48 protein-coding genes (1 of these 48 only partly in view) are annotated in these 52147 nt (G+C 72.3%); 37 read left to right on the plus strand and 11 right to left on the minus strand.

From position 1 onward, the window contains the following. Positions 1-278, minus strand: the 5' end (the start) of a protein-coding gene (dnaE, locus tag AB0I81_RS34295; protein ID WP_360665263.1) for a DNA polymerase III subunit alpha. Its footprint begins 3277 nt before the window's first position; only the first 278 of its 3555 coding nucleotides appear in the window; its start codon is at positions 276-278; its stop codon lies beyond the left edge, outside the window. 258 nt (positions 279-536) lie between these two features. Between dnaE and AB0I81_RS34300 the strand changes: the two genes are divergently transcribed. The 16 genes from AB0I81_RS34300 to AB0I81_RS34375 all read left to right on the plus strand — a co-directional run bounded on the left by AB0I81_RS34300 (position 537) and on the right by AB0I81_RS34375 (position 18856). Then, positions 537-1553, plus strand: coding sequence for an oxidoreductase (locus tag AB0I81_RS34300; protein WP_360665266.1), 1017 nt, complete (start codon positions 537-539; stop codon positions 1551-1553). Beyond that, on the plus strand, positions 1540-2556 hold the full coding sequence (locus AB0I81_RS34305; RefSeq protein ID WP_360665269.1) for a TIM barrel protein: 1017 nt from the start codon (positions 1540-1542) through the stop codon (positions 2554-2556). Before AB0I81_RS34300 ends, AB0I81_RS34305 begins: the two co-directional genes overlap by 14 nt. A 2-nt stretch (positions 2557-2558) precedes the next feature. Further along, entirely contained in the window at positions 2559-3878 is a 1320-nt protein-coding gene (locus AB0I81_RS34310; protein ID WP_360665410.1) for a M20/M25/M40 family metallo-hydrolase, read from the plus strand. Positions 3879-3978: 100 nt separating this feature from the next. Continuing rightward, positions 3979-5091: an Ldh family oxidoreductase gene (locus AB0I81_RS34315; RefSeq protein WP_360665272.1), complete on the plus strand. Its 1113-nt coding sequence runs from the start codon at positions 3979-3981 to the stop codon at positions 5089-5091. After that, entirely contained in the window at positions 5088-6158 is a 1071-nt protein-coding gene (locus AB0I81_RS34320; RefSeq protein ID WP_360665275.1) for a Gfo/Idh/MocA family oxidoreductase, read from the plus strand. The genes AB0I81_RS34315 and AB0I81_RS34320 overlap by 4 nt, the downstream gene beginning before the upstream one ends. Continuing rightward, a complete protein-coding gene (locus AB0I81_RS34325) occupies positions 6155-6577 on the plus strand; it encodes a hypothetical protein (RefSeq protein ID WP_360665278.1) in 423 nt (140 codons plus the stop codon). The genes AB0I81_RS34320 and AB0I81_RS34325 overlap by 4 nt, the downstream gene beginning before the upstream one ends. A gap of 182 nt (positions 6578-6759) precedes the next feature. Beyond that, positions 6760-7287: an EF-hand domain-containing protein gene (locus AB0I81_RS34330; protein ID WP_360665281.1), complete on the plus strand. Its 528-nt coding sequence runs from the start codon at positions 6760-6762 to the stop codon at positions 7285-7287. A gap of 85 nt (positions 7288-7372) precedes the next feature. Beyond that, positions 7373-8749: a DegT/DnrJ/EryC1/StrS family aminotransferase gene (locus tag AB0I81_RS34335; protein ID WP_360665284.1), complete on the plus strand. Its 1377-nt coding sequence runs from the start codon at positions 7373-7375 to the stop codon at positions 8747-8749. Beyond that, entirely contained in the window at positions 8746-9879 is a 1134-nt protein-coding gene (locus AB0I81_RS34340) for a DegT/DnrJ/EryC1/StrS family aminotransferase (protein ID WP_360665287.1), read from the plus strand. The genes AB0I81_RS34335 and AB0I81_RS34340 overlap by 4 nt, the downstream gene beginning before the upstream one ends. Continuing rightward, positions 9876-11135: a UbiA family prenyltransferase gene (locus AB0I81_RS34345; protein WP_360665289.1), complete on the plus strand. Its 1260-nt coding sequence runs from the start codon at positions 9876-9878 to the stop codon at positions 11133-11135. Before AB0I81_RS34340 ends, AB0I81_RS34345 begins: the two co-directional genes overlap by 4 nt. Then, positions 11132-12538, plus strand: a complete 1407-nt coding sequence (locus AB0I81_RS34350) for an FAD-dependent oxidoreductase (protein WP_360665292.1) — start codon at positions 11132-11134, stop codon at positions 12536-12538. Before AB0I81_RS34345 ends, AB0I81_RS34350 begins: the two co-directional genes overlap by 4 nt. A gap of 23 nt (positions 12539-12561) precedes the next feature. Then, positions 12562-14184: a class I adenylate-forming enzyme family protein gene (locus AB0I81_RS34355; protein WP_360665295.1), complete on the plus strand. Its 1623-nt coding sequence runs from the start codon at positions 12562-12564 to the stop codon at positions 14182-14184. Then, positions 14175-15980: a CoA transferase gene (locus AB0I81_RS34360; protein ID WP_360665298.1), complete on the plus strand. Its 1806-nt coding sequence runs from the start codon at positions 14175-14177 to the stop codon at positions 15978-15980. Before AB0I81_RS34355 ends, AB0I81_RS34360 begins: the two co-directional genes overlap by 10 nt. Beyond that, complete coding sequence (locus AB0I81_RS34365; protein ID WP_360665301.1) at positions 15980-17584, plus strand: class I adenylate-forming enzyme family protein; 1605 nt, start codon at positions 15980-15982, stop codon at positions 17582-17584. Before AB0I81_RS34360 ends, AB0I81_RS34365 begins: the two co-directional genes overlap by 1 nt. 28 nt (positions 17585-17612) lie before the next feature. Further along, complete coding sequence (locus tag AB0I81_RS34370; RefSeq protein WP_360665304.1) at positions 17613-18416, plus strand: methyltransferase domain-containing protein; 804 nt, start codon at positions 17613-17615, stop codon at positions 18414-18416. Then, positions 18413-18856, plus strand: coding sequence for a carboxymuconolactone decarboxylase family protein (locus tag AB0I81_RS34375; protein ID WP_360665307.1), 444 nt, complete (start codon positions 18413-18415; stop codon positions 18854-18856). Before AB0I81_RS34370 ends, AB0I81_RS34375 begins: the two co-directional genes overlap by 4 nt. A 106-nt stretch (positions 18857-18962) precedes the next feature. Here AB0I81_RS34375 and AB0I81_RS34380 read toward each other — a convergent pair whose 3' ends face one another. Next, the gene (locus tag AB0I81_RS34380) at positions 18963-19376 is read right to left on the minus strand and encodes a hypothetical protein (RefSeq protein WP_360665310.1); all 414 of its coding nucleotides are present in this window, start codon (positions 19374-19376) and stop codon (positions 18963-18965) included. Positions 19377-19677: 301 nt separating this feature from the next. Here AB0I81_RS34380 and AB0I81_RS34385 point away from each other — a divergent pair, with 301 nt between their 5' ends. After that, on the plus strand, positions 19678-19938 hold the full coding sequence (locus AB0I81_RS34385; protein WP_360665313.1) for a hypothetical protein: 261 nt from the start codon (positions 19678-19680) through the stop codon (positions 19936-19938). A 62-nt stretch (positions 19939-20000) separates the two neighbouring features. Here the strand turns inward: AB0I81_RS34385 and AB0I81_RS34390 are convergent, their stop codons facing one another. The 3 genes from AB0I81_RS34390 to AB0I81_RS34400 form a co-directional block, all read right to left on the minus strand. Continuing rightward, on the minus strand, positions 20001-21074 hold the full coding sequence (locus AB0I81_RS34390; protein WP_360665316.1) for a Gfo/Idh/MocA family oxidoreductase: 1074 nt from the start codon (positions 21072-21074) through the stop codon (positions 20001-20003). A gap of 25 nt (positions 21075-21099) precedes the next feature. Next, positions 21100-22059, minus strand: a complete 960-nt coding sequence (locus AB0I81_RS34395; protein WP_360665319.1) for an ROK family protein — start codon at positions 22057-22059, stop codon at positions 21100-21102. A gap of 187 nt (positions 22060-22246) precedes the next feature. Then, the gene (locus AB0I81_RS34400) at positions 22247-22978 is read right to left on the minus strand and encodes a hypothetical protein (RefSeq protein WP_360665321.1); all 732 of its coding nucleotides are present in this window, start codon (positions 22976-22978) and stop codon (positions 22247-22249) included. A gap of 196 nt (positions 22979-23174) precedes the next feature. On the opposite strand from AB0I81_RS34400, the gene AB0I81_RS34405 reads away from it, so the two are divergent. Continuing rightward, the gene (locus AB0I81_RS34405) at positions 23175-25373 is read left to right on the plus strand and encodes a BTAD domain-containing putative transcriptional regulator (RefSeq protein WP_360665324.1); all 2199 of its coding nucleotides are present in this window, start codon (positions 23175-23177) and stop codon (positions 25371-25373) included. Between the two features lie 4 nt (positions 25374-25377). Here AB0I81_RS34405 and AB0I81_RS34410 read toward each other — a convergent pair whose 3' ends face one another. From AB0I81_RS34410 to AB0I81_RS34420, 3 genes are read right to left on the minus strand one after another with little or no spacing between them, the layout of a single operon-like run. Beyond that, positions 25378-26895: a tripartite tricarboxylate transporter permease gene (locus AB0I81_RS34410; protein WP_360665327.1), complete on the minus strand. Its 1518-nt coding sequence runs from the start codon at positions 26893-26895 to the stop codon at positions 25378-25380. 3 nt (positions 26896-26898) lie between these two features. Further along, positions 26899-27423 (minus strand): tripartite tricarboxylate transporter TctB family protein, encoded by a 525-nt coding sequence (locus AB0I81_RS34415; RefSeq protein ID WP_360665330.1) that lies wholly within the window; start codon positions 27421-27423, stop codon positions 26899-26901. Continuing rightward, positions 27420-28424, minus strand: coding sequence for a tripartite tricarboxylate transporter substrate-binding protein (locus tag AB0I81_RS34420; RefSeq protein ID WP_360665333.1), 1005 nt, complete (start codon positions 28422-28424; stop codon positions 27420-27422). The genes AB0I81_RS34415 and AB0I81_RS34420 overlap by 4 nt, the downstream gene beginning before the upstream one ends. Before the next feature lie 96 nt (positions 28425-28520). Between AB0I81_RS34420 and tcuA the strand changes: the two genes are divergently transcribed. From tcuA to AB0I81_RS34465, 9 genes are all read left to right on the plus strand, one after another. Then, entirely contained in the window at positions 28521-30011 is a 1491-nt protein-coding gene (gene tcuA / locus AB0I81_RS34425; protein ID WP_360665336.1) for an FAD-dependent tricarballylate dehydrogenase TcuA, read from the plus strand. 232 nt (positions 30012-30243) lie between these two features. Then, positions 30244-30936, plus strand: coding sequence for a hypothetical protein (locus AB0I81_RS34430; RefSeq protein WP_360665339.1), 693 nt, complete (start codon positions 30244-30246; stop codon positions 30934-30936). 164 nt (positions 30937-31100) lie between these two features. Continuing rightward, positions 31101-31745, plus strand: coding sequence for a hypothetical protein (locus AB0I81_RS34435; RefSeq protein WP_360665342.1), 645 nt, complete (start codon positions 31101-31103; stop codon positions 31743-31745). Positions 31746-31835: 90 nt separating this feature from the next. Continuing rightward, positions 31836-32426 (plus strand): TetR/AcrR family transcriptional regulator, encoded by a 591-nt coding sequence (locus AB0I81_RS34440; protein WP_360665344.1) that lies wholly within the window; start codon positions 31836-31838, stop codon positions 32424-32426. Positions 32427-32436: 10 nt separating this feature from the next. Then, positions 32437-33654 carry a cytochrome P450 gene (locus tag AB0I81_RS34445; protein ID WP_360665347.1) on the plus strand — a complete coding sequence of 406 codons (1218 nt, stop codon included), beginning with the start codon at positions 32437-32439 and terminating at the stop codon, positions 33652-33654. A 62-nt stretch (positions 33655-33716) separates the two neighbouring features. Beyond that, the gene (locus AB0I81_RS34450; RefSeq protein ID WP_360665350.1) at positions 33717-34493 is read left to right on the plus strand and encodes an SDR family oxidoreductase; all 777 of its coding nucleotides are present in this window, start codon (positions 33717-33719) and stop codon (positions 34491-34493) included. Beyond that, complete coding sequence (locus AB0I81_RS34455; protein WP_360665353.1) at positions 34490-35830, plus strand: cytochrome P450; 1341 nt, start codon at positions 34490-34492, stop codon at positions 35828-35830. Before AB0I81_RS34450 ends, AB0I81_RS34455 begins: the two co-directional genes overlap by 4 nt. Then, positions 35827-36018, plus strand: a complete 192-nt coding sequence (locus AB0I81_RS34460; protein WP_360665356.1) for a ferredoxin — start codon at positions 35827-35829, stop codon at positions 36016-36018. Before AB0I81_RS34455 ends, AB0I81_RS34460 begins: the two co-directional genes overlap by 4 nt. Positions 36019-36020: 2 nt before the next feature. Next, the gene (locus AB0I81_RS34465) at positions 36021-36551 is read left to right on the plus strand and encodes a nuclear transport factor 2 family protein (protein WP_360665358.1); all 531 of its coding nucleotides are present in this window, start codon (positions 36021-36023) and stop codon (positions 36549-36551) included. Here the strand turns inward: AB0I81_RS34465 and AB0I81_RS34470 are convergent. Further along, positions 36543-37220, minus strand: coding sequence for a hypothetical protein (locus AB0I81_RS34470; RefSeq protein WP_360665361.1), 678 nt, complete (start codon positions 37218-37220; stop codon positions 36543-36545). The two genes, AB0I81_RS34465 and AB0I81_RS34470, sit on opposite strands and share 9 nt — an antisense overlap. Before the next feature lie 22 nt (positions 37221-37242). Between AB0I81_RS34470 and AB0I81_RS34475 the strand changes: the two genes are divergently transcribed. The 4 genes from AB0I81_RS34475 to AB0I81_RS34490 are packed head-to-tail and all read left to right on the plus strand — an operon-like array spanning position 37243 to position 41360. Continuing rightward, on the plus strand, positions 37243-38724 hold the full coding sequence (locus AB0I81_RS34475) for an aldehyde dehydrogenase (RefSeq protein WP_360665364.1): 1482 nt from the start codon (positions 37243-37245) through the stop codon (positions 38722-38724). After that, positions 38721-39554, plus strand: a complete 834-nt coding sequence (locus AB0I81_RS34480; protein WP_360665367.1) for an NAD(P)-dependent oxidoreductase — start codon at positions 38721-38723, stop codon at positions 39552-39554. Before AB0I81_RS34475 ends, AB0I81_RS34480 begins: the two co-directional genes overlap by 4 nt. Then, on the plus strand, positions 39551-39916 hold the full coding sequence (locus AB0I81_RS34485; protein ID WP_360665369.1) for a carboxymuconolactone decarboxylase family protein: 366 nt from the start codon (positions 39551-39553) through the stop codon (positions 39914-39916). The genes AB0I81_RS34480 and AB0I81_RS34485 overlap by 4 nt, the downstream gene beginning before the upstream one ends. Positions 39917-39944: 28 nt before the next feature. Next, complete coding sequence (locus AB0I81_RS34490; RefSeq protein WP_360665372.1) at positions 39945-41360, plus strand: GAF domain-containing SpoIIE family protein phosphatase; 1416 nt, start codon at positions 39945-39947, stop codon at positions 41358-41360. A gap of 33 nt (positions 41361-41393) precedes the next feature. On the opposite strand, the gene AB0I81_RS34495 is transcribed toward AB0I81_RS34490, so the two are convergent. After that, the gene (locus AB0I81_RS34495; protein WP_360665374.1) at positions 41394-42410 is read right to left on the minus strand and encodes a LacI family DNA-binding transcriptional regulator; all 1017 of its coding nucleotides are present in this window, start codon (positions 42408-42410) and stop codon (positions 41394-41396) included. A 156-nt stretch (positions 42411-42566) separates the two neighbouring features. Between AB0I81_RS34495 and AB0I81_RS34500 the strand changes: the two genes are divergently transcribed. The 4 genes from AB0I81_RS34500 to AB0I81_RS34515 are packed head-to-tail and all read left to right on the plus strand — an operon-like array spanning position 42567 to position 47256. Beyond that, the gene (locus AB0I81_RS34500) at positions 42567-44057 is read left to right on the plus strand and encodes an extracellular solute-binding protein (RefSeq protein WP_360665377.1); all 1491 of its coding nucleotides are present in this window, start codon (positions 42567-42569) and stop codon (positions 44055-44057) included. After that, positions 44054-44971 (plus strand): sugar ABC transporter permease, encoded by a 918-nt coding sequence (locus AB0I81_RS34505; protein ID WP_360665380.1) that lies wholly within the window; start codon positions 44054-44056, stop codon positions 44969-44971. Before AB0I81_RS34500 ends, AB0I81_RS34505 begins: the two co-directional genes overlap by 4 nt. Then, positions 44968-45810: a carbohydrate ABC transporter permease gene (locus tag AB0I81_RS34510; protein WP_360665383.1), complete on the plus strand. Its 843-nt coding sequence runs from the start codon at positions 44968-44970 to the stop codon at positions 45808-45810. Before AB0I81_RS34505 ends, AB0I81_RS34510 begins: the two co-directional genes overlap by 4 nt. 15 nt (positions 45811-45825) lie before the next feature. Then, positions 45826-47256, plus strand: a complete 1431-nt coding sequence (locus tag AB0I81_RS34515; protein ID WP_360665386.1) for a sulfatase-like hydrolase/transferase — start codon at positions 45826-45828, stop codon at positions 47254-47256. Positions 47257-47374: 118 nt separating this feature from the next. On the opposite strand, the gene AB0I81_RS34520 is transcribed toward AB0I81_RS34515, so the two are convergent. Next, positions 47375-48862 carry an aromatic amino acid ammonia-lyase gene (locus AB0I81_RS34520; RefSeq protein WP_360665389.1) on the minus strand — a complete coding sequence of 496 codons (1488 nt, stop codon included), beginning with the start codon at positions 48860-48862 and terminating at the stop codon, positions 47375-47377. 62 nt (positions 48863-48924) lie between these two features. Between AB0I81_RS34520 and AB0I81_RS34525 the strand changes: the two genes are divergently transcribed. Beyond that, the gene (locus AB0I81_RS34525) at positions 48925-50478 is read left to right on the plus strand and encodes an NAD(P)-binding domain-containing protein (protein WP_360665392.1); all 1554 of its coding nucleotides are present in this window, start codon (positions 48925-48927) and stop codon (positions 50476-50478) included. Beyond that, positions 50468-51997, plus strand: a complete 1530-nt coding sequence (locus AB0I81_RS34530) for a fatty acid--CoA ligase family protein (RefSeq protein ID WP_360665395.1) — start codon at positions 50468-50470, stop codon at positions 51995-51997. Before AB0I81_RS34525 ends, AB0I81_RS34530 begins: the two co-directional genes overlap by 11 nt. Positions 51998-52147 lie beyond the last annotated feature (150 nt).

The raw sequence follows: 52147 nt of genomic DNA on the forward strand, positions 1-52147 counted from the left end.
GCCACACCGGTCTCGGCCCGCTGGCCCCAGAAGACCGGCTTCTTGACGAACCGGCTGTGCGGCGCGACGTACGCCTCGATCCCGATGATCGGTTTGACCGGGGAGCCCGACGCGACCTTCTGGAACTCGTACGCACCGAACATGTTGCCGTGGTCGCTCATCGCGATCGCCGGCATCTCCAGCCGCTCGGCCTCTTTGAACAGCGGCTTCAGCTTCGCCGCGCCGTCCAGCATGCTGTATTCGGTGTGCACGTGAAGGTGCACGAAGGACTTGCTCACCCGGTCCCCTAACGCTCGCCCCGGCAGACTTACCGCACGAGCCTATTGCGTCCCGCGGTGCCGCCGGGCCTCCTGCGCCACAGCTTTCCCACCCCGCTTGCGGGCTGACCTGATGGTCCCGGGCACGCCCAAAAGGTCCCGAGAATTTCTTCGACTACTCACAGTGATTGACATGCTGCGCTGGGTTGATCAAAATTTGAGGGAATCTTGGTTTTCCCCTCCTCCAAGGCGGGGACCGCCGGAAGGGCTCTGATCCACTTGCTGCATACCCTCATCGTCGGAATGGGCAGGTCCGGCAGCGGGCTGCACCTGCCGTCGCTGGCCAAGGTGCGCGCCTCGGACCCCGGACTGCTCTCACTCTCACCCATCGTGTACGACCCCTACCGGCCACCCGTCACCACGCCGGGGGCGGTCAGCGCGACCTCACTGGAGGAGGCGGCCCGGCACACCCCGCCCGGCCGCACGGTCGTCCACCTGTGCACCCCGCCGGACGTGCGCGCCACCCTGCTCGAACACCTGGCCAAGCTCGGCTACCGCAAGATCATCGTGGAGAAGCCGCTGGCCCTGGACCTGGTCGGGCTCGCGGCCGTGGCCCGGGTGCGGCGGCGCTGGGGCCTGCACCTCACGGTCGCCACGCACTGGCTCGACAGCGCCCTCACCAGCCGGCTGCGGGCGGCGGTCGAGGCGGGCGGGTTCGGCGGGCTGCGCGGCATCCGGGTCGTGCAGAACAAGCCCCGCTTCACCCGCAGCCTCGCCGTCCGCCACTCCCCCACCGCCTTCGACATCGAGGTCCCGCACGCGCTCGCCGTCGTGCTCAGCCTCGCCGGCGGCGCCAGGATCGACGGCGCCTCCTGCGAGGACATGGTGACCGACCGGCTCCGGCTGCCCCGGCTCGGGCGGGCGCGGCTGCGGTTGCTGCACCATTCGGGGGTACGCACCGAGATCGACTCCAACCTGACCTCGCCCGTACGGGAGCGCCGCATCACCCTGGAGTTCGACCACGCCACCCTGACCGGCCACTATCCGTGCAGCGACGCCGATCACACGGCTCAGTTGCGGGTGTCGGCGGGCGGCGAGAGCACCTGGTCGGCGTTCACCGACGACGCCCTGCCCGCGTTCCTGCGCGGCGCCTACCTCCGCTACTCCACTTCCCCCGCCTTCCCGCCCGGCGCCCTGCCCGTACAGGTGGACGCCGTCCGGCTCCTCACCGAGGCCAAGGACCTGTGCGCCGCCCGCGACAAGCCTTCCGAGGAGGCACCCCATGCCACTCGCTGACCCGCCCGCCGAAGTCGCCGCTGCCGAAACCGCCCCCGCCGAGATCACCCCTGCCGGGATCACCTCCGCCGGACTCGTCCCCGCTGAGATCGCCCCGGCTGAGATCGCCCCTGCCGAGATCTTCCCCGCCGGGGTCGTGCTCGCCGGGATCGGTGACGAGGCGGGGCCGGGGCTGGACGAGCAGGTGGCGGCCGTCTCGGAGTTGGGCTGGCGGCGGCTGGAGCTGCGCGCTGTCGGCGGGGTTCCCCTCGCCCGGCTCGGCGAGCAGCCCTTCGCCGCCGCCGTCGAACGCATCGCCGCCGCCGGGATCTCCGTCGTCTGCGTCGCCTCCAAGATCGGCGACTGGTCACGCCCCGTGACCGGCGACTTCGCCCTCGACCTGACCGAGCTGAACGTGCTGGCCCGCCGCTGCCCCGCCCTGGGCACCCGGCTGGTACGCGTCATGTCCTACCCCTCGGGCGGGCTCCCCGACGCCGAATGGGCCCGCCTCGCCCGCGCCCGGCTGCGCGAGCTCGCACGCCGCGCCGAGGACTCCGGGCTGCTGCTCGTGCACGAGAACTGCGCCGGTTGGGCCGCAGACCGCGCCGACCGCATGCTGGACCTGATCACCGGCATCGGCAGCCCCGCCCTGCGGCTGCTGTTCGACACGGGCAACGGCGTGCCGTACGGCTACCCGTCGGTCCCGATGTTGCGCGACATCGTCGAGTACGTGGCGCACGTCCACGTCAAGGACGCGGTGACGGCCGGTGACGGCACGGTCGGCTACGTACCGCCCGGCGAGGGAGAGTCCGAGGTCGGCGCCTGCCTGAGCCTGCTGCTCGCCCACGGCTACCGGGGCGCCCTGTCCATCGAACCCCACCTCCACCTGCGCCCCCACCTCGCCACCACCCCCGCTGGCACCTCCGCCGATACCACGCCGGGCCGTGGCGATCGCGCCGCGTTCGTGGCGTACGGGCGGGCACTGGAAGGACTTCTGACCAAGATTGCCGGGGATGCCCAGTGACGATGTGCGCCACGCTGCCGGCCCCCCTGACGCCGGCCGACCACGACGTCCTGCTCCGGCTGCTGCGGATGCCCACCGCCGGGCCGCTGGAAACCGGCCCCGGCGGGCCGGTGCCCCGGCTGCGTGAGGCGCAGGCCGAGTACGCCCGCTACGCCGCCACCCTGGGCCTGCACCCGGTCTACCACGCACCCCCCGAACGCGCGGAGCTGGAACGGTCCGACGTGCCCGCGCCGGTGCGCGAGGCGCTGGACGTCCCCGGTTTCCTGGCCTGCCAGCCCAGCCTCGTGCTGCGGCTCGGCCCCGCCCTGCCCGCCTCCCGCACGGTGATGTTCAACGTGCACCTCGACACCGTCGCGGGCGAGCCGCCGGTCCGCTTCGACGGCGAGAGCTTCCACGGGCGCGGCGCGATCGACGCCAAGGGTCCCGCGGTCGCGCTGCTCGCCGGCCTGCGCGAGGCCATGACGGCCAGGCCCGCCATCGGAGGCGACGTCGGCGTGCTGATCCAGGCCGTGGCGGGCGAGGAGGGCGGCGCCATGGGCGTCCTGGGCACCCGGCCACTGGTGGAGCGCGGCCACAGGGGACGGCTGAACGTCTTCTGCGAGCCCACCGGGGTACGGTTCCTGCCGCGCGGCACGGCGGCGATGACCGCGCGGGTGGTGGTCGGGGGCTCGGACGCCGTGGACGATCGGCCGGAGCGCGGTCACAACGCCAGCGTCCTGCTGGGGTTCCTCGCCCAGCATCTCGGCCGGGCGCTCGATCCGTACGCGGCCGGCGGCGCCGTCTGCGTGGCCGGCCTGCACACCGGCACCCTGCACAACAAGGTGTACGGCGGCGGTTCCCTGCTCCTCAACCTCTCCTACGCCTCGCAGGCAGCCGGACGGCGGGTCGAACGCGCACTGCTGGCCGCGCTCGACGACGGCCTGGACGCGTTCGCCACGACGTTCGGCGGCACGACGCTGTTCGCCAGGACGGCGGCCGACGCGCGTGCCATCACCCGCCTTGAGTGGCGCAAGCGCGGCCTGCCGGTGCTGGACGACCGGGACGCCTGGGGGCACGCGTTGCTGCGCGACGTGGCGGGGATCGAGCCGTGGCCGGCGGACGAGGCCGCGTTCAGTTGTGACGCCATCTGGATGTCCGAGGTCGAGGGGGCCTGCACGGTCGTGCTGGGCCCCGGGGACCTCGCCGCGAACCACGCGCACGCGGACGGCGAGTTCGCGCGGGCCACCGAACTCGCCGCCTTCGCCGACGCCGTGACCCGCCTGCTGATCGCCTTCACCGACGACCTGAACCACCGAACCCCCGGAACCGCCCGAACCACCTGAACGGACGCTCGTGAACCAGACTTCCCCACCACTCGCACCCCCGATCTCCCCACCATCCTCACCTCATTTCACACACGCGCCTTCCCAGGGACACGTGCGGGTGAGTCACGCCGGGTTGCTCGACTTCACGGCGGCTGTCTTCACCTCACGGGGGCTGGCGGCCGAGCGGGCGTACGCGGCCGCTCAGGCCCTTTGTTACGGCGACCTCTCCGGCATGACCTCGCACGGCCTGGTCAACCTGACCCGTCTCTACCTGCCGCTCTTCGACGAGGGCCGGGTCAACCCCAAGGCAGAACCGGACATCGTGGCAGACCGGGGCGCCTCCGTGCTCATCGACGCGGACCGGGCGCTGGGCCTCTGGGTGGCGCGGATGGCCATGGATCTGGCGGCCGACCGGGCGGGCACGTACGGGATCGGGGTGGCGGCCGTGCGCAACGCCACCCACCTGGGCTGCGCGGGACATCACGCCCTGCGCGCGGTCGAACGCGGCATGATCGGGCTGGTCGCCAGCAACTGCGGCGGCCAGCGGATCGCCAGGCCGCCCGGCGGCGCGGTCGCGATGCTGGGCACCAATCCGCTGAGCGTGGCCGCCCCCGCGGGGCCGCATCCGCCGTTCGTACTCGACATGAGCACCACCGCCGCGCCCACCGGACGGATCCGCCAGGCCGCGCGCGACGGGCTGCCCCTGCCGCACGGGCTGCTCCGCGACGACCGTGGCGATCCGGTGACCGACGCCGCGGCCTTCGACGAGGGACGGGCGCACCTGATGTGGCTGGGCGGGGAGGCCGGGCAGTACAAGGGGTTCGGGCTGGGGCTCATGGTGGAGGTGCTGGCCGCGCTGGTGCCGGGCGCGGGCCTGGGGCCCCATCCGGACGCGTGGTCGGGCGGAGGCGGGCCGAGCGGCCGTGACGACGACATCGGTTTCCTGGTCGCGGCCGTCGCACCGGGCGCGCTGCGAGACGGGGTACGGAGCGACGCGGGCCGGTTGTTCGGCGCGCTGCTCGACTGCCCGCCCACCGACGCCGCCGCACCGGTGCGCTATCCGGGCTGGCACGAGCACCGGCGGGCGGAGAAACACCGGCGCTCGGGCGTCCCGCTCGGCCGCGACCTCTACGCGGAACTGCGCGAACTCGCACACCGCGCCGACCTGCCCCTTCCTGACGCGCTGCCCGATCCCGCCCTCGCCGATCGGCGCGCGAAGGAGGCGCTGTGACGACCGTACTGCGCGTGGGAGTGATCGGGCTCGGCGTGATCTCGCGCTACTACATGGAGGCACTGCGCGGATCGGCCACGCTGCGCCTGGTGGCCGTCTGCGACCGCGACCCGGCCGCGCTGGAGGCGTGCGAGGTCTCGGCGGCGGGCGACGTACCAGCGACTCCGGAAGCGAGCGAGATGACGACGGCGCCGCAGCCGGGCGACATGGCGGTGACGGCGCAGGCGGGCGATGCGGGGGAGGCGGCGCAGGCGGGCGATGCGGGGGAGGCGGCGCAGGCGGGCGATGCGGGGGTGGCGCGGTACACCGATCATCTGCGGCTGCTTGACGAGGTGCGGCCGGATGCCGTGATCGTCACCGTGCCCAATGACGCGCACGCCCTTGTCTGCGCGGACGCGCTGACGCGCGGGGTGCCGGTCTGCGTGGAGAAGCCGCTCGCGCTGGACACCACGGAGGGCGCGGCGCTGCGGTGGTTGTCCGGGGAGGTGCCGCTGTTCACCGCCTTCCACCGGCGTCACAACTCCGCCGTCGCCCGGCTGCGGGCCGAGTGCGCGGGGGCCGTGATCGAGGAGCTGACCGTACGCTATCTCGAACGCATCGAGGAGCACGCCGGCACCGACAGCTGGTACCTGGACCCCCTGCGCTGCGGCGGCGGTTGCGTCGCCGACAACGGGCCCAACGCGTTCGATCTGGTGAACCTGCTGCTGGGACCGGCCGAGGTGACCTCCGCGCACATCACCCGCGACGCCGCCGGCATCGACCGGCGGGCCCACATCGGGCTGCGGGCCGGTGCGGCGCGGGCCAGGGTGCTGCTCGACTGGTCCTACCCGGGCGAGCGCAAGGACATCGACGTGCGCCTGGCCGACGGGCGGACGCTGCACGCCGACATGCTGGCGGGTCATCCCGGGTTCAAGGACTCACTGTGGCACGAGTACGTCGGCATCCTGCGGGCGTTCGAGCACGGCATACGCACCGGGACGCACGAGGACGGAGGGCTGGCCGCGCTGCACATGGTCGAGGCGGCCTACCGGCTGGAGGCGGCGGGCGCGATTCGGGAGCCAGGATGAACCCCCAGGAGGACGGGCCCAAGAGCGAGGTCACGGCGACGCTGCTGAAGGTGCTGGTGCACCGCAGGATCGACCGTGGCATGCGGCTCGAACCGCACGCGAGCCGATGCGTACGCGCGGGCGAGGTGCACGAGCTGGTGGCCACCGACCACGACGAGACGGCCCCGGGGGCGAGGATCGACCGGGTGGCGTTCCTCGGCTTCGCGGAGATCACCGCCGCCGGGGTGCTGGACCGGGGTGACGAGGTGTGGATCGGCGGGCGGCGGGTCGGCGTGCTGCTCGGCTTCGACGGCTGCCACCTGCCCAACCACTACAACGTGCTGATCCGGGCGGATCCGGCGCCGACCGGTGGGGAGCTCGGCCTGGCCCCCGGAGAACCGCTGGTCTTCCGGCAAGGATGCCCAGGTCCACACGGGTGAGCCCGCCCCAAAAAGGCAGCCGTGAATAACCCGCTCCCCCTTGATTATCTACAATCACTATGTGTAGCGTAATAATTACGCAAAGTAGCGGTGGATACAGGATCGTCCATGTATCGCCGCACCTCATCGTGCCCCGTCCCCCGGGGCGCGGCTGAGCGCGCAACAGGCACGGAAGGGACATCATGGGTCTGGGCACGAAGCAGGGCAGCCGCCTCGAAGAGCGTTTCCGCCTCTGGGACAACAACAGCAGCGGCACGATCGAGCGAGCGGACTTCGAGAGCGAGGCCGACGGCATCATCAACGGCCTCGGCGCGCAGGGCAGCCAGAAGGGCGACGCGCTCAAGCAGGCCTACCTGGCCATGTTCGACCACTTGTCCAACGCGGCCGGCTCCTCGTCGATGAACCTGGAGCAGTTCATCGCCACCGCTGAGAAGGAGATCATCAGCAAGGGCGACGCCGGTTTCGAGCAGGTCGTCCGCCCGACCATCCAGGCCATCGTCGACGTACTCGACGGCGATGGAGACGGCGAGATCAGCCCGTCGGAGATGCAGAAGTGGTTCGGGGCCATCGGCCTCGAGTCCGGCGCCGCCGACACCGCCTTCCAGCAGCTCGACGCCGACGGCACCGGCAAGCTCTCGGTAGCGGAGCTGGTCGACGCGGTGCGCGACTACCACCTCGGCAAGAACGACATTCCTCTGCTCGGCCGCTGACAGTCCCCCGGCCACGGGCCGTCCGGGGTCAGCCCCGGACGGCTCTTTCCGATCAACGCCGCTTCACCGCACAGGACTTGGACTCTTGGAGAAAACACTCTCTCCTCCGCCGGCCGCCCCCAACGAAGCACCCGCCGACAAGGCCACCCCCGAGGGAGCAACCCGCGACGCGACCGCCGACGGCCACGCGACCTCCGACGGCCACGCGACCGGTGACGGCCACGCGACCGGTGACACGACCGGCGACGGCAAGGCTACCGGCGACGCGGTCTCCGGCGGCTACGCGACCGGCGACAAGACGACGGGGGCCGTTCCGTTCTTCACTCAGGCCGCCGAGTTCGCCGAGTTGTGGCCGGAGATCCGCGCCAACTGCGCCGAGGTGCTGGATCGGGGCAAGTTCTCGCACGGCGCGATGGTCGCCAGGCTGGAAGAGGCGCTCGCCCGCTGGACCGGCGCCGAGCACGTCGTCGCCGTCAACTCCGGCACCGACGCGCTCGTGCTGCTGCTGCGCGCCGCCGGGCTGCGTCCCGGCGACGAGGTGATCGTCCCCGCCTACACGTTCATCGCGACGGCCTCCTCCGTGGTGCTCGCCGGAGGGACACCGGTCTTCGCCGACATCGAGGAGCACGGCTACGGCCTCGACCCCCGTTCGGTGGAGGCCGTGGTGACCCCGCGCAGCCGGATGGTCATGCCGGCGCACCTGTTCGACCGGCTGGCCGACCTGCGGGGCCTGCACGAGGTCGCCGGGCGGCACGGGCTGCTCGTACTGGAGGACAGCGCCGAGGCCATCGGCATGCGGCTGCACGGCGTACACGCGGGGCTGCTCAGCACCGGCGGCGTGCTGTCGTTCTTCCCCGCCAAGACGCTCGGCGCGATCGGCGACGCCGGCGCGCTGATCACCGGCGACGACGCCATCGCCGAGACCGCGCGGGCGCTGCGCCACCACGGGCGCGGCGGCCGGACGCTGGACAACTTCCCCGCCATCGCCAACGCCACCGTCCTGCCCGGCTGCAACAGCAAGATGGACGACCTCCAGGCCGCCGTCCTGCTCGCCAAGCTGACCCGCCTCGACGCGGCCATCGCCCGCCGGGCCGAGCTGTCGGCGCGTTACGACGAGCGGTTGCGTGCGGTACGGGGCGTGCGTGCCGTGCCCGGCGCGGTCCCTCCGCACCCCGGCGGCAACCGGGTCTGTTACGTGCACCAGATCGAGGCCGACGACCGCGACGCCCTCGCCGCCCACCTGACCGCCCACGGCATCGGCACCGAGATCTACTACCCGGTCCCCCTGCACCTGCAGCCCTGCTTCGCCCACCTGGGCCACCGCCCCGGCGACTTCCCACGGGCCGAGGCCGCCTGCGCGTCCGCCCTCGCCCTCCCCCTGCACCCCGGCCTGACCGACGCGGACGTGGACCGGGTGTGCGACCGGATCGCGGCCTTCTACACCGGGAGGGCGGCGCGATGACCGTCCCTTTCTTCGCGTCCGACCTGTTCGAGAGCGACCGCGACAAGCTCCTGGAGACGCTGTACGCCGTCGGCACCGGAACGGCGCAGAAGTTCATCCTGGGCGAGCACACGGCACGCTTCGAGCGGGAGTTGCGTGACCTGCTGGGTGCGGGCGACGTCATCGCCTGCTCCAGCGGCACCTCCGCGCTCAGCCTGGTGCTGCGGGCCATGGAGGTGGGGCGCGGCGATGAGGTGGTGGTGCCGGCGTTCGGCTGCGCCCCGCTGGCCGCGACCATCCTGGACGCGGGCGCCCGGCCGGTCTTCGCCGACATCGACCCGGTACGCCTCACCATCGACCCGGCCGCCGCCGAGGCGCTCGTCACCCCGCGTACCAAGGCGCTGATGCCCGCCCACATGTTCACCGTCATGTCTGACATGCCGCGCATGCGCGAGCTGGCCGACCGGCGCGGCCTGCGGCTGATCGAGGACTCGGCGCTGGCGCAGGGCGGCATGCTCGGCGGGCGGCCGGCGGGCCGCTGGGGCGACGCGGGTGTCTACTCCTTCGTCCAGGTGAAGACGTACGGCATGCCGGGCGAGGGCGGGGTGGTGATCACCGACGATCCCGGGCTGGCGGCGAGCGTACGGATGTTGCGCAACCACGGCCAGGACGGCAGGCACCGCTTCCGCCACCACCGCATCGGGCTCAACAGCCGCTTCGACGAGGTGATGGCCGCCTTCCAGTTGCACCGGCTGGCCGGGCTGCCGGAGAGGCTGGCGCGCCGCACCGAGATCGCCTCCTGCTATTCCGCCCGTTTCGCCCCGCTGGCCGAGCTCGGCATCGTGGCGCCGCCCGTGGGCGGGGACGGCCGCTTCCCGTACGTCTACACCCTGCTCGCCGAGCACCGCGACGCGCTCGCCGCGCACCTGGCCGCGCAGGGCGTCGAGACGCACGTCTACTACCCGCGTACCCTGCCCGCCCAGCCCGCGTTCGCGCCGTTCGCGCCCGGCGGCGCGTCCTGGCCGAACGCCGAGTCGGCGGCGCGGCGCAATCTTTCCCTGCCGCTCCATCCGCAGCTGAGCGACCGGCAGGTGGCGCACATCTCCGACGCGGTCTGCGCGTTCGCGCACGAGTCCCGGGAGGCCCGATGACCGACCAAACGCCCACGACCGACCGCACACCGGCAGACGGCCCCAAACCAACCCCCGACCGCAAGCCGCCGAGCGACCGCAAGCCCCCGCCCGCCGGCCGCCCGGCCCGCTGCGGCACCCCCAGCCCTCCAAGCACCGCCGACACCCCCAGCCCCGCCAGCAGCACCGCCGGCACCTCCAGCCCTGCGAACACCTCCGGTCCTGCCGGCACCTCCAGCCCTGCCGCCGCCCCTGGCCCGACCAGCGCCCCTGACCCGACCGGCACCTCGGATCCGACCGGCAGCTTGGACCCGACCGGCGCCTCTGACCCGACCGGCCGCCCGCCCAAGGCGACCCTGGCTGCCTACGCTCGGCTGGCCAAGCTCGACATCTACGACTACTACCTCGGGCTGGCGCTGGTGTGGACGCTGCTCACGCCCGCCGTGCGCCCCCAGCCCGCCACCTTCGGCCTGCTCGTGCTCATCCTCCTCGCCGAGATCACCACGGTCGCGGCGATGGTCGCCTTCGACGACATCACCGGCCACCGCGACGGCAGCGACGCCGCCAACTACGGCTCCGACGCCGCCCGCCGCCGCCTGGCCCGCAAGCCGCTCGTCGCCGGCACCCTGACCGAGGCCCAGGCGCTGCGCTTCGCGTGGGCGATGACCGTGGCGAGCGCGGGGTTGTGGGCCACGGCGGTGGCGCTCGCGCCGTACCGGCCGCTGTGGGCGATCGCCCTGGTGGCGGTCTGTCTCGTGGCGGCGGTGCAGTACTCGTGGGGGCTGAAGATCAGTTATCGCGGGTTCCAGGAGCTCTTCCTGGCGGGGCTGGGCGTGGGCTGGGTGCTGGCGCCGTACGGGCTGCTGGCCGGTGAGGCGGGCGGCTTCGTGGTGGTGCAGGCGGTGCTGTTCGGGTGGGGCCCGATGATCTTCGGGCTCTACTCCAACACCAACGACATCGCGGGCGACCGCGCCGCCGGGCGGCGGACCGTGGCGGCGGCGCTGCCCGCGGCGGCCAACCGCGCGTTCGTCGTCACGCTGACCGCCGTGGAGAGCCTGCTGGTCGTGGGCGCCACGGTCGCCGGGGTCGCGCCGTGGTGGTTCCCGATTTTGCTGGCGCCGGTGTTCGTGCTGCGGGTGCGGCAACTGGTGATCGGGTTCTGGCGCGGCGACATCCTGCGGGGTCGCAGGACCGCGATCCGTACGCACAGGGTGATGGTGGCCCTGCTGATCACCGCGAACCTGGCCGCGCCCGCGCTCTCCGGGATCTCCCTGTGACTCCCGAGGTGGACGTCGCCGTCGTCGGCGCCGGACCCGCCGGGCTCGCCACCGCGTACGCGCTGGCACGGGCGGGCCGTACGGTACGGGTGCTGGAATCCGCCGGCGAGGTGGGCGGGCGGACGCGCACCCTGCGTGCGAACGGCTGCCTGATCGACACCGGAGCCGAGATGATCCCCTCTTCGGCGGGCTACCCGGCCACCTGGCGGCTGATCACCGCCCTCGGCCTGGACACCGACCCGTCGGCCGTCCCAAGGGTGCGCGACGCCCTGGCCGTGTGGCGCGGCGGCCGGGCCCGGCCGAACGCGGGCCGCCCCCTCGGCCTCCTCACCGGCGCCGGACTCGGGCTCCACGCCCGCCTCGACCTGGTGCGGCTCCAGGCGAGGCTGGCCAGGCTCGGCGAACTGGACCCCGACCATCCCGAACGCGTCCCACCGAGCCACGGCCACCCCGATCGCGATCCACTAAGCCCCGATCGCGATCCGCTGAGCCCCGAACGCCACTCGCCGGGCCCTGTCACCATCGCCGACCTGATGAGCGGCTACCACCCCGACCTGCGCGACCGCCTCGTATATCCGCTGGTCTCCGGCTTCTTCGGCTGGGATCCGGCGCAGTCGGCGGCGGCCCCGTTCGCCGCGCATCTCGTGGCGTCGGGCAGCACCGCCACCTGGCACACCTACCGCGACGGCATGGACACCCTCTCCCGCGCGCTCGCCGCCCAATTGGACGTCGTCACCGGCCACACCGTGACCCGGGTGACGCGCTGCGCAGGCGGCGTCCTGCTGGAGTCGCCGGGCGGTGACGTCGTCGCGCGGGCCGCGGTGCTGGCCGTACCGGCTCCCATCGCCGCCGACCTGCACGCCGACGCCCCGGCCACCCGGCGCGCGCACCTGCGCGCCTGCCGCTACGCGCCCATGCTCCGGCTGAGCCTGCTGCTCGACCGGCCCATGGCGCCGCGCGGGGTGCGGCGCGGGTTCGCCACCCTCATCCCAGCGACCGAGGATCCCCTGCTCAACGTGATCACCGTGGACCACCACAAGCACCCGGGACGGGCGCCGCGAGGGTACGGCCTGATCTCGCTCATCACCTCACCGCCCGGCACCGCCGAGCTCATCGGCGAGCCCGACGAGAAGGTGGTGGACCGGCTCGTCTGCGCCGCCGAACGGTTCGTCCCGGGACTGGCGGCGCGGATCTCGCACACGTACGTCCACCGCTTCCCGCACGGATTGCCCGAGGCGTCGCCGCGGGCACTGGAGTCGCGGGCGGCGTTCGAGCACGACCCGCCGTCGGAGGTGGAGTACGCGGGCGACTGGGTGGCGCTGCGCCCGTGCAGCGAGGGCGCGGTCGCCTCGGCCGCCCGCGCCGCCCGCCGAGTGCTCGCCCACCTGTCCCCCGGCTGCTGAGCCCGGTTCCAATACCCCCGGAAGTGATCAAGTTGGCCTTCTTCACCAAACCCATCGACCTGGGCACGCTCTTCGACGACCTGGCCGACCGCCGCCACGCCACGACCGTGCACCTGAGCCGCCCGCTGGACATCGCCCCCGAACTGGGGACGGACCTGGACATCCCCCGCCTGGCCGGGCTCGTACAGGAGGCGGCCGGTTGGCTGGCGGCGGCCGGGGCCGGACCCGGTGAGCGGGTCGTCATCGCCAAGCGCAACCACTGGGACTACGCGCTGCTGTCCTGCGCCGCCGCCCGCATCGGCGCGGTGCCCGTGTCGCTGTCCGCGCATCTGGCCCCCGACGTGCTGGAGAAGCTGATCGTACGGCTGGACCCGGCGCTCCTCGTCACCGACTCGGCGCTGCTGGGCACCGCCGGTACCGCCGGGACGAACCTGGCCGCCGTCGCCCCCAGGACCCTGGTCCTCGACGACGCGGCCCGCCTGGGAGTGTTGTGCCTGGACGACGTGCGCGGGCATCCGGCCCCGCCGACGTACCGCCCCCGGCCTGACGACCCGGTCGCCATCATGCACACCTCGGGCACCACCGGCGTGCCCAAACTCGTCGTGCACTCCACGCGTACTCTCCTGCGGCGGCTGGCGGGCTTCGAGTCGCACCGCTGGCCGCTGCTGGGCAGCCGCCCGAACGACGCGGTGGCCAGTGCCGTCTCCTTCGCGCACGGGCGGGCGCTGGCGTGGACCGCGAGCGTGCTCTGGCTGGCCCCGGACCGGCTCCTGGCCGTCTCGTCCGGCGACTGGGCGGAGGCAGGGCCGTTCCTGGAGCGGCACCGGCCCACGACGCTGGAGGCGCAGCCCGCCACGTACGTCCGCTGGCAGCGCCACGCCGACGGCGAGGACGACGGCCCGTTCGCCCGGGTACGGCTGTTCATCAGCACGTTCGACGCGATGCACCCGCCCACCGTGCGGGCGTTCCTCAACGCCACCCGGCATCCCCGCCCGGTCTGGATGCAGGGCTGGGGCCAGAGCGAGACCGGGCCGCTGACGTTCCGCTTCCTGACGCGGCGGGCGATGGCCGCCCGGCACGACCGGCATCCCACCACGCGCGACCTGGGCCGGCCGGTCCCCACCCGCACGCGGTTGCGCGTCGTCGATCCGGAGACGCTGCGCCGGCTGCCGCGCGGCGCGAACGGGCTGGTGCTCTGCCGGACCAAGGCGCTGTGCCTCGGGTACGTGGGCGAGCCCGAGCGCTGGCAGAGCAAGCGGGCCGGGCAGTGGTGGCACACCGGCGACGTGGGCGCCCTGACCCTGGGCGGCCGGCTGCGCTTCGTGGACCGGGAGGCGGACGCGATCCCCGAGGGCAGCTGCGTCGAACTGGAGGACGTGATCGACGACCGCCTGCCCGAGGTGCTGGAATGCGTCATCCTGAGCGTTCCCGGCGGGCCGTCGCTGCCGGTGGTCGTCACCGAGGACGGCCTCCTCGACCCGGACGCCTGGCACCGGGCCACCGCCGACCTGCCCAAGCTGGCCGATCCGGTGGTGCGTACCTGGGACGAGATCCCGCGTACGGGCACCGGCAAGGTCCGCCGCGCGGCGCTGCGCGAACGGCTCGGCGAGGCCCGCGAAACGTACGGGACAGGCCGGTGGACGTGAACCCGAACGCCCGGCTCATCACTCCCGGCCGCGTCACCGTCGCCCGGCCGCTGAGCGGCGCGGGGGTGCTCGCGCTGGGCGACTCCCAGGCGCTGCTCGTCGCCGCCGCACGGCTGCGCGCGCTGGGCTGCGCGGTCACGCGCGGCACCGGATCCCCGCCCGCCGGGGCGCCGGCGGGATGGCTGGGGGTCACCCGCGTTCCGTACGGCGCCGGCACGGGTGGCGCGTTGCCCGAGTGCGGGATCGGCTGGTCAGGGCCGGTGGACGTGCTCATGGGCGGCGAGCGTGACGTGCAGGCGGCCTGCGGGATCATGCACGTGCACGGCCGTGCCACGGGCGGGCCGCGTGCGCTGCGGCTGGACTACGCGTCGATGTGCGCCGGCGTGCTCGCGGCGCAGGCGGTCACGGCCGGCGTGCTGGCGCTGTTGCGCGGCGGCCCCGCGCTGGCGGCGAGCACCTCCGTGGCCCAGGCGGCCTTACTGTCCGTCGGGCAGTACGTGGCGACGGCCACGGCGACCGGCCGGGACTGGGACGGGCGGGCGGCCATCGGCATGCCGAACGGCATGCGGCAGGATCCGCCGTTCCGTTCGGCCGACGGCGTGTGGTTCGAGATCGAGACGTTCGACGCCGAGAACTGGCGGCGGTTCTGGACGGCCCTGGGCGCCGGGCTCGCGGCGATCGGAGCCGGGTGGCCGCCGTTCCAGCAGCGGTTCGCCACCGCCGCCTGCGTGCTGCCCGCTTCGCTCGGGGCGACGGCATCGGCGCTGGCCTACGAGAACCTGACCGTCGCCGCACGGGCCACGGGCGTCAGCATCCTCCCCGTGCGGCAGGAGATCACCCGGCTCGCCATCCCGGCCTCACCGTGGCGGCTCCGCGACCTGCGCACCGGCGACCTCACCCCCGCCCGGCCGCCGTTCGACCTCAACGCAGCGCCCACCCGGCCGCCGCTCGACCCCGGCACCGCGCCCACCCTGCCGCCGCTCGGCCCGGGTGCCCGCGGTCCGCTGTCCGGGCTGCGGGTGGTCGAGGCCACCAATCGGATCCAGGGACCGCTGGCCGGGCACCTGCTGCGGTTGCTCGGCGCGGACGTGGTGCGCATCGAACCGCCCGGCGGCGACCCCATGCGCGGCGTGCCACCCATGGCAGGCGGATGCTCTGCCCGGTTCCAGGCACTGAACAGGGACAAGCGCGCCGTCGAAGCCGACCTGAAGTCGCCGGAGGGACGCCGGGAGGCGCGGCGCCTGATCGCCGGAGCGGAGGTGTTCCTGCAGAACTGGCCACCGGGGCGGGCGGCGCGGCTCGGGCTGGAACCCGCCGACCTCGCCGCCGTACACCCGTCGCTGGTGCACGCGCACGCGGGAGGGTGGGCGGACGTGCTGCCCGAGCCGCAGCCGATGGGCACCGACTACCTGGTGCAGGCATACAGCGGGGTGGGGGCGCTGCTGACCGCGCCCGGCGAGCCACCGGCGCCCTCGCTGATGACGCTCACGGACGTGCTGGGCGCGCTCATCAGCGCGGAGGGGGTCGTGGCGGCGCTGCTGGCACGGGCTCTGACAGGCGCGGGGGTACGGTCCGAGACGGCGCTGATCGACGCCGCCGCGCTCATGTGCGACACCACCTCCATCGAGGAAGGACCGTGGCGGATCGGCCAGGCAGGGGCCGTACACGATCTGGCGGTGATGGCCGCCGACCCGGCCTTCTCCGCCGTGTTCGACACCGACGGCGACGCCACCTACTGCGGAGCCCCCTGGAGCTTCGTTCCCGTGACCGTACGCCAGTGCGAGGAGGCGGCCTGATGGAGAACCTGGACGCGGGGCCGTGGACCTCGCGCAACGGGGTGGTGCTGGCCGACCTCGTGCCGCGCGCCCTGCGAACGGGCTGGGCCGAGCGGGGCCTGTGCCCGGACCGGGACCTGTACTCGTTGTTCAGCGCACACGTACGATCCGCGCCCCGGCGCGAGGCGGTGATCGACGAGGAAGGCCCGCTGGACTACGCCGCCCTGGACGCCCGGGTACGGCGGGCCGCGGCGACGCTGGCCGGGAACGGCTGGGGGCCTTCGGACATCATCGCCGTGCTGCTGCCGAACGGCCGGGACGCGGTGGTGGCCGAACTGGCGATAGCGGCGATCGGCGCCGTGGCGCTGCCCATCCCGCACACCCGCGGCATGGCCGACATCTCCTGCCTGCTGAACCGCTCACGCGCCGGAGCCCTGATCACGGACGCGGAGATGGCGGCCGACGACCTGCCGTACCTGCGTGAGGTGTGGAAACCCGAAGCTCTGGACGACCACGGCGACACGGACTGGCGGCCGGCCCGCCCGGACGCCGAGGCCCCCGCCCGGATCCTGATCTCGTCGGGATCGGAGTCCTCCCCCAAGATGGTCGCCTACTCGCACAACGCGATGGCGGGCGGGCGCGGCAACTACCTGGCGGCCCTGCGCGGCGCGACCGGCCCCTGCCGGGACCTGCTGCTGGTCTCCCTGGCCTCCTCCTACGGGTCGCTGGGCACGCCGGTGATCCTGGCGCGGCACGGGGGGACGCTGGTGCTGCGGTCCGGGTTCGACGCCGCGGACGCGTTGCGGGCGATCGAGCGGGACCGGCCCACGCACGTGTTCGGCGTGCCGACCATGCTGCGCCGGATGGCGGCGTGCGAGGTGGCGGCGGACCTGTCGTCGCTGCGTGCCGTCGTGTCCAGCGCGGGGCCGATCTTCGAGGAGGTGCGGCGGGCGTGCGCGCGGCGGTTCGGGCTGCCGCTGATCAACGTCTACGGCTCCACGGACGGCGTCAACTGTCACACCGGGCGCGATCCGGGCACGTACGCTCCCGGGCTGGCGGGAACGCCGGATCCGGCGGTGGCGGAGGTGAGCGTCCGCGACGCGGAGTGGCGGCCGGTGCCCGACGGCACGGCCGGGGAGATCTGGGCGCTGGGCCCGATGACGCCGCTGTGTTACGTGGGAGCGCCGGAGCTGGACGCCCGCTACCGGGCCCCCGGCGGCTGGGTGCGCACCGGCGACCTGGGCCGGATCGGCGAAGGCGGCACGCTGTGGGTGGTGGACCGGCTCAAGCGGGTGGTGATCAGGGGCGGTGTCAGCCTCTCCCCGCTGGCCGTGGAGCTGGAGCTGCGGGCCCATCCGGATGTCGCGGACGTCTGCTGCGTGCCGGTCCCCGACCCCGACCTGGGCGAGCGCATGTGTGCCTGCGTGATGCCGCGCGAGGGCGCCCCTGCCCCGTCGCCCGCCGCCCTGATCGCCTTCCTGCGGGAGGAACGCGGGATGGAGTTGCGCAAGCTGCCGGAGCGTTTCGTGGTGCTGCCCGAGTTGCCGCTCGGCCCGACCGGCAAGGTGTGCGCGGGCACTCTGGCCCGGGTCGCGGCGGAGTCGGCCGTACCCGCTCAGAACTGAACACCAACACCATGCAGAGGAGTCGGCGATGACCTCAACCGTGTCGCGGCCTGTCTTCGACAGGTCGTTCGAGCAGGTGCCCGAGCAGCACAGGTGCCTGGCACTCGCCTATGATCCGATGACCATCGCGCGGCTGGAACAGGCGGGCGTCGCGCCGGGGTGGCGGTGCCTGGAGGTGGGCGCGGGCGGCGGCAGCGTCGCGGGATGGCTGGCCGGGCGGGTGGCGCCGACGGGCGGCGTGGTGGCCACCGACCTCGATCCCGAGCACATCCCGCCCGCCGACGGCCTGGAGGTCGTACGGCATGACATCGTGCGTGACCGGCTGCCCGAGGCGGAGTTCGACCTCGTGCACGCCCGCCTGGTGCTGTGGCTCATGCCGGAGCGGCTGGCCGTGCTGGACCGGCTGGTACGGGCGCTCAAACCGGGCGGCGTGCTGCAGCTCGACGAGTTCGACATCACCTACGGCCCCGCGCTGCTGATGCCGAACCCCGCCGCGCGGCAACTGTACGAGACGTTCCTGGAGGCGAAGCGGAGGCTGATGTTGCGGGCGGGCGCCGACCCGGCGTGGGGGCGGAACGCGGCGGTGGCGATGCGGCGGGCGGGGCTGGTCGACATCGACCCGTGGCCGCATGTGGAGCCGTGGGACGCGCGGTCGCCCGGGGTGCACCTGATCTCGAACCACACGCGGCAACTGCGCGACCGCTTCGTCGCGGAGGGCATGACCGACCGGCAGCTCGCGGACGTGCGGGCGTTGCTGGCGCATCCGGGATTCCGGGCCACGTCGTGCGTGTTCTACTCCGTGCAGGGCCGCCGGCCGCCGGAGGAGGGTTGAACGCGTCGCGTCTCGACCTGGTGGCGGCCACGCCTGAGGTGTTCGAGACGATGACGGCCTTCGACGGAGCGGCGGCCGGCGGGCTGGATCCGCTGCTGGCCGAGCTCGTACGGCTGCGGGTCTCCCAGATCAACGGCTGCGCGTTCTGCCTGAACCTGCACACCCGGGCCGCGTTGTCGGCCGGCGAGGACGAGGGCCGCCTGCGCGTGCTGGCCGCCTGGCGCGCGAGCGAGTCGTTCACGCCGGCCGAGCGGGCGGCGCTGGAGCTGGCCGAGCGGATGACGCTGGTGGCGGCGGCGGGGGTGCCCGGGGAGGTGCTGGCGGCGGCGCGGGAACATTTCGACGAGGTGCGGCTGGCCCACCTGCTGTGGACGATCGCCGCCATCAACGCCTGGAACCGGGTGGCGATCGCCGCCGCCGGCCAGGGGGAGGACGGCTGAGGCCGCTGTGGGAACCCGCTGTGGGAGGCCGAAAAGGGGCCGCCCCTGTCGTTTGGACAGGGGCGGCCCCCGATGACCCGCCGAGCGATCGATCACGAATGACGATCTAGCTCAGCTCTTCCGGCCACCACCACTTGTCGTTGTCGTTCTCGTGCTTGTCCGGCTCGTACTTCACGTCGTCGTCGACCTTGTCGACCTTGTCGGGACTGTCGTCCTTGACCGGGTCCGGCTTGACGTCTTCGTGCTTGAGGTCCTTGTGGCGCCTGTCGTTACGGGACTCGTTGCCGTTGTGGATGTAGACGTCGATGTTCGGCGGACGCCAGCGCGGGTTGTGCAGGACCGGCTTCTCGCGCGAGACGTACCGGGCCGGCCTCGGCTCGGACGGCGGGCCCCCGGCCTGGACGGTGGAGAAGCCGGCGGTCGCGCCGGCCGTGCCCGTGGCCAGAGGAAGGAACATGACGCTGGCGACCGCGCCGGTCAGAGCCAGGGCCGCGTACCGCGCACGGCGCGCTTGCCGCATTTGAGTATTCACGTGCTCTCGTTTCCGTTCATGGATAAATCGGCCAGAATCCGGCACCCACTGCTTCTGGCAGGCGTCCAGACGGAAGCAGACTTACCCATGCAGATATTCTCAGTTACCTCCTTAAACCCAAACGACCCGTCAAACACACAGGCCAGCCGGTTCCCCTGACTCGTTTGGGTTGGCACCGAATGTGTCCTAAAGCGGTCAGAAGGCAGCAGGCGATTGACCGCCTCACAACGACGCCGGATAGTCGGTGAGTCGCCGCGCAGCCGATCCATCGACAAGGGAGGGGCGCACCATGGCCACGTACAAGACACAGATTCAGTGGGGCGGCCCCAACGCCGACTGGCACGACGACGCGGACCTGACCATCGTCATCCAGAACCGCGACGGCGTGGTTCCCCAGACCGGCATGCCGACCACGGGCACGCAGATCTCCTGGGCCTCGGCGCAGGGCAACGGGTCGGTCACGTTCTTCGAGGACGGCAACCGGTTCTCAGGGTCGGCCCAGTTCAAGGGCGAGGGCCCGGTCGGGTACCGGGGCACGATCAAGCGCTGACCGTTTCACGCTCGCAAGGGCGGCCGTCGCGTCCGATGACGGGACGGCCGCCCGCCGCCGTGTCAGCCCGCCCAGTCCTCCTTGCCGGTGGCAATCGGGCCGCCGCTCTTCACCGACTCCCCGATGGCCACGCTGATCAGGTGGTCCTGGCAGGCCTCTGCCAGCGGGTACGGTGCCGGCGCCTCCTGACGCGCCCAGGCGCCCGTGCGCTCCAGGATGTCGGCGACCGCGATGTCGTCGTCGGACAGGGACGAGCCCGCGAACGGGTTGCGGTAGACCACCCGCCCGTCGAAGCTGATGTGCCGCAGGTCGCGCGCCTCCAGGTTGAGGTCCACACCGGTGTCCCGCCTGATCAGCAGGGACTCCACCGGCGTCTTCGGGTCGGCCAGCCGGACCACCCGGTCGTCCACCAGTTCGCCGAGCGAGCCGCGCGCCACGATGCGCCGCATCCGCAGCGGGTTCCACCACTGGTTGTCGGTGAAGTCGTACAGGCCCATCCGGCCGCCGAAGTCGATGGTGGCGATGGTCGTGGTGAGCCGTTGCGGGGTGTCGTCGCCGGTCCAGCCGTCGAAGCTGAGCGGGTTGGCGAGCGGCGCCTCGAACGCGCTCGCGCGTACCTCGGCGGCGTCGAACCCGACGCCCAGCAGGCCGCGGATCAGCGACACCGCGTGGTACAGGTGGGTCGAGGAGACCTGGACCGAGGTCGGCTCGCCGATCACGCCCTCCCGCACGACCGCCAGCCGGGCCGCGTGTCCCGGCATCAGCAGATACTGCTCGGCCACCTGGACCAGGCCGGTGCCGCCGACGTCCCGCCACAGGGAGCGCAGCCCGGCCAGGTCGGGCGCGGGCGGCGTCTCGGCGAGCACCGGCATCCGGTGGCCGGCCGTCTCACGGATCGCGTCCGGCATCGCGGCCCAGGGCACCGACGCGGCCACGTAGTCGGGCCGCTCGTGCCGCAGCAGCTCATCCACGGTACGGAAGGTCGGTACGCCCCACTCGGCGGTGACCTCGGCGCCGCGCTCCGCGCTGCGGGTCACGATGCCGCTGACCCGCAGCCGGTCCGGCAGTGCCGCCGCCAGCCGCAGGAAGAAACGGGTGCGCCGGCCGCTGCCGATCGCGCCGAATGTCGTGCTCATCAGTGCCCTCCTAGGGGATCCGGGTTCACATCAGCCGGTCGGCGTCGGCGGCCAGGACCGCCGCGCCGATCAGTCCAGATTTGTGCCCCAGTTGGGCGAGCGTGATGTCGGCACGGCGGGCGAAGGGCAGCGCCGCGAAGGACAGATAGTGCTTGCGCAGCGGGTCGAGCAGGAGGTCGCCGGCTTCCGCCACGCCGCCGCCGAGGACCGCGAGGTCGATCTCCAGCATGGTCGCGGTCGAGGCGATCGCGCTGCCGAGCGCCCGTGCCGCCCGGTCGAAGGCGGCGAGCGCGATCGGGTCGCCCTGACGGGCCGACGCGGCCACTTCCTTGGCGCTCTCTCCGCCCTGCCCGCGCCAGCCCTGTTCGCGGGCCCATCGCGCGATGGAGGTGCCGCTCGCGATGCCTTCGAGGCAGCCGATCCCGCCGCAGGCGCAGGCGGCGCCGTTCAGGTCGACGCTGATGTGCCCGATGTGCCCGGCGTTGCCGGTGACGCCGGTGATCGGCGACCCATCGATGATGAGGCCGCCGCCGATCCCGGTGGAGACGACCATGCACAGGGCGTTCCGGTGCCCGCGGGCGGCGCCGTGGCGGTGCTCGGCGGCGGCGATGGCCACGCCGTCGCCGCTGAGGGTGATGGACCTGCCGATGAGGACGGGCAGCCGCCGCAGCTCCGCGACCAGCGGGAACGTGCGCCAGCTCGGGATGTTCACCGGGCTCACCGCGCCCTCCGCGACGTGCACGGGGCCCGCGCTGCCCACGCCCAGGCGGGACGTACGTGCCCACAGCGGGTGGGCGCCGAGGTCGGCGACGACGGCCGCCACCGCCGCGAACACCGCCCGTGCGTCGCCGGCGGCCGGGGTCGGGTGCTCGACGAGTCCGTGCAGCCCGGCCTGCGCGTCCACGATCGCACCGGCCACCTTCGTGCCGCCGATGTCGATGGCGGCGGTCAGCGGCGCCGGAGGGGTGGACTCGCTCGTGCTCATGTGGCCTCTCGATCGCCGTAGGGGGCCGTTCGGGCGGCATCTTTCTAACATGTTTTAGAGATTTCGCCTAGTCGCGGCCTAAGAGGCGTGCTAGAGGCCAACTAAAACGTTTGATTCAAGCCAGGCGTCCGCCCAGGTCGGCCGCGGGGTGCGGCGGCCCGGGCGGACGAGTCCCCCGATGTTCGTTTCAGACGGCTGCGAGCTCCCAGCTCACGTTGGCGGCTCGGGAGGAGGTGTTGGTCACGCACACCTCGTAGCTCTCCGTCGCCGGTGGCCTCAGGACCCGGTCGATGGACGCGGCGGTGTCCAGGTCGAACTCGCGCAGGACGTTGCCGTCACCGTCGGCGACGCGGATCGCGTACCGGACCGGCACGTCGGACGTCCCCACGAGCCGGTAGTCGAGCTCGAACCAGCCGGCCGCCCACTCGCCGCACGCCTTGCCGCCCGTGCCGAGGGTGGCGGTATGCGGTCCGACCCCGTTCTGCATGCCGGGGGCGGGCGGGGCGTAGAAGAGCACCCGGTAGTCGAGCGTCCGGTCCGTGGTGTTGGCCAGGCAGGTGCGGTAGTACGACGGGCCGGGGTCCGGCGACTTGACGCGTACCGTCTTCAGCTCCCACACCGTGCGGCGCAGCAGTTCGGTCTCCGGCCCGCCGACCGTGGCGGAGGCGCGGATCGTCCAGGTGACGGGCGCCGACGGGGTCGCGTGGCCGTACGCCGTCACCTCCCCGTCGGTGAGGGTGCGGTCGGTGCAGATGACGTCGCCGGGCCTCAGCCCCGCGCCGTCCGCGGCCTGCGCCGTGCCGGCGGCGAACACCGTCACCGCGCAGACCACCAGCGCGACCGCGGCGTAGATGATCTTGCGGAGTAATGTGCCCGTGCGTGGGGAGCCCGTCCCCGATGCCTGTACGTCGTCGTTCATCTCCCACCCTTTCCTCGATTGACGTCGGCGACGCTACGTGGGCCCCCTTCGGGAATCCTTATCGAGACCCTTCCGGTGATCCGGCCGGGCTCCGTGTACGAAGAACCAATGGGGGCCCGGGAGATCAGGCGCGTCCGGCCGATCGCCTGCCCGGGGCACGGGGGACATGATGGTGGAATTTCGCATCTTGGGACCGGTGGAGGCCGTGCACGACGGGGCCGTGATCACCTTGGGCGCGCCACGGCACCGGCGGCTGCTCGCGGCGCTGCTCCTGAACGCGGGGCGGGTCGTGTCCGTCGCGAAGCTGACCGACGCGTTGTGGGGCGACGCGCCGCCGCGCACCGCCGGGGCCATGCTGCACGTGCGGGTCTCGGAGTTACGCAACGTCCTGCGCGCGGCCGGGGCACGTCTGCTGACCCGGGACGGCGGCTACGTGCTGCGGGTCGGCCCTGACGGGCTGGACGCGGAGCGCTTCGAGCGGCTCGCCGCGTCGGGTGCCGCCGCGCTGGCCGGTGGCGATCCCGGGCGGGCCCGCGCCGAACTCGACGCCGCCCTGGCGTTGTGGCGGGGGCCCGCCCTGGGTGAGTTCGCGGAGGAGCCGTTCGCCAGGCCGGACGCCACGCGCCTGGCCGAGCTGCGGTTGCGGGCGGTGGAGAACCACATCGCGGCCGATCTCGGCCTGGGACGGCACGACGAGGTCGTCGCGGAGTTGCGCAAGCTGGTGGCCGGGCATCCGCTGCGTGAGCGGTTCTGGGGTCAGCTCATGCTCGCCCTGTATCGGGGCGGGCGGCAGGCCGAGGCGTTGCAGGCGTACCAGGGGGCCCGCCGTCATCTCAGCGACCAGCTCGGGCTCGATCCCGGCGACGCGCTGCAGACCCTGCACCACGCGATACTCACCGCGGACCCGGCCCTGCTCACCGCGAACCGGGCCCTCCCCACCACCAACCCGGCACCACCCGCTGCGGACCCGGCCCTACCCGCTGCGGACCCGGCCCTACCTGCTGCGGACCCGGTGCCACTCACCGCGGACCCGGCGCTCAACGCCTCCGTGAGGATCTCCGAGCCGCGATCGTCGTCGGTGCCCGCGCAGCTTCCCGCGGACGTGCCCACCTTCACCGGCAGGTCCGCGGAGCTGACCGCGCTCGACGAGATGCTTGTCCACGACCGTTCCGCACCCGTCGTGTTGTCGGGCACCGCCGGGGTCGGCAAGACCGCGCTGGCGATCGCCTGGGCCCACCGGGTACGCGGCCGTTTCCCGGACGGGCAGCTCTACGTGAACCTGCGCGGTTACGACCCGGACCCGCCGATGGCCGCCGCCGACGCGCTGGCCCGGTTCCTGGCCGCGCTCGGCGTGCCCGCCTCCGCCGTGCCCCTGGACCCCGACGAGCGGGCCGCCCGCTACCGCACCGAGGTCGCCGGGCGGCGGCTGCTCATCCTCCTGGACAACACCTTGTCCGTCGAGCAGGTCCGGCCGCTGCTGCCCGGTGGTGGTCCCAGCAGGGTCCTGATCACCAGCAGGGACAGCCTCGCCGGGCTCGTCGCCCGGGACGGCGCACGCCGCCTCGAACTCGGGCTGCTCTCCCCCGCCGACGCGCTGACCCTGCTCCGCCGCCTGCTCGGCCCGCGTGCCGACACCGGGCCCGGCGACCTGACGGCCCTCGCCGACCGGTGCGCCCGGCTGCCACTGGCCCTGCGGGTGGCCGCCGAACTCGCCGCCGCCCATCCGGCCACACCACTGCCCGCACCGAGCATCGCGGAGGTCGTCACGAGTACCCCGAAAGTCGTGGGTGGCGCGCGGTCGTGGCTGGAGTTGCTCGACGCCGGTGGGGATCCGCGTACCGCAGTCACCGCCGTGTTCTCCTGGTCGCTGCGGAGCCTGAGGCCGCGCGTCGTCCGCACCTTCGGGCTGCTCGGCCTGCACCCGGGCGCCGACCTCGACGCCTACGCCACGGCAGCCCTGGCCGACACCGGGCTCGCGACGGCGCGGCGCGACCTGGAGACGCTGGCCCGCGCCCACCTGCTCCACCCCACCTCACCCCGCCGGTACGCCATGCACGCGCTCCTGCGCGCCTACGCCACCAGCCTGACGCCCGCCCAGGACGCGAGGCGGGACGGCGGGGCGGCGCTCGGCCGGCTGTCCGACTACTACGTGGCCGCCTCCACCACCGCGATGCGCACCCTGCACCCCGCCGTGCCGCACCGGGCGCCCGGCGTCCCGAGGCCGGTCAGGCTGGTGCCGAACCTCGCCGACTCCGAGTCCGCCCGCCGCTGGCTGGACACCGAGCAGCGCAACCTCGTCGCCGTCGCCGTACAGGCCGCCAGACACGGCCGCCGGGCCCACGCGACCCACCTGTCCGCGATCCTGCACCGCCTGCTGAGCGACAGGTGGAGGTGAGTGATCAGTCGCCGGTCCTGGCGGTGCTCGCGAGCGTGCTGCGGCGCCTGCGTACCATCGGCAGCAACACCGGGACGACCAGCGACAACACCGCCGCGACCCACAACACGATGGTGATCGGTCCCGACAGCAGGATGGCCGGGTCGCCCTCGGACAGGATCAGGGCGCGGCGCAGTTGTTGCTCGGCGATCGGCCCGAGGATCAGCCCGACGATGGCGGGGGCCAGCGGGATGCCCGCCTCCCGCATGAGCAGCCCGAGCAGCCCCAGGACGCACAGGACGATCAGGTCCGTCGCGGTGCCGCCGGCTGCGTACGCGCCGAGGGCCGCGAACATGAGCACGGCGGCGTAGATCGCGTACGGCGGGATGGTGAGCAGCCTGGCCCACACCTTGGCCAGCGGCAGGTTGAGCAGCAGCAACATCACGTTGCCGACGTACAGGCTGGCGATCAGGGTCCACACCAGCGGCCCCGACTCCTCGAACAGCGCGGGTCCCGGCTGCAGGCCGTAGGACTGGAAGGCGGTCAGGATGACCGCCGCGGTGGCCGAGGTCGGCAGGCCGATGGTCAGCAGCGGTACGAGCACGCCGGCCGCGGCGGCGTTGTTGGCCGCCTCCGGACCGGCGACACCCTCGATCGCGCCCTTGCCGAACTCGTGGCGGTGCTTCGACAGCCGCTTCTCCACGGTGTAGCTGAGGAACGTCGGGATCTCCGCGCCGCCCGCCGGCAGGCTGCCGATCGGGAAACCCAGCACGGTGCCGCGCAGCCAGGCCGGCCAGGACCGGCGCAGGTCGTTGCGGGAGAGCACGGCGCGCCCGCGCAGCGGCTGCACGGTGGAGCGGCCGATGCCGGTCATGACCCGGGAGAAGGTCTCGCCGAGCGCGAACAGCGCGACCACGACGATGACCACGTCGATGCCGTCGAGCAGCGACTCCACCCCGAACACCAGCCTGGGCTGGCCGGTCTGGGAGTCGATGCCGACCAGGCCGATGGTGACGCCCACCAGGAGGCTGGCCAGGCCCTTGAGCAGGTTCGGGCCCAGCAGCGCGCTGACGGTGGTGAAGGCGACCGCCATCAGGGCGACGTACTCGGGCGGCCCGAAGCTGGTGGCGAAGCCGGCGACGGCCGGGGCCAGGAAGGTCAGGCCGACGGTGCCGATCGTGCCGGCCACGAAGCTGCCGATCGCCGCCGTGGCCAGCGCGGAGGCCGCGCGGCCCGCCCTGGCCATCTTGTTGCCCTCGATGGCCGCGATGATCGAGGCGCTCTCGCCGGGGGTGTTGAGCAGGATCGAGGTGGTGGATCCGCCGTACATGCCGCCGTAGTAGATGCCGGCGAAGAGGATGAGCGCGCTGGACGCCTCCAGGCGGAAGGTGATCGGCAGCAGCAGTGCCACGGTGAGGGCGGGGCCGATGCCGGGAAGCACGCCCACGGCCGTGCCGATGGTGACGCCGATCAGCGCCCACAGCAGGTGCATCGGGGTCAGCGCGGCGGCGAAGCCCTCCAGGAGAAGGGTGATCTGCTCCATGTCTCAGAACCCCCAGGGCCCGGTGGGCAGCGTGAGCCCGATGAGCCGGTCGAAGACGACGAACGCGATCGCCGCCAGCGACCATCCGACGGCGTACAGCCGCCAGCCGTGCGGCCCGCCGAGCAGCAGGGCCGTGGCGACGAAAAGGGCGGCCGAGCCGAGTACGTAGCCGACGACCGGCAGCAGCAGGGCGAAGGCCACGAGGACGGCGGCCAGCGCCGCCACCCGCAGCGCGGCATGCTCGCGCAGCGGCTGTCCCGGGACGGCCGCGCGCAGGTCCCGCAGCGAGCGCAGCGCCAGCCAGAGGCCGGTGAGCGCGAGCAGTACGCCCACGGCGAGCGGCATGGCGGCGGGACCCATCGCGCTCCCGTCGCCGGGCAGCCGGCGCGCGTCGATGATCATCACGATCCCGGCCACGACCATGAGGGCGCCGAAGATCAGGGAGCTGCGCGCGGTCCTGCGGTCGCAGCTCAGGTCCGGCTCCGGCTCGGCGGGCTCGGCCACCTGCTGGTTCGTGTCCGTGGTCATGACCGTCCCAATCCGATCTCCTTGAGAACCTGCGCCACCCGGGTCTGCTCCGTACGGATGAACTCCTCGAACTCCGGGCCGGCCAGGGTGGCGTCGCCCCAGCCGCGGGCGGCGAGCGCGGCCCGCCACTCCTTGGTGCGCGTCATGTCGAGCAACATCTGCTCCAGCGCGCGCTCCTGCTCGGAGGTGATCCCTTTCGGCGCGACCACGCCGCGCCAGTTCTGCAACTCCACGTCGAGCCCGGACTCACGCAACGTCGGCACGTCGGGCAGTTCGGGCAGCCGCTCGGGGCTGGACACCGCCAGCGCCCGTACCTGCCCGGCCTTGATCTGCGGCATGACCTCGGAGACCCCGGAGATGCCGATGGTCGAGCGCCCGGAGAGCAGCGTGGTCAGCGCCTCGCCGCCGCCGGAGTGGGCCACGTAGCTCACCTTCGCCGGGTCGGCGCCGACTGCCTTGGCCGTCAGCCCTGCCAGGATCTGCTCGACCCCGCCGGCCGAGCCGCCGGAGATGGACACCCCGGACAGGTTGTCGCGCATCTGCCGCGCCACCGCCTTCATGTCCTTCAGCGGGGAGTTCGCGGCGGCGACCACGACCTGGTAGTCGGTCGTGAGCCGGGCCAGCGGGACGGTCTCGGCGAGCGAATGCGGCGAATCGTTGGTCTCGACCGCGCCGATCATGATGAGGCCGGTGGTCATGAGCTGGCTGGGGTCGCCGTTCAGCCGTACGAACTGGCTGAGGCCGATCGTGCCGCCCGCGCCGCCGACGTTGTAGACCTCGCTGCGGCCGACGATGTCACGCAGCGCCTTCTGCATCTCCCGCGAGGTCTGGTCCCAGCCGCCGCCGGGGGCCGCGGGGGCCATGATCCGCAGTTGCCTGCCGTCCAGCACGCCCGCCACCGCCGAGTCCGCGCGCTGGTCGTCCGCCGGTGCGGTCACGATGAGCGCGCCGGTGGCGAGCAGCGCGACCACCAGCGCGGCCCACCGCCTGATATGAGTCATCGAGCCCTCACCGCTCCCCGCATCTTCCTGTGAGACTTTTATGGTGTACGACTGTATACACTCACATGCAGTAGAGGACAAGACTTGGAGGACAGGATGCAACGGGATGCTCGGGCGGCCTCGGGCGAGGCATTCGACGTGGTGGTGGTCGGTGGCGGCAACGCCGGGTTCAGTGCCGCGCACGCCGCGGCCGAGCGCGGCCGCCGTGTTCTCCTGCTGGAGAAGGGCCCGGCCGCGGAGGCCGGCGGGAACAGTTACTACACCGCCGGAGCGTTCCGGATCGCCCACGACGGCCTCGGCGACCTCGCGGACCTCCTCGACCCCGACGCGCGGCACGCCGTCTCCGTGCTGCCCTCCTACTCGGCGGCGCAGTTCGCGGGCGACATGGCCAAGGTCACCGGCGACCGCAACGACAAGGCCCTCACCGAGGTGCTGATCGGCCAGAGCGCCGCGACCCTGCGCTGGCTGCACGGCAAGGGGCTGCGTTTCCGCCTGATGTACGAGCGGCAGGCCTACCCCGACGGCGACGGCCGGCAGGTCTTCTGGGGCGGCCTGGCCGTCGGCAGCACCGGCGGCGGCAAAGGGCTGATCGAGCAGCACACCGGCGCGGCCAGGCAGGCCGGGGTGGAGATCCGCTATGGCGTACGGGCCCGCGAGCTCACCCTCGAAGACGGCCACGTGACCGGCGTGACCTGGGAGGACACCGAAGGCGGCAGCGGCACGGTACGCGCGGATTCGGTGGTGCTCGCGGCCGGCGGGTTCGAGGCCAACGCGGACATGCGGCGCGACCACCTCGGCGAAGGATGGCAGCTGGCGAAGGTGCGCGGCACCCCGCACAACACCGGCGACATGCTGGCCGCGGCGATCGCCGCCGGCGCGGGGACGTACGGCGACTGGGGCACCTGCCACAGCGTCGCCTGGGACGCCTGGCACAAGGAGAACGAGAGCAACCGCGAGCTCACCAACCAGCTCACCCGCGGCGGCTACCCTCTGGGCGTCGTGGTCAACGCGGAGGGCAGGCGCTTCCTCGACGAGGGCGCGGACTTCCGCAACCTCACCTACGCCAAGTACGGCGCGCGCATCCTCGCCCAGCCGGGCGGCCTGGCCTTCCAGCTCTTCGACGCCACCACCCGGCCGGAGCTGCGGGTCGAGGAGTACGACATGCCCGGCGCGTCGGTCGTGACCGCGGACACCATCGACGAACTGGCCGCCGGAATGGGTGTCGAGGCGTCGGCGCTGCGCGCGACCATCGAGGAGTTCAACGCCTCGATCGACCGGTCGGTCCCGCTGGACCTGTCCGTGCTCGACGGCCGCGCGTCCGCCATGACGCCGCCGAAGTCGAACTGGGCGATCCCGCTGGAGCGCCCGCCGTACTACGCCTTCCCGGTCACCTGCGGCATCACCTTCACCTTCGGCGGGCTGCGCGCCGACACCCACGGCCGAGTCCTGCGCGAAGGCGGCGAGCCCATCCCGGGCCTGTTCGTGTGCGGCGAGATGCTCGGCGGCCTGTTCAGCGGCAACTACCCGGGCGGCACCGGCCTCACCTCCGGCGCGGTCTTCGGCCGGCGGGCGGGCGCGCTGGCCTGACCTCCGCCGCCCCCTCAGCCGGCCGCCCCCCTCAGCCGGCCGCGCATCAGCCAGCCGTGCATCAGATGGCCGTGCATCAGATGGCCGTGCATCAGATGGCCGGCTGAGGGGGCGGCGAAACTTTCACGGCGGGTTGACTGCGCCGGTCAATGAGCGCAAAGTGTGGCCTGTTTGGCTCTATTAATTTGGACGACGGCCAAACTAAAAGCTAGTCGGGAAGAAGGGATTGTCCATGCGCGGAATCGCGCGTTCGGCCGTGCCCGTCTGCGTGCTGGCGCTCATCGTCGGCTTCCTCGCCCCGCCCGCGGCGGCCGCCACCTGGTCCTCGACCGACCGCTGGGGCACCTGGACCAACGGCGGCTACACGCTCTACAACAACATCTGGGGCAACGGCCACGGTCCGCAGACCATCTGGGCGAACTCCTACAGCAACTGGGGCGTGTGGGCCAACCATCCCAACACGGGCGGGGTGAAGTCCTACCCGAACGCCACCAGGAACATCGGCCGGCGGATCAGCACCATCGGCAGCCTCACCAGCAGGTTCAACGTCACCGTGCCCGGCGGCGGATCGTACGCGACCGCGTACGACATCTGGGACACCGGCCACGCCTACGAGATCATGCTCTGGATGAACAAGCGCGGCGCCGTCGGCCCCCTGGGCACCCGCCAGACCAGCGCCTCCGTGGGCGGTCACAGCTGGGACATCTACCGCGGCAGCAACGGCGCCAACCAGGTCTTCTCGTTCGTCAGGACCGGGAACACCAACTCCGGCACGGTGGACGTCAAGGCGGTGCTGAACTGGCTGCGCTCGAACGGCTGGATGGGCGACGTGACGCTCGGCGACGTGCAGTTCGGCTATGAGATCACCTCATCGAGCGGAGGCATGGACTTCCGCACCAACGAGTTCTCCGTAACCTCCTCCTGAACAACCGCGCCTCCCCGGACCCGGTCCGGCGGAGGCGCTCTTTTGTGCGCCGTCCCGGCGTGGTCATCACTTGCTGGTCATCCCGTTGTGCAGGCCCATTGCCGGTCAACAACGGGACCGAGATAACGGGCTGGAAAGATCCGTCTTCTCCGAGGAGCCAGCACATGTCAAGCGCCTGGAAGTGGAAAACAGCCGGTGCGGCCGTGGTCGTCACCGCCGCCCTGTTCGCCGTGGTGCCGTCGGCCCACAGCGCGGATCCCCCGTCGCTGCGGGCCGCCGCGGGCACCGAACTCGCCGACCCGCCCGACGAGGAACTGGAGGCCGTCGAAGAAGAGCCGGGCGACGAGGGTACGGAGCCGTCCCCGGACGACGCCGCCCTCCTCCCTGCCCCCGACCCCGATTCCGAGTCCGGCTCTGAGGAAGAGAGCACCCCCTCTGCCGAGAACACCGGCAGCACCGGTGTGTGCGTCTTCAGCACCATGGGCGACTACGTGCACATCTCCGGCTCCGCTTTTGAGGCGTCGGGGCATGGCTGGTGGGTGAAGGGCAACTGCAAGGCCACCCACGCCGTCGTCACCGTGCAGTTGCAGCAGCAGGACAGCGGCGGCTCGTGGCGGAACGCGGGCACCGTCGGCAAGGCGACCGTGCCTCCGGGCGGCGGCGGTGGCAAGCGGGCCACCGGGCGCGCGGTCTGCAACAGCGCCGCCAAGACGTCCTGGCGGAGCATCGTCGACGTCGATCTGGTCGGTGTGATGGACGACCCGGGCAAGCTGACCACGGCGACCAGGGACCTCAACTGCCGGAACTAGCGAACCGCCGGAGGCGGTGCGAGGGCCCGGACGCGGGTGAAGCGGCCGGGCCCTTGCGCGGGGCGGGTACCTGAACTAGCGTCTGGACACATGTCCGGTGAAGTGATGACGGAGTCGACTCGCCGCCGGCTGTCCGACCGGCAGGCCGGCACGGTGCGCCGGCTTACCGACGCGGCGGTCGAGGAGGTCAGGGCGACCGGATTCGACGGCTTCACCGTGCGCAACGTGGCCCGCCGCGCGGGGGTCGCGCCGGCCACCGCGTACACGTACTTCACCTCGAAGAACCACCTCGTCACCGAGGTGTTCTGGCGGCGGCTGAGCACCCTGCCGCCGGTCCGGCCCTCGCCGGAGGGGCCGCGCGAGCGGGTGGTCGCGGTGCTGCGCGAGATCGCGCTGCTGGTCTCCGACGAGCCCGAGCTGGCCGCCGCCTGTACGACCGCGCTGCTCGGCTCCGATCCCGACGTCCAGGAGTTGCGGCTGCGCATCGGCAAGACCATCCGCCGGCGCCTGCTGTCCGCGCTGAACCCTGACCGCGCCGGACGGCCGACGCCGGAAGAGGGGCGCGTGCTCAACGCCCTGGAGTTCGCGTACGCGGGCGCCCTCGTGCACGCGGGCATGGGTTACAGCTCTTACGCCGAAATGGCCGACCGTCTCGCCGAGGTGGTCGAACTCCTTCTGTGAGGTGGTCGCCGTGCCTGTGGCCAGCAGTCCGCACGACATCTCCTACGACCCGTACGACTACGCGATCCACGAGGATCCGTACCCCGCCTACCGGCGGCTGCGTGACCACGCGCCGCTCTACCGCGACGACAGGCTCGGCTTCTGGGCGCTGTCCCGGCACGCCGACGTCTCGGCCGCCTTCCGGGACCACGCGCGCTACTCCAGCGTCAACGGCGTCTCGCTCGACCCCAGCGCATGGGGCCCGGCCGCGCACCGGACCATGTCGTTCCTGGCCATGGATCCGCCCTCGCACACCCGGATGCGCAACCTGGTCTCCAAGGGCTTCACCCCGCGCCGCGTAATCGAACTGGAGCGGGACATCCTGCGGCTGACCCGCCGCCACCTCGACCCGGCCCTGGAGGCGGGCAGGTCAGGGGGTGGGTTCGACGCGGTCGCCGACTTCGCGGCCAAGCTGCCGATGGACGTCGTCTCGGAGATGATGGGCGTCCCCGAGGCCGACCGCGACGAGGTGAGACGGCTCGCCGACCTCGTCGTGCACCGCGAGGAGGGACTCAACGACATCCCGCGGGCCGGCATGGAGGCCGCGCTCGTGCTGGCCGGCTACTACCGGGACCTGGTCGAGGAGCGCCGCCGCAGGCCGGGGCCCGACCTCACCTCGGCGCTGCTGGCCGCGCAGGAGGGCCGGGACAGGATGAGCGACAGCGAGGTGATCTCCTTCCTGTTCCTCATGGTCGTGGCGGGCAACGAGACCACCACCAAGCTCCTGGCCAACGCCCTGTACTGGGGCTGGCGCAACCCGGGGCAACTCGCCAAGCCGCTGGCCGACCCCGGCCGGGTGCCCGCGTGGGTCGAGGAGACGCTGCGGTACGACACCTCCACCCAGGTCATCGCCCGTACGGTGGCCAGGGACACCGAGCTGCACGGCAGGCCGGTGCCGACCGGCGAGCGCATGTTGTTGCTGATCGGGGCGGCCAACCGCGACGAGCGGGCGTTCGCCGATCCCGACGTCTACGACCTCGACCGGGACACCGCGCCGCTGATCAGCTTCGGCGGCGGCCGGCACTTCTGCCTCGGGGCCGGCCTGGCCCGGCTGGAGGCGAGGCTGGCCCTGACGGAGTTCGTCCGGCGGGTACGGGCCTACGACATCGACGAGGACCGGGCCGTACGGGTGCACTCCGTCAATGTCCGGGGGTTCGCCGCCCTGCCCATGACCGTCACCCTCCGCTAGTCAGCCGCTCTGTCCATGACCGTCACTCTTCGATAGATCCCCCCGATGGGAGGCGCGCCTCCATGTCCCGATTCGCTCCTCATCCCGAACGCCGCCCCGCGCTGGTCACCGGGGCCTCGTCCGGGATCGGCGCGGCCACCGCCACCCTGCTCGCCGCCGCGGGCCATCCGGTGGCCCTGGGCGCCCGCCGCGTGGACCGGTGCGAGCAGATCGCCGTGCTCATCCGCGAGAACGGCGGGCAGGCGGTCGCCCTCCCGCTGGACGTGTCCGACGCGGGCTCGGTCAAGTCGTTCGTGGCGGCGGCCACCGGCGCGCACGGCGATCCGGAGATCGTCGTCTCGGGCGCGGGCGACCTCACCGCCACGCTGATCCACGAGCTGGACTCCGAGTCGTTCGCCGCGCAACTCCAGGTGCACCTGGTCGGGGCGCACCGGCTGGTGTCGCAGGTGGTGCCCGGCATGGTCGCCAGGGCGCGCGGCGACATCGTCTTCGTCTCCTCCGACGTGGTGCAGAGCCCGCGCCCGCGGATGGGCGCGTACGTCGCGGCCAAGAACGGCATCGAGGGGATGGCCCGCGCCATGCGGATGGAGCTGGAGGGCAGCGGCGTACGGGCCTCGGTGGTACGGCCCGGCCCGACGATGACGGGGATGGGCATGACCTGGGACGCCGAGACCACCACCACCGTGCTGGAGGAGTGGGTGACGTGGGGGCTGGCCCGGCATCCGCACTTCCTCAAGCCGGAGCAGGTCGCCGAGATGATCGTGACCGTGGCGACCGCGCCGCGCGGCATGCATCTGACGCTGGTCGAGGTCCAGCCGGAACGGGAGGTCGGGTCATGAGGCCGCCTGACGTCGTCTCCGGTGGCCCCGACCACCTCGACGAGCTGCGTACCGACCCCATCGGCCTGATGCGCCGGGTGCGCGAGGAGTGCGGCGACGTCGGGCAGTTCATGCTGGCCGGGCGTCCGGTGGTGCTGCTGTCGGGGGCGGAGGCCAACGAGTTCTTCTTCCGCGCCCCTGACGAGGAGCTGGACCAGGCCGAGGCGTACCCGTTCATGACGCCGATCTTCGGCGAGGGCGTGGTCTTCGACGCCACGCCGGAGCAGCGCCGCGAGGCCCTGCACAACCAGGCGCTGAAGGGCTCGTTCCTCAAGGGCCACGCCGCCACGATCGCCGCCGAGGTGGACCGGATGGTCGCCGGCTGGGACGAGTCCGGCGAGATCGACCTGCTCGACTGGTTCGCCGAGCTGACCATCTACACCTCGTCGGCCTGCCTGATCGGCAAACGGTTCCGCGACCAGCTGGATCGCCGCTTCGCCGAGCTCTACCACGATCTGGAGCGGGGCACCGACGCGATCGCCTACGTGGACCCGTACGCCGACATCGACGCCTTCCGCAGCCGTGACGCCGCCCGCGCCGAGCTCGTACGGCTGGTCCAGGGCATCATGGACGGCCGGGCCGCCGCGCCGCGCCCGCCGCGTGAGGAGCGGGACCTGCTCGACGTGCTCATGTCCGTCCGCACGGAAGGTGGCGGCGCGCCGAGGTTCACCGCCGACCAGGTGACCGGCATGTTCATCTCGATGATGTTCGCCGGGCACCACACCAGCTCGGGCACCGCCGCCTGGACCCTGATCGAGCTGCTGCGCCACCCGGAGATCCACAAGGAGGTCGTACGGGAGCTGGACGACCTGTACGCCGACGGCTCGGAGATCAGCTTCCAGGCCCTGCGCGAGATCCCGCTGCTGGAGTCGGCCATCAAGGAGGCGCTGCGGCTGCACCCGCCGCTGATCCTGCTCCTGCGGGTGGCCAAGTCGGACCAGGAGGTGCTCGGCCGGCACATCCGGGCCCAGACCCTGGTCGGATGCGGTCTCGCCGTCTCCAACCGGATCCCGGAGGACTTCCCGCACCCCGACGGCTTCGACCCCTCCCGCTACGCCAAGCCGCGCGAGGAGGACCTGCTCAACCGGTGGACGTGGGTGCCGTTCGGCGCCGGCAGGCATCGCTGCGTGGGCGCCAACTTCGCGATGATCCAGCTCAAGGCCATCTTCTCGGTGCTGCTGCGGGGCTGGGAGTTCGAGCCGGCCCAGCCGCCGGACTCCTACCGCAACGATCACTCCAAGATGGTCGTCCAGCTGGCCAGGCCGTGCCGGGTCCGTTACCGCAGGCGCAGCTCATGAGGGTGACAGCCGACCTGGACCTGTGCCAGGGCCACGCGATGTGCGAGATGGAGGCGCCGGAGGTCTTCGAGGTGCCGCGCAAGGGCAAGGTGCGGATCCTGCTCGACGAGCCGGACGAGCCGCTGCGCGCCCAGGTGGAGTCCGCCGTCCGCCACTGCCCGACCCAGGCGCTCAAGCTAGGAGGTTGATCATGTTCCCGCGCGATGAGCTGGATGAGATGGTACGGCGCTGGCTCGATGCGAACCGGCGTTGCGAGGAGCGGGGAGACTGGCGCCCGCTGGCCGACCTCTACACCGAGGACGCCACCTACGGCTGGAACATGGGGCCGGGCCAGGACTTCATGGCGGTCGGCCGGGAACAGATCCGCGACCTGGCGCTGGGCTCGGAGATGGGCGGCCTGGACGGCTGGTCCTATCCGTACCAGAGCATCCTGGTCGATGAGCGCGCGGGCCAGGTGGTCGGCTTCTGGAAGCAGGTCGCCGACGGCGGCCGGTATGAGGTCGCCGGCATAGGCGGTAGCTGGTTCAGGTACGCCGGCGGCTTCCGGTGGAGCTGGCAGCGTGACTGGTTCGACCTCGGCAACGTCACCTCGTTGTTCGTCGAGATGATGAAGGCGGGTGCGCTGTCGGACGGCATGCGCCGGCGAATGGACCGGGCGGCGTCGGGCAACCCCGTCCCCGGCTACTACCCGAGGCAGGAGACGCCCGTCCCCTTATGGTGAGGGTACGTGCGGGGTGCCGTCGCGCATCGGCGGGAAGCGGAAGCGCGCCGCGGTGGTGCCGCCCGTCATGGCGGTGATCGGGTCCTCGGCGACCGGCTCGGTGTCGTCGTCGATGACGATCTCCCAGCGGCAGTGCGGCACCCGGCCGGCGGGGACGCGCGGCGGGCGGTGCACCGGGCGGATGCGCGCCCTGGGGTTGACGGCCTGCGCGGTCCAGTCGAACGTGCCGTCCTCGATGTGGTGGCACATGCCGCGCACCGCCCGGTCGCCGAACGGCTCCACGTCGAGCAGCGCGCCGCAGGTACGGAGCTGGAAGAAGCCGTGCGACTCGTCGATCAGCTCGTACTCGACGTCCATGTAGTGCTGCGCGAAGCCCGGGTCGAGCTGCAGGCACTTGAAGATGGCCGACACCCCGTCGCCCTCGATCCGCATGATCTCGCGGATCCGCCGGGTGTAGACCGGGCTGGCGCCGCGCCACTCCTGGACGGCGATCTCCTCCACGGCCTCCTGGCCGTACTTGAGCCCGACCGCGATGAGCGAAGAGCGGTCGAGCAGATGGGTGATCAGCGCGTACTCCCTGACCAGGCGCACGAGCGCGGCCTTCGACAGATCCTCGAAGCGGAAGCCGGGATCGAACGCGCCGGAGTAGTCATCCCTTTGCTGCGTCACACGTGAACTGTAGTCTGGACACGTGTCCACAACAAGCGGTCGCTTGCTCAACGACTGGACGGTACGCGGCTCGCCCCTTCTGATCGACGGCGAGCTGATCACCTGCGACGAACGCTTCGAGACGATCGACCCCGCCACCGAGGAGCCCATCGGCCGGGCGGCCGACGCCACACCCGCGCAACTCGACCGGGCGATCGCCGCCGCCCGCCGCGCGTTCGACGAGTCCGGCTGGGCCACCGACCTCGCCCTGCGCGTCCGCTGCCTGCGCAGGTTGCGCGAGTCCCTGGTACGGCACGGCGACGAACTGCGCGACCTGACCGTACGGGAGGCCGGCGCGCCCCGCTTCCTCACCCACGGCCCGCAGTTCGACGACCCCGTGGCCGCCCTCGGCTGGTTCGCCGACGTCGCCGAGTCCTACGCCTGGACCCGCGACCTGGGCCGGGCCGCGCCGATGGGGATGCCCAGCGATCGCCACGTGTTGCGCGAGCCGGTGGGCGTGGTCGCCGCGATCACGCCGTGGAACTTCCCGCACCAGATCAACCTGGCCAAGCTCGGCCCGGCGCTGGCGGCGGGCAACACGGTGGTGCTCAAACCCGCTCCCGACACGCCCTGGTGCGCGGCGGCGCTCGGCCGGCTGATCGCGGAGGAAACAGACATCCCGCCCGGCGTCGTGAACATCGTCACCGGCTCCGACCACGGCCTCGGCGCCCGCCTGGCCGCCGATCCGCGCGTGGACCTGATCTCCTTCACCGGCTCCACGGCGACCGGCCGCGAGGTGATGCGCGCCGCCGCCACCACGCTCAAGAAGGTGTTCCTTGAGCTGGGCGGCAAGTCGGCCTGCGTCGTGCTGGACGACGCCGACCTGGCCGGGGCCTGCTCGTACGCCGCGTTCGCCGGGATCACGCACGCCGGCCAGGGCTGCGCGATCACCAGCCGGCTGCTGGTCCCCCGCGCCCGGCACGACGAGGCCGTGGAGATCACCGCCCGCGCGCTGGCGAGGCTCGGCTGCGGCGACCCCTCCGACGAGCGCACGGTCTGCGGGCCGGTCGTCTCCGCCCGCCAGCGCGACCGGATCGAGGGGTACCTGAAGCTCGCGGCCGAGGAGGGCGGCTCGTTCGCCACCGGCGGGCACCGGCCGGACCGCGACAGGGGTTTCTGGATCGAGCCGACGCTGATCACCGGCCTGTCCGGCACCGCCAGGGCCGCCCGCGAGGAGATCTTCGGCCCGGTGCTGGTGATCCTGCCCCACGACGGCGACGACGACGCCGTACGGCTGGCCAACGACTCGCCGTACGGACTGTCGGGCGCCGTGCACGGCGACCCGGAGCGGGCGCGAGCGGTCGCGCGGCGGTTGCGCACCGGCACGGTCAGCGTCAACGGCGGCGTCTGGTACGGCGCGGACGTGCCGTTCGGCGGCTACAAGCAGTCCGGCATCGGCCGCGAGATGGGCGTCGCCGGCTTCGAGGAGTACCTGGAGACCAAGGCGATCGCGGAGGGAGCATGATGTACGGCTTCGTCGGACTCGGCCAGATCGGCGCCCCCATGGCCGGCCGCCTCGCAGGACCCGGCCTGATCGTCTACGACGTCCGTCCGGAGGCGATGGCCCCTCTCGTCAAGCAGGGCGCGTTGCCCGCCGCCGACCTGACCGAGGTGGCCCGCGCCGGGCTCATCTCCCTCATGGTCCGCGACGACGCGCAGGTGACCGAGGTCGCCGCCGCGCTCCTGCCGGCGGCCTCCCCCGGGACGGTCATCGCCATCCATTCCACGATCCGCGCCGAGACCGCGATCCGGCTGGCGGACGAGGCCCGCCCGTACGGGATCGAGGTCGTGGACGCGCCCGTCAGCGGCGGCCCGATGGGGGCGGCGGCGGGCACCCTCGCGGTCATGGTGGGCGGCTCCGGCACCGCGTTCGAGCAGGTGAAGGAGCCCTTCGGCGGCTGGGCGGGACTGGTGCTGCACATGGGCCCCGTCGGCGCGGGCACGCGCGCCAAACTCGCCCGCAACCTGCTCCAGTACGTCGGCATGGCGGCCGCCGCCGAGGCGCAGCGCCTGGCCGAGGCCGCCGGGATCCCACTCGGCAGACTGGCCAGGATCGTCCGCCACTCCGACGCCGTCACCGGCGGCCCGGGCGCCATCATGATCCGCGACACCACCTCGCCCCTGTCCCCCGGCGACCCGCTGCACGAGCTGATGAGCCACGTGCTCGCCCTCGCCGACAAGGACCTGTCCCTCGTCCTCGACCTGGCCGGGGAGCTCGGCGTCGACACCCCGCTCGCCCGGCTCTCCCACCGGAGCCTGGCCACCGACCTCGGCCTGGAGGAGGACCTGCCATGACCGACGACCGGCGGCGGCGCGGCCTGGAGATGATGCGTCAGGTCTACGGCTGGGAGGTCGGCGACGCGCCGGGCGACTTCTTCGGCATCACCGTGGACCACCTGTTCGCCGACATCTGGTCCCGGCCGGGCCTGTCCATGCGCGACCGCCGCCTGCTCCTGCTCGGCGTCCTGGCCGCCAGGGGCCTGAACGACGTGCTGGACATCCAGATCCCGGCGGCCCTGGCCAACTCCGAGCTCACCGCCGCCGAACTCCGCGAGATCGCCATCTTCCTCACCCACTACGTCGGCTGGCCGCTGGGCGCCAGGCTCAGCGTCCAGATCGACACCCTCATCGCCGAGCACGAGCGGAAGCGGCACTGACCGGTTGTGACCAGGTGTCGTACGGAGAGTGTCCGGGCATGAGGCAGGCGAGGGCATCTCGGGGGGTGAGGTGGGCGGGCAGCGGGAGGGTGGCGCGTTCAGCGGGGACCTGGGGCGGCTGGGCGCCGAGGACCTGCAGAGGCTGCAGGCCAGCCTCCGCCAGATCCAGGACCTGCACGGCCGGATGGAGCGCCTGCTGGAGGCGGTCCTGGCGATCAGCTCCGAACTGGAGCTGGACGCCGCGCTGCGCACCATCGTGGAGGTCTCCGCCGGCCTGGTGGACGCCGAGTACGGCGCCCTGGGCGTGCTGAACGACGAGGGCCACTTCTCCGACCTGTTCACCTGCGGCGTCAGCCAGGAGGTCTACGACACCATCGGCCGGCTGCCGACCAGCCACGGCCTGCTGGGCGAGCTGGTGGCCCACCCCGGGCCGCTGCGCGTGGACGACCTGCCCGCGCATCCCAGCTTCAGGGAGTACCCCGAGGGGCATCCGCCGATGCGGACCCTGCTGGGCACACCGATCCTGGTCCGCGGCACCGTGTACGGCAACATGTACTTCGCCGACAAACGTACCGGAGAGCCGTTCACCGGCGACGACGAGCGGATCATCGCCGCGCTGGCGAGCACGGCGGGCGTCGCCATCGAGAACGCCCGCCTGTACGAACGCATCCGGCGCAGCACCGAGGACTTCCAGCGCAGCCTGCTCCCCCAGCTGCCCGACCTGGGCAACCTGCGGGCCTGCGCCCGTTACCGCCCGTCCACCGCCGTGCCGAAGATCGGCGGCGACTGGTACGACGCGATCCTCCTGCCGGACGGCGTGCCCTGCCTGATGGTCGGCGACGTGATGGGGCACGACCTGAGGTCGGCCACCGTCATGAGCCAGATCAGCAACATGTTGCGGGTGATCGCCTACGAGCACTGCGAGCCGCCCTCCCGCGTACTGCAACGACTGGATGAGATCCTGCACGGCCTGCACGGCGGCCCGATGGCGACCGTGCTGCTGGCCCGCCTGGAGGAGCGCGCCGGCCTCGGCTGGCGGCTGTGGTGGTCCCGCGCCGGGCACCCGCCCCCGCTGCTGATCCCGCCCGACGGCCCGGTCCGCTACCTGGACGGCAACGGCGGCCACCCGCTCGGCGTCACCTACGAACTGCCGCGCCCGGATCACGAGCAGATCGTCCCGTCCGGCTCGACCCTGCTGTTCTACACCGACGGCCTGGTCGAGGACCCGGAGCGCGGCATCGACGAGGGGCTGGCCACCTTGGCCGGGGTCGCATCCGGCCTGCGCCACCTGCCCCTGGACGAGATGTGCGACCGGCTGCTGGCCCACCGCGGCGGCCGCTTCACCGACGACGTCGCCCTGCTCGCCGTCCGCCTCGCCGACCCCGGCACCCCGCATCGGGAGGGTCGCTCTCCGGACGGTGCGGAGGCAGTGGAGGCCCGGTAGATCACTCTACGGACGGCGCGGAGGCCCGGTGGATCATTCTCCGGACGGCGCGGAGGCGGTCGAGGCCCGGTAGATCATGGACACGGGCAGGAAGACATCCTCCGGCATGGTGTTCCCGGACGCGATGCGATCGAGAAGGAGACGCACGGCGGCCGCGCCCGCGTCGAAGAACGGCACGCTGACGGTCGTCAGCGGCGGGATGGTCCTGGCGACGACCGGATGGTCGTCACAGCCGACGACCGAGCAGTCGTCGGGGACCGAAAGCCCCCGCTCGTGCAGCGCGTTGAGCACGCCGACCGCCATGAGGTCGTTCTGCACGTAGATCGCGGTGATGCCGGGGGCGCGGTCGAGCAGCCGGTGGGTGGCGGCGTACCCGCCCTCGACCTCCCATCCGCCGTCCTCGACGAGGAGGGGATCGTAGGGCAGGCCGTGTTCCGCCAGCACCGCGCGGTAGACGGCGGTGCGCCGCTGCGCGCTGTGCCGCCGCTGATAACCGGTCACCATGGCGATCCGGCGATGCCCGAGCGAGAGCAGGTGGCGGACCGGGAGCGCCGCGGTGCCCTCGGACGCGGGCTGCACGATGGGGACGCCGCCGCCGGCGATGTCGTGGAAGCTCACGCAGGCGGGACCGGCCCGCAACAACCGCCCGACCTCCTCGTCCTCCTCGGTGGCCGGGGCGTTCATGATGATCCCGTCAACCCGGCGCTCCATCAGCACGCGCAGATATCGCGCGCAGTCCGAGCCGTCCGGCTCCAGGCTGCTGAGGATCACGCTGAGCCCGTGCCGCCGCGCCTCGTGCTCGATGCCGACGAGGAACTGCGCCGGCGTCGTGTTGCTGAAGTCGACGGTGATCACGCCGAGGGTCAGCGAGCTGCGTGACTGCAGGCTGCGGGCCAGCGCGTTGGGGATGTAGCCGATCTCCTCGGCCGCCTCGATGATGCGCTGCCGGGTGGCGGGGGCGACGGCGCCCTTGCCGTTGAGCACCTTGCTCACCGTCTGGAAGCTCACGTTGGCGCGCGCGGCGACATCCCGGAGCGAGACACTGGCCACGGCGCCACCTCCCGTAGGCGAACGTTCGCGTCGGCGGCACCGCGCCGCCAACACCCAGCGCCATCCTGCCACATTTCTAGATGGCAAACAGGGCTTGACGAGGTCACCGTGGGTGGCACAGCATAGGCGAACGTTCGCCTTAGGAGAGGACCCCCCATGACGACGTTGGGCCGTCGGCGATTCCTCGGGCTGTCCGGCGCCGCTCTCGCGGGCGCCCTCGGTGTCGCCGGATGCACCCGCACCTCCACGCAGGAGGCCGCCGCGAGAGCGGCCGACGGCGGCGGCGTGATCCGCTGGTGGGATCACTTCCAGCCGCTGAAGCCCCTGCACGAGCGGATCTTCGCCGAGTACGCCAAGGCCAACCCGGGCGTCCGGGTGGAGCACGAGGTCTACAACCCGAACGAGATGGGCCAGGCGCTGCAACTCGCGTTCAAGAGCAACCAGATCGCCGACGTGCACTCGGTCGCCGGGCTCGGGCTGTCCGAGGCGGCCCTGGTCGCGAGCGGCTGGTTGGCGCCGCTGGCCGGAGCGGAGGCGATCCGCGCGAAGCTGCCCGCCGACAGCCTGCTCGAAGGGCTGCACATCTTCGACGGCAAGGTCTACACCTTCCCCATCTTCAGCCCCCGGCAGTACACCACGCTCAACTGGTTCAACCGCGAGCTGGTCGAGAGGGCCGGCGGCGATCCGGTCAACGGCCCGGCGACCTGGGAGGAGTTCCGCGCGATCGCCGCGCGGATCACCAGGGACGGCGGCGGGAAGGCCTACGGCTGGATCCAGGGCCTGGCCTTCCACGAGCGGCTGCAGGTGCACGTGGTCGAGCTGGCGATGTCCGCCGGCGCGCCGCTCGCCATGGCCCAGGGCGGCCTGGGCGAGCTGGGCCTGGTGGACCCGCGGACCGGCGAGTACGTCTACGACACCGAGCCGTTCGTCCAGGCGCTGGAGTTCCTGCTCTCCCTGGTCCGCGACAAGGTCGTGTTCCCCGCCTCCACCTCACTGGACGCCAGGACCGCCAGGGCCAGGTGGGCGACCGGCGTGGCGGGCATGTTCTTCGACGGGTCGTGGAACATCGGCGTCGTCAACGGGCAGTTCAAGCAGTTCGTGGACAAGGTCGGGGTCGGCCCCATCCCGTCGCCGTCCGGCAAGCCGGTGCTCTACGGCGCTCCCGCGCCCGGCCAGCTGTTCGTCTCCAGCCAGTCCAGGCACGTGGAGGCGGCCTCCGGGCTGCTGGCCCGGTTCGCCGGGCCCGAGTACTCCAAGGAGCTGGCCGCGTTCATGGACCAGGTGCCCCTCGACCTGGAGGCCGTGAAGAGGGCGGACGTGCATCCGACGTACAAGCGGGCGGTCGAGCTGTTCGGCCAGGCCGTACGGCTCGCGCCCAGCCCTCTCGTCCGCAACCCCGCGATCGCGCAGGTGATGAGCGAGATGAAGTCGCCCAGGCCCACGCTCGGCGAGCTGACCCAGGGCATCCTCAGCGGCGAGGTCACCGACATTCGCAAGGCGTTGCGCGAGTACACCGGCAAGATGGCCGCCGAGCGGGAGCGCGCGCTGAAGGAGGTGTCCGGGAAGGGCGTGAAGGTGAGCCTGGACGACTGGAAGTTCCCGAACTGGCAGGCGGGCCAGGACTACACGGCGGAGATGTACCGATGACGGGTCAAGGATTGGCCGCCAGGTTGTGGTCGGAGCGGTGGGCCTATGTGTTCCTGCTGCCCACCCTGCTGCTGTTCGGCGCGTACACGGTCTGGCCGATCATCTCCAGCCTGTACTACTCGCTGCTCGACTGGAACGGGCTGGGCGCGGAGCGGCCGTTCGTCGGCCTGGAGAACTACCGTGAGGCGTTCGGCGACCCGCTCTTCTGGCAGTCGCTCGGCATCACGCTGACGATCATCGCGGTGACCGTGCCGCTGCGGGTCGCGCTGAGCCTGCTGGTCGCGCTCGTGCTCAACAACCCGAGGCTGCCGCTGGCCAGGCTGTTCAGGACCGCGCTGTTCGTGCCCGCGGTGACGACGACGGCGATCATCGGCGTGGTCATGGGGTTCATCTTCGACCCCGCCGGCGGCCCGGTGAACCAGTTGCTGGTCGACCTCGGGCTCGTCGACCAGCCGATCGACTTCCTCGGCGACCCCTCGACCTCCCTGTGGACGGTGATGGGCGTGCACATGTGGAAGTGGTTCGGCATCACCCTCGTCTACTGGCTGGCCGCGCTCCAGACGATCCCGGTCTCGGTGTACGAGGCCGCCAGGACGGACGGGGCGGGCAGCTGGGCGGCGCTGCGTCATGTGACGCTGCCGATGCTCAAGCCCTTCCTGATCATCATCGCCCTGCTCACGGCCATCGAGACCATGCAGATCTTCGACCTGGTGCTGACGATGACCAACGGCGGGCCGTACTTCTCCACCCTCGCCACGGAGGTCTACATCTACCAGCAGGCCTTCGCCACCTCCACGCCCCGGCTCGGATACGGCTCGGCGCTCGGCGTGTTGTTCGGGATCTTCACGCTCGTCCTCGCCGCGATCCAGGCCATCGGCATCCGCTACGCCAACCGCGCCAGGAGCAGCTCATGAAGGCCGCCGCCAACCGCCTCCGTCTCGGGATCTGGGCCCAGGTGATCCTGCTCGCCGTCATCTGCCTGGTGTGGATCTATCCGCTGTTGTGGATCGTCTCGGCCTCGCTGAAGGACTCACTCGGCGTCTTCTCCGGCGGGCTCGGCCTGATCCCCGAGACGTTCCACTTCGAGAACTACGTGCGGGCCTGGCGGGACGCCGACTTCGGGCTGTACACGCTGAACAGCGTGCTCATCACGCTGGGCACGGTGGCGCTGGTCATCCTGCGCTGCGCCCTGGCCGGCTACGTGATCGCCCGCCGCAACTTCGTCGGCAAGCGGGTGGTGGTCGGCGTGCTGGTCGCGACGCTGTTCGCGCCGGGCGGGCTGACGATCATCCCGGTGGTGGAGCTCAGTGACCTGATGGGGCTGCTGAACTCGCGTACCGGCATCGTCCTCGCCCTGGCGGGCAGCGGCCACGTCGCCGCGGTGCTGCTCTACGCCGGCTATTTCAGCCGAGTCCCGCGCGAGCTGGAAGAGGCGGCGGTGATGGACGGCGCGGGCTTCCTGCGCACGTTCTTCCGGGTCATGTTGCCGCTGGCGGGGCCGGTCACCGCGACGGTGGGCGTGATGACCTTCCTGGCGGCCTGGAACAACTTCCTGCTGCCGCTGGTGTTCACCTTCAGCCGCCCGGACCTGCGCACGCTCTCGGTGGGCATGCTCGCCTTCCGCGGCACCAACTCCACCGACTGGTCCGGCCTGGCCGCCGCGGGCACCATCTCGCTGATCCCCCTGCTCGTCGTCTTCCTCCTGCTCCAGCGCTACTTCGTCGAAGGCGTCGCCGGCGCCGTCAAGAACTGACCTCGAATGAGAGACATGAACGCACCGAACATCCTGCTCATCTGCACCGACCAGCAACGCTTCGACGCGATGGGCGCCTACGGCAACGACGAGATCGACACCCCCAACCTCGACCGCCTCGCGGAACAGGGCGTGCTCTTCGAGAAGTGTTACGTGCAGAACCCGGTCTGCGGCCCCTCCCGCTCCAGCCTGATGTCCGGCCGCTACGTCCACGCCCACGGCGCCTGGGCGAACGGCGTCGGCCTCCCCGCGCACGAGCAGCTCTTCTCCCGCGCCTTGGCCGACCACGGCTACGACTGCGGCCTGGTCGGCAAGTTCCACGTCGGCGGCGCCTGCTTCGGCGGCCGTTCCGAGCCCCGCCTGGACGACGGTTTCCGGGTGTTCCGCTGGGCGCACGACCCCTACCCAGGGTCGTCGGAGAACGCCTACCACCGCTGGCTCCGGGCGGTGCGCCCGGATCTGTGCGAGCCCGGCGCCGGAACCGACTTCGACACGATTCCGACCGAGTTCCACTACAGCCGCTGGATCGGCAACGAGACCATCGACTACCTGCGCCGCTCGCGCGACACGGACAAGCCGTTCTTCTTCGTGGCCAACTTCTTCGACCCGCACCACGGGTTCGGCGCGCCGGAGGAGTACGTCGAGCGCTACCGCGGCAAGACCCTGCGGCGTCCGGTCACCCGGGACCAGGAGCTGGCGAACAAGCCGCCGGTGCTGACCGAGGCGTCGCACCGCTCCTACGGCGGCCACGCCCGCGGCTACACGGAGTACACCGAGGCCGAGCTGCACGACGTCAAGGTCAACTACTACGCGATGGTGAGCCTCGTGGACGACGAGGTGGGCCGGATCCTCGCCGCACTCGACGAGGCGGGCCTGGCCGACAACACGCTGGTCGTCTTCACCAGCGACCACGGCGAGATGCTGGGCGACCATCAGCTCATGCTGAAGGGCCCGATGATGTACGACTGCGCCGTCCGGGTGCCGCTCGTCATGCGCTGGCCGGCCGGGCTGCCCGCCGGTGAGCGGCGGGCCGAGCTGGTCCAGTGGATCGACCTGGCGGCGACGTTCGTCTCGGCGGCGGGCGCGTCCCCGCTCCCCCGCGGGCAGGGCCTCGACCTGCTGCCGCTGGCCCGCGGCGAGCAGGACGCGCCGGTCAGGGGCTGGGCGTTGTGCGAGTACCGCAACAGCGGCCATCCGTACGAGGAGCCCGTGCACACCACGATGCTCCGGCACGACCGCTGGAAGATCGTCGTCTACCACGGCGCGCCGTCCACGACCCGGGCGCGCACCGGCGAGCTTTACGACCTGGAGGCCGATCCGCTGGAGCTGGACAACCTGTGGGACGACCCGGCCCATGCGGGGGCCCGGATCGAGCTGCAGGAACGGCTGCTCGACGTCCTGGTCGCCACCGAGGACCGCAGCCAGCCCCGCGAAGCGGCCTGGTGACCTCAGCCTGCCCTCTGCGCGGCGCGCTCGTGGCTGGGCTGGCGTCAGGCGGCTCTCTGTGCGGCGTGCTGGTGGCCGGCGTCAAGCGGCTCTCTGTGCGACGCGCTGGTGGCCGGCGTCAGGCGGTCCAGACGGCCAGTAGCTCGGCGGCGGTGCGGACGTCGGCGTCCAGCGGGCGGTCGGGATCGACCGGCGGGACCGCCTCGGCCAGCGCGTCCAGCAGCGCCGCGCAACCCGGCGCGGTGGGGCGGCGGGCGCCGACGTGCGCGGCCTGCCGCAGCCCCACCGCCAGCGACCCGCAGAGCAGGCTCAGCAGGCCCGCCATGTCGTACGCCCGCAGAGCGGCCTGGGTGCCGAACGGCACCACGTCCTGGTTGTGCAGGTTGGTCGGCAGGCTCTGCACGCCGGCCGGCGACGCGGCATGGCGCAACTCGGCGACGAACGCGGTCGTGGCCAGCTGCACCCCCTGCATCCCGTGCTGGCGGCCGGGCCCCGCGGCGAGCATCGGCGGCAGGCCGCCGTTGCGGGCCGGATCGACGAGCAGGTCGAGCTGCCGCTCGGCCAGGTTGCCGAGCTGGGCGGTGACCATCGCCAGGACGTCGGAGGCGAACGCGGCCGGCTGGCCGAAGAAGTTGCCGCCGTGCACGACCAGGTCGTCGTCGGGAAAGAACAGCGGGTTGTCGCTGACGCCGGCCAGGTCGGCCGCGACGACGCCGTCGGCGTAGCGCAGCGCGTCCTCGGCGGCGCCGAGCAACTGCGGCGAGCACCGGATGCTGTACGGCTCCTGCAACGCGCGAGTGCCGGACGGCGTGATCCCGGCGAGGGTCTTGCGCATGCCGTCGGCGACGTCGATCGCGCCGCGATGGCCGTAGGCGGCCAGCAGCCTCGGATCAAGAAAGCCGGGGTCGCAGCCGAGCAGATCGGCCAGCAGGCAGGTGAGCGCCTGGAGCGCGCGGTGACAGGCGCGGACGCCGTCCAGGGCCAGGGCGGTCGCGGCGGTGGTGAGCGAGGTGCCATTGACCAGCGCGAGGGCGTCGCGGCCGTCGAGCGTCAGCGGGGTCAGCCCGGCGTCGCGCAACGCCTCGGCGGCGGGCATCCGCCGGCCGCCGGAGTAGGCGTGCCCCCGGCCGCGCAGCGCCTGGGTGGCGTAGGCGAGCGGGATCAGGTCCCCGCTCGCGCCGACGGAGCCGTAGCGCGGGATCGCCGGCACGAACGTCGTGGCGAACATCGCGGCGAGCCCCTCGACCACGTGCGCCGACACCCCGGACACGCCCTGCGCGAGCGACCACGCGCGGATCAGGAGCGCGGCCCTGCACACCTCGCCGGGCAGGTCGGGGCCCTGCCCCGCGCCGAGGTGGGCCAGGGTGTTGTCGCACTGGTCCGCCTCCTCCTCCCGGCCGGCGAACCCGACCAGCGCGCCGAAGCCGGTGGTCGCGCCGTAGACCGGGCGTTCGTCCTCCCGTACCTCGCGCAGGAAGTCCCGGCCGCACTCGACCCGGCGGCGTACGTCCGCGTCGAAAAGGACGGGCACCGGCGTCGCGGCGCGACGCAGATCGGCGGCGCGCAAAGGGGCGCTGAGCTGGATGGTGCCTTCGTCGGCGGGCATGATCCTGACGATAGAACCGGAATCTCAGAAACCTCTGAGATTTCATCCGTAGCGTCCGGCGCATGGCGCATGACTACCTGATCATCGGTGCCGGGCCGGCGGGGTTGCAACTCGCCGCACTACTGGAACGCAACGGTCATGACTATGTCGTCCTGGAACGCGGCGCCGGACCTGGCACGTTCTTCACCAGGTTCCCACGGCACCGCCGGCTGATCTCCATCAACAAGGTGCACACCGGGTACTCCGACCCCGAGCTGCGACTGCGGATGGACTGGAACTCGTTGCTGAGCGACGACCCCGAACTGCTGTTCACCCGCTACAGCGAGCGGTACTTCCCGCAGGCCGACGACCTCGTGCGCTACCTGGCCGACTTCGCGTCGGCGACGGGCGTGCGGGTGCGTTACGACACCGACGTCGTACGGATCGGCCGGGACGAGAACGGGTTCACCGCCGCCGACCACGAGGGGCGCCAGTGGCGGGCCCGCCGGCTGATCATGGCGACCGGCGTCTCCCAGCTCTACCTCCCGCCCATCCCGGGCATCGAGCACGCCGAACGCTACGACACGTTCGGGACAGAACCGGACGATTTCACCGGGCAGCGGGTCCTGGTGATCGGCAAGGGCAACTCCGGGTTCGAGACCGCCGACGCGCTCATGGAGAAGGCCGCGGTCATCCACGTCGCCGGGCCGCACTCCATCAGGATGGCCTGGCAGTCGCACTTCGTCGGGCACCTGCGCGCCGTGAACAACAACTTCCTCGACAGCTACCAGCTCAAGTCGCAGAACTCGGTGCTCGACGGCACGGTGGAGCACATCGAACGCCTCGACGGCGGCGGTTACCGGGTGATGTTCCGCTACGCCCGTACCGTGGAGGCGCTGCGCGAGCTGCGCTACGACCGGGTGATCGCGTGCACGGGCTTCCGGTTCGACGCCTCGGTGTTCGACGACGACTGCCGGCCCGCGCTGGTCATCAACGACCGTTTCCCCGAGCAGACGCCGGCGTACGAGTCGGTCAACGTGCCGGGGCTGCACTTCGCGGGCACGCTCACCCAGCAGCGCGACTTCAAGAAGGCCACCAGCGGGTTCATCCACGGCTTCCGGTACGGGGCCCGCGCGCTCTACCGGATCCTGGCCGCCCGCCACCACGGCGTGGAGTGGCCCGCCGCGCCGGTGGAGTCCGCCCCGGACGCGATCAGCGACGCGATCATCGCCAGGGTGAACCGGTCCTCGGCGTTGTGGCAGCAGTTCGGCGTGCTCGGCGACGTGGTGACCGTGGCCGGGGACGGCGCGCTGTACCAGGAGGAGGTGCCGGTCGCTTACGTCGCGGGCGGCGGGCTGGGCGCGGCCAGGGACAGGTTCGTCGTCACGCTGGAGTACGGGGCGGACCACGACACCATGGATCCGTTCGACGTCTCGATCTCCCGCGTCGTCGAGAACGACGCCGTCAACGCCCACGACGCGAGCTACCTGCACCCGGTGGTGCGGCACTACCGGGACGGCGCGCAGGCCGGAGTACACCATCTCGCGGAGAACCTGGACAACGAGTGGGACCTGGCGCAGGTGCATCAGCAACCACTGGCCGTCTTCGTCAAGGAGTGCCTGGGCGATGGCGGCTGAGCCGTACCCGCGCGCGGTGCTGGACCTCCTGGCCGGGGCCGGGGACCGGACCGTCTTCGAGCACGGCACCCGCATGGTCAGCGGCGCGCGGATGCTCGGCCTCATCCGGCAGATGGCGGCCGGGCTGCGCGGCGCGGGCCTCGGGCCGGGGGACGGCGTGGCCATGATGCTCGGCGTCAACCCGGAGGCGTTCGCCGCGGTGATCGCCGGTCACGTCGTGGGAGCCCGGGTCGTCGGCGTACGGCCCGGACTGCCCGGCGACCAGCTACGACACTTACTGGCTCAGGACATCACCGCGATCGTGACCGACGCCGACCGGGAGGATACGCCGCGAACGCTGAGCGCCACCGGCCGGGGGCGCGCGCCGCGAACGCTGACCGACGCCGGGCGGGAGCGTGCGCAGCGTACGCTGACCGTCGCCGAGTTGCTGGCCGCCCCCGACGATGGCGGCCCGCTCCACCTGTCCGGCCGGCCGCACGACGTCGCGCGGCTCCTCCACACCAGCGGCAGCACGGGCGTGCCGAAGGCGTGCGCGCAGACCTACGCCGCCATGGACGCGGCGTGGACGGCCCGGCCGCAAGCCTGGCCGCCGGCGATCAGGGAGCTGGCCTCCCGGCTGCGGCGTTACCTTGTGTTCGGCTCGCTGAGCAGCCAGGTGATGATGGAGTACGGCGTGCTCACGCTGGCGGCGGGCGGCACCATGGTCGTCGCCGACCCGCCGGCGTTCCCCGGCGCGATCACCGGGCTGCGGGCGAGCGCCAGCGTCATCACCGTGCCCCGCCTGTACAAGCTCGTCGCGGACCAGCGGCGCGCCCCGGCCGACCTGAGCAGCCTGCGGGCGCTCATGGTGTCCGGGTCGCCGCTGGCGGCGTCGCGGCTGAGCGAGGCGCTCGACGTGCTCGGGCCGGTCGTGTTCCAGGGCTACGGGCAGACCGAGACCGGCACGATCTCGATGGCCACGCCGTGGGACCTCCCGCCGTCGGTCGGGTTCCCGCCGGACGTCATCGACGTCGTGATCAGGGACGCGGACGGCCGCCCGGTCCCGCCCGGCGTGGACGGCGAGCTGTACGTCCGCACCCCCGCGCAGGCCGCCTCCTACTGGGCCGAACCTGCCGAGAGCGCGCGGGTCTTCGTCGACGGCTGGGTACGCACCCGCGACCTGGGGCACTTCGACGCCGACGGGCGGCTGTACCTGACCGGGCGGACCCGCGACGTGGTCATCGTCAACGCGAACCTCTACTACACCGGCCCGATCGAGCGCGTCCTGGCCTCCTGCCCCGAGGTCGCGGAGGCGTACGTGATCGGCGCCCCTGACGAGGACACCGGCGAGGCCGCGCACGCGTTCGTGGTGCCGGCGGCGGGCCGGGTCCCCGACTTCGGCGCGCTGCGGCGGTTGGTGGGCGAGCGGCTCGACGAGGCGTGCGTACCGGCGACCATCACGATCATTGACGAGACACCGATCGGCCCAAGCGGAAAACCAGACAAACGCCTGCTTAGGGCGGCCGGGCGAACAGCGTGAGCCGGGCCAGGTGGTGGCCCAGCCTACGGCGTCGTGAGCCAGGCCAGATGGTGACCGGCCTTAGAGCCTGCAGACAAAGGCTTAAGGGTTGGCGGGCATGGGCCCGTAGAGGGCTGGTCCGATCTTGTTGATGTAGCCCTGGTGGGACCA

The sequence above is a fragment of the Nonomuraea sp. NPDC050404 genome (genome assembly GCF_040655495.1).
Lineage (GTDB): Bacteria > Actinomycetota > Actinomycetes > Streptosporangiales > Streptosporangiaceae > Nonomuraea.

Coding starts and splice junctions, on each gene's coding strand:
- tcuA (WP_360665336.1), top strand. CDS start 28,521: ATGCAACGGGATGCTCGGGCGGCCTCGGGCGAGGCATTCGACGTGGTG.
- AB0I81_RS34395 (WP_360665319.1), bottom strand. CDS start 22,059: ATGAGCACGAGCGAGTCCACCCCTCCGGCGCCGCTGACCGCCGCCATC.
- AB0I81_RS34520 (WP_360665389.1), bottom strand. CDS start 48,862: ATGCCCGCCGACGAAGGCACCATCCAGCTCAGCGCCCCTTTGCGCGCC.
- AB0I81_RS34370 (WP_360665304.1), top strand. CDS start 17,613: ATGACCTCAACCGTGTCGCGGCCTGTCTTCGACAGGTCGTTCGAGCAG.
- AB0I81_RS34530 (WP_360665395.1), top strand. CDS start 50,468: ATGGCGGCTGAGCCGTACCCGCGCGCGGTGCTGGACCTCCTGGCCGGG.
- AB0I81_RS34480 (WP_360665367.1), top strand. CDS start 38,721: ATGATGTACGGCTTCGTCGGACTCGGCCAGATCGGCGCCCCCATGGCC.
- AB0I81_RS34345 (WP_360665289.1), top strand. CDS start 9,876: ATGACCGACCAAACGCCCACGACCGACCGCACACCGGCAGACGGCCCC.
- AB0I81_RS34455 (WP_360665353.1), top strand. CDS start 34,490: ATGAGGCCGCCTGACGTCGTCTCCGGTGGCCCCGACCACCTCGACGAG.
- AB0I81_RS34310 (WP_360665410.1), top strand. CDS start 2,559: ATGTGCGCCACGCTGCCGGCCCCCCTGACGCCGGCCGACCACGACGTC.
- AB0I81_RS34385 (WP_360665313.1), top strand. CDS start 19,678: ATGGCCACGTACAAGACACAGATTCAGTGGGGCGGCCCCAACGCCGAC.
- AB0I81_RS34525 (WP_360665392.1), top strand. CDS start 48,925: ATGGCGCATGACTACCTGATCATCGGTGCCGGGCCGGCGGGGTTGCAA.
- AB0I81_RS34440 (WP_360665344.1), top strand. CDS start 31,836: ATGTCCGGTGAAGTGATGACGGAGTCGACTCGCCGCCGGCTGTCCGAC.
- AB0I81_RS34305 (WP_360665269.1), top strand. CDS start 1,540: ATGCCACTCGCTGACCCGCCCGCCGAAGTCGCCGCTGCCGAAACCGCC.
- AB0I81_RS34325 (WP_360665278.1), top strand. CDS start 6,155: ATGAACCCCCAGGAGGACGGGCCCAAGAGCGAGGTCACGGCGACGCTG.
- AB0I81_RS34340 (WP_360665287.1), top strand. CDS start 8,746: ATGACCGTCCCTTTCTTCGCGTCCGACCTGTTCGAGAGCGACCGCGAC.
- AB0I81_RS34450 (WP_360665350.1), top strand. CDS start 33,717: ATGTCCCGATTCGCTCCTCATCCCGAACGCCGCCCCGCGCTGGTCACC.
- AB0I81_RS34500 (WP_360665377.1), top strand. CDS start 42,567: ATGACGACGTTGGGCCGTCGGCGATTCCTCGGGCTGTCCGGCGCCGCT.
- AB0I81_RS34380 (WP_360665310.1), bottom strand. CDS start 19,376: ATGCGGCAAGCGCGCCGTGCGCGGTACGCGGCCCTGGCTCTGACCGGC.
- AB0I81_RS34510 (WP_360665383.1), top strand. CDS start 44,968: ATGAAGGCCGCCGCCAACCGCCTCCGTCTCGGGATCTGGGCCCAGGTG.
- AB0I81_RS34400 (WP_360665321.1), bottom strand. CDS start 22,978: ATGAACGACGACGTACAGGCATCGGGGACGGGCTCCCCACGCACGGGC.
- AB0I81_RS34460 (WP_360665356.1), top strand. CDS start 35,827: ATGAGGGTGACAGCCGACCTGGACCTGTGCCAGGGCCACGCGATGTGC.
- AB0I81_RS34435 (WP_360665342.1), top strand. CDS start 31,101: ATGTCAAGCGCCTGGAAGTGGAAAACAGCCGGTGCGGCCGTGGTCGTC.
- AB0I81_RS34330 (WP_360665281.1), top strand. CDS start 6,760: ATGGGTCTGGGCACGAAGCAGGGCAGCCGCCTCGAAGAGCGTTTCCGC.
- AB0I81_RS34420 (WP_360665333.1), bottom strand. CDS start 28,424: ATGACTCATATCAGGCGGTGGGCCGCGCTGGTGGTCGCGCTGCTCGCC.
- AB0I81_RS34505 (WP_360665380.1), top strand. CDS start 44,054: ATGACGGGTCAAGGATTGGCCGCCAGGTTGTGGTCGGAGCGGTGGGCC.
- AB0I81_RS34430 (WP_360665339.1), top strand. CDS start 30,244: ATGCGCGGAATCGCGCGTTCGGCCGTGCCCGTCTGCGTGCTGGCGCTC.
- AB0I81_RS34365 (WP_360665301.1), top strand. CDS start 15,980: ATGGAGAACCTGGACGCGGGGCCGTGGACCTCGCGCAACGGGGTGGTG.
- AB0I81_RS34415 (WP_360665330.1), bottom strand. CDS start 27,423: ATGACCACGGACACGAACCAGCAGGTGGCCGAGCCCGCCGAGCCGGAG.
- AB0I81_RS34485 (WP_360665369.1), top strand. CDS start 39,551: ATGACCGACGACCGGCGGCGGCGCGGCCTGGAGATGATGCGTCAGGTC.
- AB0I81_RS34515 (WP_360665386.1), top strand. CDS start 45,826: ATGAACGCACCGAACATCCTGCTCATCTGCACCGACCAGCAACGCTTC.
- AB0I81_RS34390 (WP_360665316.1), bottom strand. CDS start 21,074: ATGAGCACGACATTCGGCGCGATCGGCAGCGGCCGGCGCACCCGTTTC.
- AB0I81_RS34410 (WP_360665327.1), bottom strand. CDS start 26,895: ATGGAGCAGATCACCCTTCTCCTGGAGGGCTTCGCCGCCGCGCTGACC.
- AB0I81_RS34465 (WP_360665358.1), top strand. CDS start 36,021: ATGTTCCCGCGCGATGAGCTGGATGAGATGGTACGGCGCTGGCTCGAT.